Raw genomic sequence first — 56,123 nt, 5'->3', positions numbered from 1 at the left:
GTCCTCGCCGACCCGGCCCTCGCCGCCCGACTCGGTCCCGGCGTGCGCACGGTGCCGCTGCGCGACGCCGACGACTCGCTCCTGGCCCGGCTGGAGGCGGCGCCCGCGTACGACGGTCCCGAGCCCCAGGGCGAGGACCTCGTCCAACTGCTCTACACCTCCGGTACGACCGCCCTCCCCAAGGGCGCGATGATGACGCACCGCGCACTCGTGCACGAGTACCTGAGCGCGATCACGGCCCTGGACCTGAGCGCCGGGGACCGCCCCGTGCACTCGCTGCCGCTCTACCACTCGGCGCAGCTGCATGTGTTCCTGCTGCCCTACCTCGCGGTCGGCGCGACGAACGTCATCCTCGACGCGCCCGACGGCGACCGCATCTTCGACCTGATCGAGGCGGGCCGCGCCGACAGCCTCTTCGCGCCGCCCACGGTGTGGATCGGCCTGGCCAACCGTCCCGACTTCGCCACCCGCAACCTCGACGGGCTGCGCAAGGCCTACTACGGCGCGTCGATCATGCCGGTACCCGTGCTGGAGCGGCTGCGCGCACGCCTGCCGAAGCTCGCCTTCTACAACTGCTTCGGCCAGAGCGAGATCGGTCCGTTGGCGACGGTCCTCGCGCCCGGGGAGCACAAGGGCCGGATGGACTCCTGCGGCAGGACCGTCCTGTTCGTCGACGCCCGCGTGGTCGACGAGGACGGCAAGGACGTGCCCGACGGGACGCCGGGTGAGATCGTCTACCGCTCCCCGCAGTTGTGCGAGGGCTACTGGGACAAGCCCGAGGAGACCGCCGAGGCGTTCCGCGACGGCTGGTTCCACTCCGGCGACCTCGCGGTCCGTGACGCCCACGGCTACTTCACGATCGTGGACCGGGTCAAGGACGTCATCAACTCCGGTGGCGTACTGGTCGCTTCACGGCAGGTCGAGGACGCGCTCTACACCCACGAGGCCGTCGCCGAGGTGGCCGTGATCGGGCTGCCGGACGAGCGGTGGGTCGAGGCGGTCACGGCGGTCGTCGTCCCGCGCGGCGAGGTCGGCGAGGCCGAACTCATCGACCACGCACGCGAGAAGCTCGCCCACTTCAAGGCGCCCAAGCGGGTGCTGTTCGTGGACGAGCTGCCGCGCAACGCGAGCGGGAAGATCCTCAAGCGGGAGTTGCGGGACCGGTTCGCCCAGCAGGGCCGCGGGGCCGGACCCGCCGGCTCCTGAAGGTGCGGGACCGGTTCGCCCAGGCCCTGCCGTCACCTCCCCGCCCGCCGCGCGACGACCGGGTCTACCGGGGCCGCTGGTCCACGATCCGCCGGATCTTGCCCACCGACCGTTCCAGCGACTCGGGTTCGACGATCTCGACGCCGACGGACACCCCGATGCCGTCCTTCACCGCCGCGGCGATGGACCGGGCGGCCGTCTCCCGGTCCTCGGGACCGGCGCCCGGCCGGGCCTCCGCGCGCACCGTGAGGGCGTCGAGGCGGCCCTCGCGGGTGAGGCGCAGCTGGAAGTGCGGGGCCACGCCCGGCGTGCGCAGCACGATCTCCTCGATCTGGGTGGGGAAGAGGTTCACGCCTCGCAGGATGACCATGTCGTCGCTGCGCCCGGTGACCTTCTCCATGCGCCGGAACACCCGTGCCGTGCCCGGCAGCAGCCGCGTCAGGTCCCGGGTCCGGTACCGCACGACGGGCATCGCCTCCTTGGTGAGCGAGGTGAGGACCAGCTCCCCGCGCTCACCGTCCGGCAGCACCTCGCCGGTGACCGGGTCGACGACCTCGGGATAGAAGTGGTCCTCCCAGATGTGCAGGCCGTCCTTGGTCTCCACACACTCCTGGGCCACGCCCGGGCCGATCACCTCGGACAGCCCGTAGATGTCGACCGCGTCGATGGCGAACCGCTCCTCGATCTCCCGGCGCATCTCCTCGGTCCAGGGCTCGGCACCGAAGACGCCCACCCGCAGGGAGGTGCCGCGCGGATCGACGCCCTGACGCTCGAACTCGTCCAGGAGCGTCAGCATGTAGGAGGGGGTCACCATGATGACGTCGGGCCTGAGGTCCTGGATCAGCTGGACCTGACGGGCCGTCATGCCGCCGGAGGCGGGGATCACCGTACAGCCGAGCCGTTCGGCGCCGTAATGGGCGCCCAGGCCGCCGGTGAACAGGCCGTACCCGTAGGCCACATGGACGATGTCGCCGGGACGGGCGCCGGCGGCCCGCAGCGAACGGGCCACCATGTCGGACCACAGCGAGAGGTCGCCGTCGGTGTAGCCGACGACCGTGGGCCGCCCGGTGGTGCCGCTGGAGGCGTGGATGCGGCGGACGCGGTCGCGCGGCACGGCGAACATGCCGTACGGGTAGTTCTCGCGCAGATCCGCCTTGGTGGTGAAGGGGAAGCGGGCCAGGTCGGCGAGGGACCGGCAGTCCTCGGGGCGGACCCCCGCCTTGTCGAAGGACTCCCGGTAGAAGGGCACGTTGTCGTAGACGTGCCGCAACGACCCGCGCAGCCGCTCCAGTTGCGCCGCCCGCAGCGCCTCCGGGTCCATCCGCTCTCCCGCGTCCAACAGCTCCGTCGCATCCGCCATCGGGACGTCTCCCTCGCCAACCACAGCAATACGGGCGACCGATCATTCGGTCGACGTGTTCGGGATCAGTAGTTCAGCCCTGCCGACCTCAATCAAGAGGCCGGCCCGGACTTTCTGCCCGCACAGGCGCCGACAGGGAACTCCGTTGCGGCCCCGGGCCGTCGACCTTCAGGATCGGTGCCATGCCGACCTTCACCGCACCCGACGGGACCCAGCTCGCCTGCCATCTGCGGGGCGAGGGCGAACCCCTCGTCGTCCTGCCCGGCGGACCCATGCGCGCCTCCGCCTACCTCGGCGACCTCGGCGGCCTGGGCGCCCACCGCCGGCTCGCCCTGCTCGACCTGCGCGGCACCGGCGACTCCGCCGCACCGGCCGACCCGGCGACGTACCGCTGCGACCGGCTCGTGGACGACGTGGAGGCCCTGCGGACGCACCTGGGGCTGGAGCGCATGGATCTGCTCGCCCACTCGGCGGGCGGCAGCCTCGCCATGCTGTACGCGGCCCGGTACCCGCGGCGGGTGGGGCGGCTGGTGCTGGTCACGGCCATCCCGTGGGCACTGGGCATGCCCGTGACGGACGCGGACCGGCTGGCGGCGGCCGCGCTGCGCAAGGACGAACCCTGGTTCGAGGAGGCCTTCCCCGCCTTCGAGGCCTCGCTCACCGGGACCGGCGGCTACGACCCCGTCTTCGCGCCCTTCTTCTACGGCCGCTGGGACGAGAGCGCCGCCGCGCACGACGCGCGCGGGGAGGAGGAGTTCAACGACGAGGCGGCCGGGGTGTACGGCTCCGACGGCGCCTACGACCCGGACGCGACCCGGGAGGCGCTCGGCCGGCTCGAGAGCCCGGTGCTCGTCCTCGCCGGCAGCCTCGACAACGGCCCCCGGCCCGGACTGGCCCGCCGCGCCGCGGAGGTGTTCCCGCACGCCGACCTCGCGGTACAGCCCGGCGCCGGGCACTTCCCGTGGCTCGACGACCCGGAGTGGTTCGTACGCCGGATCACCGCCTTCCTCCGGGAGCCGCTGCCGACACCGGAATAGGAGCGCACCCCGCTGCCCCACCGGTCCTGGTGACCGCTGCCGCCGGGCACCTGGTGCGCGAGACGCGGCCGGGGGAGTTCCTGGCGGTCGTGGAGCCGTTCCTCACCCGGCGGGAGGTCACTTCGCGTACGCGGTCATGAACCGGTCCCGGAACGTGTCCATGCCCCACTCCGGCGCGTTCCCGGCGGGCTTGAGCCCCTCGGTCCAGCCCCAGTCGGCGATCCGGTCCAGCACCTTCGGGTCGCGGGCCACGATGGTGATGGGCACGTCCTTGTTGGTGTCGCCGCCGGTGACGGTCGGGACGGGCTGGTGGTCGCCGAGGAAGACCAGGACCGTGTCGTCGCCGCCGTACCGCTCGACCCACTCGGTGAGGCTGTCCAGCGAGTACTGGACGGCCTTGCGGTACTCGGTGCGCACGCGGGCCGAGCTCTTCCAGACCTCCCCGGGGTCGGTGCCCTCCTTCTTGATCTGTTCGAAGACCGAGCCGTCCCCGAGCCGGTCCCAGTCGATCATGTGGGCGATGGGCGACCAGGGGTTGTGGCTGGAGGCCAGGATGATCTCCGCCATGATCGGGTCGCGGTTCTTCCTGCCGTGCTCCAGGCGCTCGAAGGCCTCCAGGCTGAACTGGTCGGGGACCGGCGTCCAGCTGAAGTAGGGGCCGTGGTAGCCGAGGTGCTCGGAGTCGTAGATGTGGTCGAGGCCGAAGTACTTGCCCTCCGGCCAGGCCTTGCGCACCCCCGGCACGATGCCGACCGTGCGCCAGGCACCGGTCTTCTGGAAGTAGCTGGTGAGGGTCGCGCGGTCGCCGGTCGTCAGACTCCGGTAGCGCTGCTGGTTCTTCACCCACAGTCCGGACAGGAACGTCGAGTGGGCGAGCCAGCTGCCCGCGCCCGTCACGGGTGAGCGGAGCCAGGCGCTGCGCGAGGAGAAGCCGGCCGCCTTCAGCCTGCTGTCGCCCGCCTGGAGGGTCGCGTCGATCTCCGGGGCCATCGACGGGTCGTCGATCGCGACCCGGCCGTAGCTCTCGATGAAGGTGAACAGGACGTCCTTGCCGCGCAGCCCGGTCAGCAACTGGTCGGGCGGGGTCGTGGCGAAGGCGTCGACGGCGGCGAGCTTCTCGAACTCCTTGGCGTCGAACAGGCCGTCGCGCACCTGCTGGACACGGTTGGCGACAAACTGGGTGTTGCCCTTGGTGGCGAACGGCACCCCGCCGAACTGCACGCCCAGGGTGAAGCAGACGATCCACACGAGGCCGAGGACGAGCGTGCCGCGCAGGGCCATGGGGCGGTGCCTGACCAGGATGTTCGTCAGCCGTACCACCGCGAGCGTGCAGGTGGCGAGCATGGCGACGGCCAGCACGATCGCCCCGGTCACCGCGAGGACCTGTCCCGTGCGGCCGAAGGACTCCCTGACGAAATCCGTCGCGTCGTCCAGCAGGATCCAGTCGAAGACCAGGTCGAAGGGGCGGGCCAGGGTCTGGCGGAAGCCCATGTCGAGGCACTTGACGAGGGTGAACAGACCGATGAGGACACCCGCGACGACGGCTGTGACGCGCCGCGGCCGCCTCGGCAGCGCGAGGAGGAGCCCGGCGAGGAGGATCGCCTCCACGGGGAGGCGGAGGAACGCCTGGAGGTTCATCCGGTCCAGACGGTTGGGCATGAGCAACGCGCCGAGCACCAGGGCGGCGGCCAGGACGGTCGTGCCGATGGTCACGCCGCGTGCCGTACGCGGCCAGCGGTCCCGCCAGCCGAACCAGCCGGACTTCCCGGGGGCCTCCTCGACCGTCTCGTCCGGCGTGCCGTCCGTCTCCACCCCGCCCTCGGTGGCCTCCGGCAGCTGACGAGAGCGAGGTGTGAAGAGCGACACCCGGCGGTCCTTCCGTGCGGTCGTGCGATGGCATGGCGAACACAGGCCCGTGACCGAGCCTGCCACCACCAGTACGTTCGCACGTCACCTTCGGTTCAGTCCCACGGACGCGGAATTCACGCGTCCGCCCGCACCGCCACCTCCCGCGCCCACCGGTAGTCGGCCTTGCCGCTCGGGGAGCGCCGTATGGCCTCCTGGATCACCAGCTGACGCGGGATCTTGTAGCCCGCCAGATGGGTGCGGCAGTGCGTCTGGATGTCGTCGAGCGACGGCCGCGCGGCTCCTTCCCGCAGTTGTACGACCGCCGCGACATGGTGGCCCCACTTGGCGTCCGGCACGCCGGCGACGAGCGCGTCGTACACGTCCGGGTGGGACTTCAGCGCCTGCTCGACCTCCTCCGGGTACACCTTCTCGCCGCCGGTGTTGATGCACTGCGAGCCCCGGCCGAGGACGGTGACGACGCCCTCCTCGTCGACGGTGGCCATGTCGCCGAGCAGCACCCAGCGCTCGCCGTCCTTCTCGAAGAAGGTCTCGGCGGTTTTGCGCGGGTCGTTGTAGTAGCCGAGCGGCACGTGGCCGCACTGGGCGACCCGGCCCACCTCGCCCACCGCGACCGGCTCGTGGGTGGCCGGATCGACCACCTGGGTGCGGGTGTTGACCCGGACACGGAAGCCGCGCTCGATGCCGGAGTCGTCCGTGGCGGTGCCGTTGAAGCCGGACTCGGAGGAGCCGAAGTTGTTCAGCAGCATCACGTTCGGCACGAGTGCCTGGAACTGCCGGCGCACCGTGTCCGACATGATCGCGCCGGACGAGGACACGCTGAACATCGACGAGGTGTCGATGCCCTTCATGGGTCCTTCGAGGGCGTCGATCAGCGGCCGCAGCATCGCGTCGCCGACCAGCGACATGCTGGTGACCTTCTCCCTCTCCACCGTCCGCAGCACCTCCTCGGGCACGAACTTCCGGTGGATCACGACCCGTTGGCCGAAGTAGAAGCCGATGAACGCGGTGAGCGTGGAGGTGCCGTGCATCAGGGGCGCGGTCGGGAAGAACGTGATCCCCTCGCCACTCGCGGCGACCCGCTCGGCGAGCTCCTCGGGCTTGCTCACCGGCTCGCCGGTCGGCGCGCCGCCGCCCATGCCCGCGAAGAACAGGTCCTCCTGGCGCCACATCACCCCCTTGGGCATGCCGGTGGTGCCGCCGGTGTAGATGATGAACTGGTCGTCGCCCGAGCGGCGCGGGAACCCGCGCTCGGCGGAGCACGCGGCCACGGCGTCGGCGAACGGCACGGCGTCCGTACCGGACCCGCCCTCGCCCACCCGCACCAGATGCCGCAGCTTGCGCGTCGACGGCTGCGCGGCCGACACCAGGGCGTCGAACTCCGCGTCGAAGAAGAGGCAGACGAGATCGGCGTCGCGGTAGAGGTAGACCAACTCGTCCTCGACGTACCGGTAGTTGACGTTCACGGGGACGGCCCGTGCCTTCAGACAGCCGATCGCGATCTGCAGGTACTCGATGCCGTTGTACAGGTGCAGCCCGACATGGTCGCCGGGGCGGATGCCGCTGTCGATCAGATGGTGGGCGACCCGGTTGGCGGCCGCGTCCAGTTCCGCGTACGTCAGACGGTGCTCCGCGCCCGTGCCGGGGTGGTCGACGTACACGAGCGCCTCACGGCCGGGGACCACGTCGACGACGGACTCGAACAGGTCGGCAAGGTTGTACTCCACCGCTCCTCCTGACCCTAGGCCTGCCTCTCGGATCATCTCGGCGTCGCGGAGTCCGGCACGCGCATCTGCGGCGTTGGCGTCGGTTGCCGACGCTCCGCGTCGCCGCCCTCCTCCGCCTTGCAGCTGCACGCACCAGACTCCGCTCGGGTGGGCCGGTCCGCACCGTTGCTCGCAGCCGAGCTGATCCGAGAGACAGGCCTTAGCTCCGCACCGGTTGCCGGTCATCAGAGCAAAGGGCGCCCCAACTGTGAAGGCTCCGCGCGAAGAAATCTGACTGTCTGTCAGAAAACCCTTGAAGAGCCCGGGCGGCTCCTGCAACCTGTTCTCGTTCTTATCGAGGGGAGATGGGCGATGGGTGGGACGGAACACCTCACCGTGCAGCGCGAAGGCGCCACACTGGTGCTCACGCTCAACAGGCCACAGGCCAAGAACGCGCTCTCGTTGGCGATGCTCGTCGGCCTCCACGACGGCTGGATCGAGGCCGACGCCGACGACTCGGTCCGCTCGATCGTGTTCACCGGCGCGGGCGGCTCGTTCTGCGCGGGCATGGACCTCAAGGCCCTGGCCGGCCACGGCATGGAGGGAGAGCGGTACCGGGACCGGCTCAAAGCCGACCCCGACCTGCACTGGAAGGCGATGCTGCGCCACCACCGCCCCCGCAAACCGGTGATCGCCGCCGTCGAGGGCCACTGCGTGGCGGGCGGCACCGAGATGCTCCAGGGCACCGACATCCGGGTGGCGGGGGAGTCCGCGACCTTCGGCCTCTTCGAGGTCAGGCGCGGCCTGTTCCCGATCGGCGGCTCGACGGTCCGCCTCCCCCGTCAGATCCCGCGCACCCATGCCCTGGAGATGCTGCTCACCGGCCGCCCGTACACCGCCCGCGAGGCCGCCGACATCGGCCTGGTCGGGCATGTCGTCCCCGACGGCACGGCGCTGACCAAGGCGCTGGAGATCGCCGAACAGATCAACGCCTGCGGCCCGTTGGCCGTCGAAGCGGTGAAGGCCTCGGTGTACGAGACCGCCGAGATGACCGAGACCGAAGGACTCGCGGCCGAACTCAAGCGCGGCTGGCCGGTCTTCGACACCGCCGACGCCAAGGAAGGCGCCCGCGCCTTCACGGAGAAACGACCGCCCGTCTACAAACGAGCCTGACGAGGGAGTCACCGTGCCCGAAGTCCTCAAAGCGCCGCTCGTCGTGGAGTTCCCCTTCACCCGCTCCCTCGGCCCCGTCCAGAGCGCCTTCCTCACCGGGTTGCGCGAGCGTGTCGTCCTCGGTGTGCGGACCACCGACGGCCGCACCCTCGTGCCGCCCGTCGAGTACGACCCGCAGACCGCCGAGGAACTCCGCGACCTCGTCGAGGTCGCCCCCACCGGCACGGTCACCACCTGGGCCTGGAACCACGAACCGCGCCGGGCGCAACCGCTGGACACCCCCTTCGCCTGGGTCCTGGTCCGCCTCGACGGCGCCGACACCGCCCTCCTGCACGCCCTCGACGCCCCCGGCCCCGACGCCGTGCGCACCGGCATGCGCGTCCGCGTCCGCTGGGCCGAGGACCGCACCGGCGCCATCACCGACATCGCCTGCTTCGAGCCGTACGACGGCGACCCGGCCGAACCGCCCGGCCACAGCGGTGAGTTCGCGGACCCGGTCACCGGGATCGTCGCGGCCGCCCGCCTCGACTACACGTACTCGCCCGGCCGCGCCCAGACCGCCTACATCAACGCCCTCGCCGAACACCGCAACGTCGGCGAACGCTGCCCCTCCTGCCGCAAGGTGTACGTCCCGCCGAGAGGTGCGTGCCCCACCTGCGGCGTCGCCACCTCCGAACAGGTGGAGGTGGGACCCGGCGGGACGGTCACCACGTTCTGCATCGTCAACATCAAGGCGAAGAACCTCGACATCGAAGTCCCCTACGTCTACGCCCACATCGCCCTCGACGGCGCCGACCTCGCCCTGCACGGACGCATCGGCGGCATCCCCTACGACCAGGTGCGGATGGGACTCAGGGTCGAGCCGGTGTGGACGGAAGGGGGCCGCTTTCCCGACCACTACCGGCCCACGGGAGAGCCCGACGCGGACTACGAGACGTACAAGGAGCTCCTGTGACCAGGGACATCGCCGTCGTCGCCTTCGCCCAGTCCGACGTCCTGCGCACCACCGAGGAGCAGTCCGAGGTGGAACTGCTCATGCCGGTCCTGCACGACGTCCTGGAGCAGACCGGCCTCAAGACCGCCGACATCGGCTTCACCTGCTCCGGCTCCAGCGACTACCTCGCCGGACGCGCCTTCTCCTTCACCCTCGCCCTCGACGGGGTGGGCGCCTGGCCCCCCATCTCCGAGTCGCACGTCGAGATGGACGGCGCCTGGGCGCTGTACGAGGCCTGGACCAAACTGCTCACCGGCGACGCGGACACCGCGCTCGTCTACTCCTACGGCAAGTCCTCACCCGGCCCCCTGCGTGACGTCCTGACCCGCCAGCTCGACCCGTACTACCTGGCCCCCCTGTGGCCCGACTCGGTCGCCCTCGCCGCGCTCCAGGCGCAGTCGCTCATCGACGCGGGCGAGACCGACGAACCCGCCCTGGCCGCCGTCGCCGCCCGCAGCCGCGCGGACGCCGCCGACAACCCCCGCGCACAGCTGAGGGGTTCGGTCCCGCACGGGGAGTACCTGGTACGCCCGTTGCGCACCGGGGACTGCCCGCCGATCGGCGACGGGGCCGCTGCCGTGCTCCTCGCGGCCGGGGAACGGGCCCGCGACCTGTGCGCCCGCCCCGCCTGGATCCGCGGCATCGACCACCGCATCGAGCCGCACAGCCTCGGGGTCCGGGACCTCTCCGACTCACCCTCCGCACGGCTGGCCGCCGAGCGGGCCGGCGCCTTCGAACGGCCCGTCGACACCGCCGAGTTGCACGCGCCGTTCACCTCGCAGGAGGTCGTGCTGCGCAAGGCGCTGCGGCTCGGCGACGAGGTGCGGGTGAACCCCTCCGGCGGGGCGCTGGCCGCCAACCCGATGATGACCGCCGGGCTGATCCGCATCGGCGAGGCCGCCGCGCGCATCCACCGCGGGGACTCCGACCGCGCCCTCGCGCACGCCACCTCCGGCCCCTGTCTGCAACAGAACCTGGTCGCCGTACTGGAAGGGGATCCGCGATGAGCAAGGAACCCGTGGCCGTCGTGGGCGTCGGACAGACCAAGCACGTCGCGGCCCGCCGGGACGTGTCGATCGCGGGGCTGGTGCGCGAGGCGGCCCGACGCGCCCTGGACGACGCCGAGTTGACCTGGGCGGACGTGGACGCCGTCGTCATCGGCAAGGCGCCCGACTTCTTCGAGGGCGTCATGATGCCCGAGCTGTACCTCGCCGACGCGCTCGGCGCGGTCGGCAAACCGATGCTGCGCGTGCACACGGCGGGCAGCGTCGGCGGCTCCACCGCCCTGGTCGCGGCCGGACTCGTCGCCGCCCGCGTCCACGCCACCGTCCTCACCCTGGCCTTCGAGAAGCAGTCCGAGTCCAACGCCATGTGGGGGCTGTCCCTGCCGATCCCCTTCCAACAGCCGCTCCTCGCCGGGGCGGGCGGCTTCTTCGCACCGCACGTACGCGCGTACATGCGCCGCAGCGGCGCCCCGGACACGGTCGGCTCGCTGGTGGCGTACAAGGACCGGCGCAACGCGCTGAAGAACCCCTACGCCCACCTCCACGAGCACGACATCACCCTGGAGAAGGTCCAGGCCTCGCCCATGCTCTGGGACCCGATCCGCTACTCCGAGACCTGCCCGTCCTCCGACGGCGCCTGTGCCATGGTCCTGACCGACCGGGCCGGAGCGGCCCGCGCACCCCGCCCGCCCGCCTGGATGCTCGGCGGCGCCATGCGCAGCGAACCCACCCTCTTCGCCGGCAAGGACGCCGTCTCACCCCAGGCCGGGAAGGACTGCGCGGCCGACGTGTACCGCCAGGCGGGCATCGCCGACCCGCGCCGGGACATCGACGCCGCGGAGCTGTACGTGCCGTTCTCCTGGTACGAGCCCATGTGGCTGGAGAACCTCGGCTTCGCCGCCGAGGGCGAGGGCTGGAAACTCACCGAGTCCGGGGTGACCGAACTGGACGGGGACCTCCCGGTCAACATGTCGGGCGGCGTGCTGTCCACCAACCCCATCGGCGCCTCCGGCATGATCCGCTTCGCCGAGGCGGCGCTCCAGGTGCGCGGCCAGGCCGGGGAGCACCAGGTGGACGGGGCCCGCAAGGTGCTCGGGCACGCCTACGGCGGCGGCTCGCAGTTCTTCTCCATGTGGCTCGTGGGGGCCGAACTCCCTGATGCGTGAAACACCTCCCCGCAGGTCACCGAAAGGTCCCCCTCACGTGGCCTGTCGGCGGCCGGAGGCGATCGCTAGGCTGGCCGCGGACGACGCAATCGGGAGGAGCACGGACGTGGCCGAGACCACCATCCAGCAGCAGCCGCTCATGGGCTGGGACAAGCCCGAGCTGGACCTCAGCGGTGCGGACTGGCACTCCAGCAGCCGTGGCCTGGGGGATGTCCAGATCGCCTTTGTCGAGGGTTTCATCGCGATGCGCAACAGCGGCCGCCCGGAGAGCCCTTCCCTGATCTTCACGCCCGCCGAGTGGGGCGCGTTCGTGTCGGGCGCCCGGGAGGGGGAGTTCGACCTCACGTGACATGCCGTCCCGTGTGACGCCGTACCCGCGCACGAGTGCGGGCCGATCCGGGGGTGTCTCACCGGATTTTCCGGACACGCGACCTTGAGCAGTCCTCCGTGGCCGTCGTCGGCGACGCCGGCCACGGGGGAAGGTCGTACTCCGGAGACGAGGAACCCATGAGCACCCTGCCGGTCATCGCTGCGGTCGACGGTTCGGACGACAGTCTGCGCGCCCTGGACTGGGCCCTGGACGCCGCCCGCGGCCGCCGGGCACCGCTGCGGGTGGTCCATGTACGCCAGTACGCCGCGTGGGCCCAGCCCGACGTCCTGGCCGCCGGGCCGCCGGACGCGAACAAGGACGCGGTCCTGGAAGAGGTCCGCACCCGGCTGACGGACGTCGCCGACCGGCCGGTGCTGGAGTACCTCGCCCTGGAGGGCGCGACGGCCGCCCTGCTGCCCGAACTGGGCGCCACCGCCCAGCTGTTGGTCCTCGGCTCCCGGGGTCGCGGCGGCTTCGCCAGTCTCCTGCTGGGCTCCAACGGCATGGCCGCCGCGCGCGACGCGGAGTGCCCGGTGGTCGTGGTGCCCCGGCCGGGCCGGGAGGTGGGGACAGCGGTGCCCGCCGGGCCAGGGCCCAGGGTGGTCGTGGGCCTCCAGGCCGACAGCCCCGACGAGAACACGCTCGCCTTCGCCTTCGCCGAGGCCGCCCTGAGAGGCGCCCGCCTTCAGGTCGTGTCCGCCTACCAGTGGCCGCTCCAGACCTGGGCCATGCCCGGCGAACCGGTCCCGGTGATGGTCGACCAGGACGCGGTCGAGACCGAGACCCGCACCCTCGCCGAGGGTTTCCTCGCCCCGCACCGCAAGCACCACCCCGACGTGCGGGTCGACCTGAACGTGGCCCCGGGCGACGCGGCCGGCCACCTGGTCGGCGCCTCCCGGGACGCCGAACTGGTCGTCGTCGGTCGGCACCGGCGCCGGCTGCTCGCCCCCACCCGCATGATGGGCTCGGTGACCCAGGCGGTCCTGCTGCACGCGGCCGGCCCGGTCGCGGTGGTCCCACCGCAGCCGTCCCACGGGTGAGGGCGCCGCCTGCCATCAGAGCCATGGAGGATCCGCTCGGCAGGGGACGGCCGGGGGTCGGCCGGGGTCGGAACGGGTCGCGCGAGGCCGTCAGGCAGACGCCGTCGTACGTCTCCTCTCAGCCGTCCACCGGAAGACGGGCACGGGCCGGACCGGGGCGGCGGCGGCTCTGCGGCCGACCTCGGGCGAGGTGCCCCAGGGGTGCGGGAACCGGTCGCCCGACCCCCACCCACCGCAGTCGCCCGCCTGCCTCCGGCGCCCCGTACCATGGGCGACATGTCGTTTCTCCGTCGCCGCAGCGCCACTCCCGCCGGCCCCGACTTCGACGTCCTGGCCATGGACCCGGGCGACTGGCCCGGCAATCTCGGCGCCGGTCTGCTGCCCGCCCCCGACGGCACCTGCCAGGGTGTCTTCCTGCGCTACGACCTCTTCGGCGGCCGCGGCCCCGCGATGATCATCGGCAACCTCCCCGAGGGCTCCCCGGCCCGTGAACTGGCCGAGGGCGAGGTCCCCTTCGAGGTGGCCCAGCTGCTGATCGCACTGGAGAACGACGAGGAGGTGACCGTCGTCGGCACCGAGGACATGCCGGTGATGCAGGGCGACAACCTCCTGATCGTGCGGCGTCTGAAGCTCTCCGAGAGCCGGATCTCCTGCGTGCAGTTCGACCGCAGCGACAACGTCCTGGTGACCATCGCCTCCTGGGACCGCCCCATCACCGACGATCTCTACGCCCTCCTCAAGCCGCTGCCGGCGGAGCTGTTCCAGCAGAGCTGATGGAACGGTCATGACCCTCGCCGCGTCTCGGTCCGCGGGCTGCGCGCCCATCCGGCGGGCCTGATCCGTCACGCGGCCCTCCCGCGGAGCCCGGCGCGTGACACCGCCACGCGCCGGGCCACTCCTATCGGGTGCCTTGCACCTCGACGTCGGCCGCCCGAACGAACGCCACCCGGTGACCGAACTGGATCTCGTAGTAGAGGTCCTTGCCGACCACCACCCGGTGCGAGTCCGTGGTGAAGGTGACCGCGTAGTAGTACTCACCCGGCACCTTGGCACCGGCCACGTACCTCTGCCCCTTGAGCAGCTTGTACGGCAACGGCGACACCGCCTGCGCGGGCACCCCCGCCGGGTACGCGGCGGCCTCCGGGTACGCGCGCCCGTACACCGGGACGCTCTCCGCGCCGGCCTCGGGCGTCACCAGCAGACCCTTGGCGCTCACCGCGGTCGGGTCCTTCTCCAGGTTCTTGAACCAGGCCTTCTGGCCCAGGTACCAGATCGCGGTCCAGTCGCCGTCGCGGCCGGCGACCGCGTACTGCTGGCCGGTGGAGACCCGTGAGGAGATGTCGTTCACCCCGGTGCCCGGCACCGTGCCCAGACCGATGTCCTTGATCAGGGGATAGGTCTCACCGGGTCCGGAGTACAGCCGCACCTCGCTCGAACCGTGCGCCGCGCACGGCACGCCCTTGGTGACGCAGCCCGTGTACTCCGGCCGGTTCGTCGCGTAGTCGGGGCGGATGGTCACCAGCTCGGCCTGCTTGCCACCGGTGGCCTTGAACGGGCGGCCGAGCAGCTCGAAGTAGTGCCGCCAGTCCCAGTACGGGCCGGGGTCGGTGTGCATGCCGCCGATGGTCGCCATGGTCGGGCCGGGCACATTGTCGTGCCCGAGGATGTGCTGCCGGTCCAACGGGATGTCGTACTTCTTGGCGAGGTACTTCACCAGCCGGGCCGAGGAGCGGTACATCGCCTCCGTGTACCAGGCGTCCGGGTTCGCCAGGAAGCCCTCGTGCTCCAGGCCGATCGACTTGGCGTTCACGTACCAGTTGCCCGCGTGCCAGGCCACGTCCTTGGCCTTCACATGCTGCGCGATGTGACCGTCGGTGGAGCGCAGCGTGTACTGCCACGACACATACGTCGGGTCCTGCACGAGGTTCAGCACGCCCTCCCAGGCGCCCTCGGTGTCATGGATGACGATGTACTCGATGCTCTGGGACTTGGGACGGTCGCCCAGGTCGTGGTTGCCGTAGTCGTTGTCGCCGAACTCCTTGTACGGCGCCGGGATCCACTCGCAGGACACCGACTTCGGGCACTCCGTGGCCCCGGCGCGGAGCGTCCGCAGCCCCGCCCTGTCCAGGCGCCCGGTGTCCGGTGCCGTCCCCGGTCGCGGCGCGAGGGCCACCAGCTGGCCGGTGTCCGTGGTGCGCTCCTCACCGGTGCGGATCACGTCGTACACGTCGTTCGCGTACGCCCGCGCCGTCGCGGTGTCGTCCGCGCCCGAGAAGCGGGCCACCGCCGCGTACCAGTCGGCGGGGTCGTCGCTGAGCGGCTCGCCGAGGGCGCGCTGCGTCTCGGCGAGGAGTGCCGCGCCGCCGGCGATGTTCGCCGCGGGGTCGGTCCGCAGCCGCGCCGCGCTCAGCCCGGTCAGTTCCGCCGCCCTGGGCAGCGTCGTCAGGCGGGCCGGGAACGACGTCGGCGCCGGCACGTCGGTCTCGGGGAGCAGGGCCGACCGGGCGCTGTCGCCGCGCGCGTCCTCCGTGCCCTCGCTGTGGTGCGGGGCCTGGGCGAGCGCGGTGCGGGCGTCGGTGAGGTGCATCGGTCCGTAGCCGCCGGTCACACTCGGCGCCCCGGCGTGCGCGTCCCAGCGGGACTGGAGATAGGAGACACCGAGAAGCACGCTCTGCGGGACCTCGTACGTGCTGGCGGCCGAGGCGAAGGCCTGCTGGAGGCTGTCCGTCGAGGTCTGTGCGCCGGAGGGGGCCGCGCCGAGCAGGGGGAGCAGCAGTGCCGCGGTGGCGACCGCGCCGAGGGCGGTCCGCGTTCGTCTGGGGCCGGCGGCGCCGGTCGGGTCGGATCCTCGCAAAGCAGCCTCCTGGGACGGTCGGGCGCGATGAGCCGTGCGGTGCCGGGCGTGGGTCAGTGGTACCGGCTTGCCGACGATCCGTCAATCATGCCCAGGAACAGGCAAATCCCCTTGTCAACCGGCGGTCCCGGGAGTTTCGCCGCGGCACCTTCCAGGCCTGCGGGGCGTCACTGGCTTACACCAATGGGCCGTTTGCGAGCGTGCCGTCCGGTGGACATACGTCGGTCCGCGGTGCGCTGGTGTCGCGGGGCGCACCGCGGACCGTCGTCCCCGTCAGCGAGTGCCGACCGCCGCGCGTACGGCCCGTCGGGCCAGCTGGCAGTCGTCGTGCAGCCGCCTCAGCAGCAGCCGCTGTTCCTCGCCGGACGGCGCAGCACCCGGGTGGGCCGCTCCCGGTGCCGCCGGGGTCGTGTCGTGCATCGAACGCTGTACGGCCGTTTCGTAGGTACGGATCTCGCGCGTCAGGACGAGCATCAGGTTCACCAGGAACGCGTCGCGCGAGGCGGGGCCCGCCGACTGGGCGATCTGACTGATCTGGCGACGGGCGACCGGCGCGTCCCCGAGCACCGACCACAGGGTCGCCAGGTCGTAGCCCGGCAGATACCAGCCCGCGTGCTCCCAGTCCACCAGCACTGGACCGGCCGGTGACAGAAGGATGTTCGAGAGCAGCGCGTCGCCATGGCAGAACTGGCCCATGCCGTGCCGGCCCGCGGTCGCCGCGATGCCGTGCAGCAGCTTCTGGAGGTCGCCCATGTCGCGGTCGGTGAGCAGCCCCAGTTCGTGGAAGCGGGAGATCCGGTCCGCGTAGTCCAGCGGGGCGCCGAAGGTGCCCGCCGGGGGCCGCCAGGCGTTCAGCCGGCAGATCGCGCCCAGCGCCGCCCGGATGTCCGCCCGCGGCGGGGCCTCCGCGGGATGCCGGTGCAGTGCCGCCACCCGGCCGGGCATCCGCTCGATGACCAGGGTGCAGTTGTCGGGGTCCGCGGCGATCAGCCGGGGCACCCGCACGGGCGGGCGGTGCCGGACGAAAGAGCGGTAGGCCGCTATCTCGTGCCGCACCCGCTCGGCCCACATGGGGGAGTGGTCCAGTAAACACTTGGCGACGGCCGTGCTGCGTCCGGTCGTCCCCACCAGGAGGACGGAGCGTCCGCTGCGGCGCAGGACCTGGACCGGAGCGAACTCCGGGCAGATCCGGTGCACCGACGCGATCGCCGTACGCAGCTGGGCGCCCTGAGGGCCGGACAAGTCGAGTCTCCCGCTCAGCGGTTGGGTGCCGAGCCCCGGAGCGCGCCGCGTCCTGCCGGCACCGAGCACGGGGGCCGCCGGGCGAGCGGGGTCGAGGTAGGGGCCGGTGCCCGCCGGGCGGGGGTGCAACGACCGGGGTGGGGCGGACACGGAGGACGATGCTGTGTACATGGGCGAAACAGATCCCTTCGTGTGCCAGCAGTGCATGTCTGCGCGAGTGCGCTACCCGGCCCGGCCGCCCCGGGGGACACCCTGGGGAATGCACCCGTCATATGGCAGCGGCCGAGTCGGGGTGGCGCGTTCCTACCTGACACCCATCGCCCAGTGGCACACCATCTGGCGCACCCTGGCGAACCCTGGCGAATAGTCGCCCGGCAACTCTGCCCGGGCTACTGTCAACTCAGCCGAGAACCTGGGGGCTTGACGTGAGCGGACAACCCAACACCCGACTTTCGGACCTGTTCGGCCTGGCCGGCTGGTCCAAGGGTGAACTCGCGAGGCTGGTCAACCGGCAGGCGGCGGCCATGGGCCACCCCCAGCTCTCGACCGACACCTCGAGGGTCCGGCGCTGGATCGACACGGGAGAGATCCCGCGTGACCCGGTACCCCGTGTGTTGGCTGCCCTGTTCACCGAGCGTCTCGGCCGTGTCGTGACCATCGAGGACCTCGGTCTGGTCCGGCACGGGCGCGTGGGGAAACGGCAGGGCGGCGGGAGTGTGGAACATCCCGACGGTGTGCCGTGGGCGCCCGAGCGGACGGCTGCGGTCCTCACCGAATTCACGGGAATGGACCTCATGCTCAACCGACGCGGCTTGGTGGGCGCGGGTGCCGCGCTCGCCGCGGGATCAGCACTCAGCAGCGCCATGCACGACTGGCTCCACACCGATCCGGCCCTGACGGCCGACGCTCCCCGTTTCGACGATCCCCTGCATGCCGACCCCGCTGGGTTCGACCGCTATGAGGCCGCCCCCATCGGGTCGCAGGAGATCGAGGAACTGGAGCGTTCCGTCGAGGTGTTCCGGGCGTGGGACGCGGCTCGCGGCGGCGGGCTCCAGCGCAAGGCGGTCGTAGGCCAACTCAACGAGGTGGGCGGCATGCTCGCCTACCGACACCCCGACCATCTCCAGCGACGCCTGTGGGGCGTCGCCGCCAACCTCGCCGTCCTCGCGGGCTGGATGTCACACGACGTCGGCCTGGAGCCCACGGCCCAGAAGTACTTCGTCATCGCCGCCCACGCGGCCCGTGAGGGCGGCGACCGGCCCCGAGCCGGGGAGGCGCTCTCCAGAGCGGCTCGCCAGATGGTGCACCTGGGCCGGCCCGACGACGCACTCGACCTGATGAAGCTCGCCCAGTCCGGTTCAGGGGACGAGGTGCTGCCGCGCACCATGGCGATGCTCTACACGGTGGAGGCCTGGGCACAGGCCTCCATGGGCAAGGGGCAGGCGATGCGCCGCACCCTCGGTCAGGCGGAGGACCTCTTCGTCTCCGACCGGAGCGACGTGCCTCCGCCGAGCTGGATGCAGACGTTCAAGGAGGAGGATCTGTACGGTATGCAGGCCCTGGCCTACCGCACGCTGGCCGAGCACGAGCCGTCGGCGGCCGTGCACGCCCAGCACTACGCGGAGAAGGCCCTGGCCCTGCGGGTCGACGGACGGCAGCGGTCGAAGATCTTCGACTTCCTGTCCATGGCCTCCGCCTGCTTCATCGCGGACGACCCGGAACAGGGCGGTACATACGCCCGGCTGGCCCTGGTGTCGATGGGATCCAACTCCTCGCACCGCACCTGGGACCGGCTGCGCCAGATGTACCGGCTCACCGCGGAGTACTCCAGCTACCCGAAGATCCACGAGCTGAGGGAGGAGATCAAGCTGGCCCTGCCGCGGCCGGTGAAGGGCGGTAACAGCGCACGGGCATAGGGGGTTTGTGCGCCGTCGCCCCGCCTCGCAGTCGACCCCGGTCTCGGCTGACATGAGTCTCGGTCGACGTGTGTCAGCAGACGCGTGTCCGCTGACGTGACTCTCAGCTCGTCACCCGGGCGATGAGCACGCAGGCGTCGTCCTCGCGCTCGGTCTCGTCGAACTCCTCCACGACCATCCGTACGCAGTCCTGTGCGGTGTGCGCCTCGGTGAGGCGCGGGGCCAGGCCGAGGAGACGGTGCACGGCGTCGCTGCTGTCATGCCCGGGCACTAGCCCGTCGGTGTGCAGCAGGAGCAGGTCGCCGGCTTCGAGGGTCTCTTCGGCCTGCTCGTAGGTGGCGGTCGAGGTCGCGCCGAGCAGGACGCCGTCCGGCGCGTGCAGTCTGCGCCCCGTCCCGTCGCGGAACAGCAACGGGGCGGGGTGTCCGGCCTGCGCCCAGGTGAGGGTGCGGGTCTCGGGCCGGTAGCGGCAGCAGAGCGCGCCGCCGAGCGCGGGTTGCACGGTGGCGTCGAGTAACTGGTTGAGCCAGGACAGCAGTTGGCCCGGCTGGGTGCCCGCCATCGCCATACCGCGCACGGCACCCAGCAGCGTCGCCATGCCGGACGTGACGGCGACGCCGTGACCGGTGAGGTCGCCGACGCTGAGCAGTATGTCGCCGTCGGCGAGTTCGAGCGCGTCGTACCAGTCGCCGCCGATCAGGGCGGTGGCCGAGGACGGCAGACAGCGCGCGGCGAGATCCAGGGTCTCGGGGCGGCGGCGCGGGAGCCGCAGGGAGCCGTGCCATGGCGGCAGCACGGCTTCCTGCAACTCGACCGCAAGCCGGTGCTCGGTCTGCGCGCGGTGCTGGTGGTGCTGGAGCGAGTCACGGGTCTCGCTCACCACCCGTTGGCTGCGGCGCAGTTCGCTGACGTCGCGCAGCACGGCCCACATGGACGCGGTGCTGCCATCGGCGTCGAGCACGGGCTCGCCCATCATGTGCACGGTGCGCACGGCACCGTCCGGGCGCACCACGCGGAACTCCCCGTCGATGGGCTTGGCGTCGACGAGGCAGTCCGTGACCATCGACGTCAGCTTCGGCCTGTCCTCGTCGAGCACCAGGGACGGCAGCTCGTCGAGGGTGAGCGGGGGCGTGGTGGGGGCGCGGCCCAGGATCTGGTAGAGCTCTCCGGACCAACTGGCCTCGTCCGTCAGCAGGTTCCACTCCGCGCTGCCGACCCGGCTGAGCAGCGAGCCGTGCCGGGGAGCGGTCGGCGCGGCGGGGGCGGGGGGTTCCGGGTCGTCGGGCGCCGGTCCGGGTGGGCCGTCCCGCAGCTGGGCCAAGTGCTCGTCGAGGTCGTTGAGTTGGTGCAGTGCCAGGTCGTACAGCGCGCGCTGCCAGCGACCCTGCGGGTCCGATACCTCGTCCTGAGCGTCCCGCCGTACGGCGTCCACGTCGCCCTTGAGCCGTCGCGTCTGCGATATGAGCGCGTCGACCGAGCCGCGGCCCGGCGGCTGGGCGGAAGGGCGGTCCGCAGAGAGATGGGACGGCATGACGCGCTCCGATGCGGGGAGGGAGGACCAAGGCTGACGGAGGGACCGTTACGACTGTGGCACAGCCCGCGACGCCCTGTAAGGGATTCGGCAACACACGATACGGTGGTGCTTCTGGCATATGCCACAGTCTTCACGGAGGGGTTTCACCGTGCGATTGGTGTACCTCACCCGGTGGGGCAAGTCGTAGTTAGGGTAAGTGAGTTGAGGGGCTTCCCGGGACTCGGGATAGACATTCATCCGCGTGTTCGACGGCCCCTTGTTCGGCCCGTTGCCGAGCCCCGCATCGGCCGGGGTCACGGCGCCGGACGTCGATGCCGCGGCGTCACCGGTGTCGGTGTCGGACAGGGGGCAACTCGCCTGTTCACGGCGGCGGATTCGGGCAAGTTCGTCACCCTGAACGTCCAATGCCTCATTTGCGGGTGACGCACGTCACACCAATTGATCAAGGCTTCCGCGTATTGCAAACGGCACCTGCGAGGTCGTACAGACATCGGCTCTACGGCCGGACTTCGACACGCAGGGGGGAACCGACGATGGACATCGAGCTCGAGCAGTCCGCGCAGGGGTGTCTGATCACCACCGACGAACACGAGCTGCCCGTCCCCACAACGCTCCGCTACACCTCCGCGGACCCGTTCGCGGTGCATCTCGACTTCCCGCCCCGCGTCTCCCTCGACGGCGAGACGGTCACCTGGACCTTCGCGCGTTCGCTGCTGGAGGCGGGACTGTGCGGCCCGGCGGGCAGCGGGGACGTCCATCTGTGGCCATGCGGGCAGGCCCGTACGGTCGTGGAACTCCACTCGCCGTGCGGGCTGGCCCTGCTCCAGTTCGACACCTCGGCACTGCGCCGGTTCCTGCTGCGGTCCTACGCGGTGGTGGCGGCCGGGCAGGAGGATGTCGGCGCGGCGGTGGACCGCGGTCTGAGCTCGCTGTTCGGGAGCGTCTGAGGAGGCTCGCCGGTCAGTAGCGCAGGATCCCCGCGATCCCCCGGGCGTCTCCCAGCGCGCCGTCCGGGACGAAACGGACGTCGGCGCCGGTCTCCAGGCACTGCTCGACGATCTCGTCCACGATGTCCTCGCGGGCGTCGAGATCGCCGATCGCGGCGGGGACCAGGTGGTCGACGCCCTCGTCGCGAACGGTGACCCGGTAGTTCTCCTCGACGGCGAGGAGCCGGACGCGGCCCTCGCGGGCGTTCTGCCACACCTCGTCCACACCGGCCGCGAACGCCCGGCGACCCCGCGCCGTCTCCAGCTCGCGGGCCACGGCGGCGGTGTCCTTGCGGGTCTCGGCCTCGTGCAGGGGGCGCACCGCCTGCCACACGGCGTCCGGGGTGCCGTGCGCGAGCCCGCCGCGCGGCACGTGGACGGCGTCCCTGGTCGCGCCGCCGACCTCGTCCAGCGCGGCCAGCGCCGCGGTCTCGCCGGTGACGTAGAGCGGGCGCGGGCTCCCGCGCAGGAGCCTGCCCATCGCGGTGTCGGCCTCGCGCAGGAAGTGCCGGGTGCCCTCGTCGCGGAAGGTGCTCGGCAGGTCGCCGATCCGCTCCTGGCGCTCGGCGTCGAAGTTCTCGCGGCTCCTGGTCAGGGGGAAGCCGTCGGCGCGGTGCTCGGTGACGCGGTCCGTGCCGCCGTTCCACAGGGTGACGTGGTCGGCGGAGACCGACAGCACCCAGAACGGCCGCTCGGCGGCCTGTGCGGAGACGAGATTGCGGGTCAGGAAGGTGTCGGAGAGCACCACCCGCTCGGGTACGGACCGGGCGAGCGACCACACCTGGTGCTCGCCCGGAGCGGCGAAGATCACCAGACCGTCCTCGGCATGCGTCAGATCCACCTCGGCGAGGGCCTGGTCGAGCTGCCGCGCGACATCGGCGCGCCGCTCCCGGCTGACCGCGGGATCGGCCTCCAGCTGTTTCTTGGCCTCGGCCACGACATTGCGCAGCCGGACCGGGTCCTGGGCGTTCTCGGGCTCCCGGCGATGTGTCGGCGTCAGTACGGACACGGCCGGATAGGGGCGCGGGCGCCGCAGCTCGAGGAGGGTCGTGGGGCTGAGTGCGTGCTCCATAACAGCACGATAGGGCCGATCGGCGGATAGGGCATTAGGGGCAACAAACTCGGGTATTCGGGGTAATTCGCTTCCGGCTCATCGGCGCGGCACTCGGCCGCGTTGCGGTGACGGCATCGCGTGAGGTGCCCGAGCGTGCGGGAGGCCGGTGGAGTTCGACGGTCAGGCGGGCGGCTCGATCACGGCGATGTCGCCCTGGGCCACCGCGCACAGTGTCTCGGTGCCGGCGGCGTCGACCGTGAGCACGTCACAGCGGCACACGGCCCGGGTGCGGCCGGCGCGCACCACCTGGGCCCGCGCACGCAGGACCGTCCCCGTGGCCGGACGCAGATAGTCGATGGTGAAACCGGACGTGATCACCCCGCTGCCCACGACGCTGCCCGCGGCGAAGGTCAGGGTGTTGTCGGCCGCGTAGGAGAGTACGCCGCCGTGGACGTATCCGTACTGCTGGAGCACCTCCTCGCGGATGTCCACTTCCAGGGTGGCCTCGCCGCCCCCGAACGCCGTCAGCCGGGCGCCCAGGAGTCTGCTGAAGGGCTGCTCCCCGAGGATCTTCCGGGCGAGTTCCAGATCCATCGTCGCGCTCACGTCCGCACCTCACTTCACTGGTGAAGTGAGAGTGGCGCGCGGAGGCGCCCTCTGTCAACATCGGCCCATGCCCGAGCCCGATCAGCGCCTCTACTACCTCCTCCAGCGGGCCGCCCACCGGCTGCGCACCACCCTGGACCGGCGCTGCCTGGAGACCGCGGGCGTCACCACCGCCCAGCTCGGCGCGCTCTTCGCCGTGCAGGACGAGCCCGGCGTCACCCAGCAGCAGCTCGCCCGTACGCTCGGTCTGCGCGAGTCCGCCGTCACCGGCCTCGTCGCGCGCCTGACCGCGGCGGGCCTGCTGTCGCGGCGGCCGCACCCCCGGCAACACCGCGCCGTGGTACTTGAGTTGACGGACTCCGGTGCCGCCGCGCTGCGCGCCGCCCGGCCGGAGATCGACCGCTTCAACGCCGAGATGCGGTCCGTGCTCGGCGACGACGGCTTCCACGAGACCGCGACGGCCATGCGGCGCCTCGCCCACTGGGAGGGCTGACCCGCGGCCGGTCAGGAGGTGTCCTCCTCCGATCCGCAGGAACTGCCGCTGGGCGGCAGGGAGCCGTAGAGCAGGAAGGCGTCGACCTTGCGCTGGACACACTTCGACGAGGCGTACCCGGTGTGGCCGTCGCCCTTGTTGTCGAGCACGACCGCCGAGTCGCCGAGCCGCTTCGCGGTCTCCACGGTCCAGCGGTACGGCGTCGCCGGGTCGCCCCGGGTGCCCACGAGGAGCATCTTCGGGGTGTCGATGTCCCGGACCTTCTCACGGATGAAGTCGGTGCCCTTGGGGCGGCCGTAGCACGTCAGCACCTCGGTGAGGCGGTAGCGGCCGAAGACGGGGGAGGCCTTCTCGTACGCGGAGCGCAGCCGGCCGAGGTCGCGGGTGATCTCGTCGGCGGTGGGCCGGTCCGGGTCGTCCGCGCAGTTGATGGCCATCAGCGCCGCCGCGAGGTTGTCCGGCGGCACCTCGTCCTCGTCGGCGAGTTCACCGTCCGCGGCCACGGACGCGGGCAACGCCGTCCCGCCCGACGAGAACGCCTCGATGCCGCGGGTGTCCCCGTCCTCGACGAGTTGGGCCAGAGCCCGCTCCAGCAGGGGCCACAGCTCCCTGCTGTAGAGGGCCTGGCCGATGGCGCCGACGAGGTCCTGGCCGGAGAAGTCGTAGCCCCAGTCGGTGGGCACGGGATCCTCGTCGAGCGACCCGACGAGCCGGACGACCTGCTCCCGGGCCTTGCGCGCGTCCTGGCCGAAGGGGCAGGCGACGTCGTCGGCGCACCAGTCGATGAAGTCCTCCAGCGCGGTCTGCTGCCCCTCGGCGCCCACCCTGCCCTGCTCGGTCAAAGGTTCCGTGAGGGTGTCCACGCCGTCGAGCACCAACCGACCGACCTTCTTGGGGAACTGGGCCGCGTACACCGCGCCGAGCCGCGTTCCGTAGGAGAAACCAAGGTAGTTGAGCTTCTTGTCGCCGAGGGCCGCGCGCATCACGTCCAGGTCGCGGGCGGCGTCGACCGTGCCGATGTGGGGCAGGACGGGGCCGGAGTGCTCGGCGCAGGCAGCGGCGACCCGCTTCAACTGCCGTAGCAGCGCCCGTGGATCGTCGCCGCCCTCAGCCGCCAGGACCTCCTCGGTGTCGTCCCCGCAACTGACCGGCGAGGAGCGGCCGACGCCGCGCGGGTCGAACGACACCACGTCGTAGCCCTTGGCCGGGCCCATGAACTCGTCCCCGCTGGCGGCGAGTTCGCCGACGCCGGCGCCGCCAGGACCGCCGAAGTTCAGCAGCACCGAGCCTTTCGACCTGCCCGTCGCCCGGTAGCGGGCGAGGGCGAGATCGAGGGTGCCCGAGCGGGGCTTGGCGTAGTCGAGGGGGACGGTGACCTTGCCGCACTGCAGGTCGTCGGCCGCGGTCATGCCCTCGCAGCTCGACCACGCGATCTTCTGGTCGTAGAAACGCGACAGATCGGGGCCGTTGGTGCGGGTGGCCGTCGGCAGCCCGGTGCCCAGCAGGGCGAGTCCGACCGCCCCGGCGAGCGCACAGCGTCGCGTTGACAGCTTGGCCAGCATCGATGCCTCCAGGCGGAGCGCGCACACCGCGCCCTCGATCACGATAGGCGGCTCGCGGAAGCGCCGCCTCCGGACGGGCGGGAGCGTGCGGAGTGCCTTACCCTGCGCCCTTCCCCGCACATTCGACGGTTTTACGACTAGTTCGACAACCGTGCCGCTCGATGGGGTGAAAGACCGATAAGCCATAACTCGGATGGTTCGGCCGCGTTTTACGCGGTGCGGGTGACTGCCCGCGATCCATGACTGGAAGGCAGGGAACCTATGAGACGGGTTACCCGAAGCGGTGTGATCGCCGTCGCCGCCGTGTCCGGCGCGATGGCGGTGTCGATGCCCGTGCACGCCGACTCCATGTCGGACGGTGAGACGGCCGGCTCGCCCGGAGTGGTCTCCGGCAACACGATCCAGCTCCCGCTGCACGTCCCGGTCAACGTGTGCGGCAACACCGTGAACGTGGTGGGACTGCTCAACCCCGCGGCGGGCAACACCTGCGGCAACCGAGGCGGTAAGGGCGCCGCCGGCGCCGCCGCGGAGGGCGGCGTGACGGATGCGCCGGGCGTGGTCTCCGGCAACGGCCTCCAGCTGCCGGTCCACGTTCCCGTGAACGTCAGCGGCAACGGTGTGAGCGTGGTCGGCGTCGGCAACGCCGCCGTGGGCAACGAGTCCGTCAACACCCCCGGTGACCGGCCGCGGGACACCCCGGTCACGCCGGTCCCCGAGCCGGACGCCGAGCCGCCCAGGGCACACCCCGACCCGAAGCCCGACGTGCCCGAGCCGCACCGGCCCGTGGCCTCGCTCGCCCGCACGGGCACCGACGGGACGCTCCCCGCCGTCGCGGGCAGCGCCGCGCTGGTGCTGGGCGGAGCCGTTCTGTACCGCCGCTGCCGCCCGGGGGCGACGCGCTGACGGCGCGCTGACGGTGCGCTTGTCGCGCGCGGACGGAAGGCCCCACCGGACGATGCCCGGCGGGGCCTCCGCCCATCCCGGGTCCGCCCCGTCCCGGCCCTGCCCAGAGCCAGCCCGTGCCCCGTGCCCGCCGAGACGCCCGGCCCACGCGCCTGGCCCCCGCCCCCGCCCCCCGCCCCCCGGGCCCCCGAGGGCAGTGCCACCACCCCGAGTCGCCACAGTCCCGCAGGGTCACGTCCGAGTCCGGCACCAAGGGCAGGCGGCGGCGCCGGACCTTCCCTCTGGTCCCGCTCCCCTCCCGATCGCAGGCACCGCACGGCCCCCGCATCCGGGCCCGCGGGCGGCACGGATCCTCGGACCATGACCCGTAATGGTGTTGCCCCGCGCCTGTCCTGATGCTGGAGTGAACCCATGGATCACACCGCGGTACTCGCCCTGTACGACCGGGACATGCGTGAGGGCGCGCAGCCGGACAGCCCGGAGTCCAGGATCGAGCGGGTCGGCAAGGTGGTCCGCCAGGTCTCCTCCGAGCAGGGCTGGAACGGGGTCGTCTGGTCCGATCTCGACGACACCGGCGCGGACGCGGCGATCGCCGAGCAGATCGCGTACTACTCCGGGCTCAGCCGTGAGTTCGAGTGGAAGCTGTACGGGCACGACCTGCCGGTGGACCTCGGGCAACGGCTCAGATCGGCCGGGTTCACCGCGCAGCCCGAGGAGACCTTGATGATCGGTGAGGTCAACGACCTCACCCTCGACGCCGAACCGCCCGAGGGCATCCGCGTCCTGCCGGTCACCGACCGCGCGGGCGTGGACCTCGTGGCCGACGTGCACGAGGCCGCCTTCGGCACCGACAGCACCCGCCTGCGCCACCAGCTGCTGGCCCAGCTCACCGCCGACCCGGAGACCGTGGTCGCGGTCGTCGCCCTGGCCGGGGAGACCCCGGTCAGCGCGGCCCGCATGGAGCTCGTGCCGGGCACCCGGTTCGCCGGACTGTGGGGCGGTGGCACCGTCGAGGCCTGGCGCGGCCGCGGGATCTACCGCGCCCTGGTCGCCCTGCGGGCCCGGGAGGCCGTGGAGCGCGGCTACCGCTACCTCCAGGTGGACGCCCTGCCGAGCAGCCGCCCCATCCTGGAGCGCCTCGGCTTCGAGCCGCTGACCACGACCACGCCGTACCTGTACACCGTGTGACGGGGACCATATGCCGGGGGATGTCACATCCGAGGGCCCCCGATCCGTCGCAAGGGCATGGACACGAACCAGAGCATCCTCCTCGCAGGCGCCGGCGGGGTCCTCGGCCGGCACATCACCCACGCCCTCACCGAGGCGGGCCACAAGGTCACCGGGCTGGGCCGGAGCGCGGGCAACGACATCCGGGCCGACCTCATGGACCGTGACGCCCTGCTGCGCGCCGTCGACGGCCACCACTTCGACACCGTGATCCACGCGGCGACCGCGCTGAGCAAGCCGCCCATGCGCCACCGCGACATGCACGCCACCGACGCGCTGCGCGTCGAGGGCACCGCCCACCTGATCGAGGCCGCGCAGACCACGGGAGCCCGCCGTTTCGTCGCGGAGTCGATGGTGTTCGGCTACGGCTACGGAGACCACGGCGACCGCGAAGTCACCGAGGACGACGGCTCCTTCGGCGCCCGGTGCGCCGACCCGGAACTGGAACGCCACGTCGCCGGCATGCGGACGAAGGAACGGCTGACCTTCGAGGCCGAGGGCCTTGAGGGCATCGCGCTGCGCTACGGAGCCTTCTACGGCCCGGGCGGCACCGAGAACCTGCTGCCCATGCTCCGCAAGCGGCAACTCCCGGTCCCCGCCGACCGCGGCCGCGTACTGCCGTGGGTCGAACTCACGGACGCCGCCCGCGCCATGGTCGCCGCCGTGGAGCGCGGGCGCCCGGGGCAGGCGTACAACATCGCCGACCGCACGCCCACGGGGTTCCGGGGGCACATCGTGCGCGTGGCCGAGGAGTTCGGCCTGCCCAAGCCGATGGCCGTACCGATGTGGATGATGCGGCCGATGTCGTACGCGCACGCGCTGATGAGGGCGACGCTGCGGGTGTCCATCGCGAAGGCCGAGCGGGAGCTGGGCTGGACGCCGGTGTACCCGTCGTGCCGCGAGGGTCTGGCCGCGCTGCGTGCCTCACAGGTCTAGTTGGTACTCCACCGCCCGGTGCGTGGGCAGATAGCCGAGGGCGTCGTTGACGGCACGCATGGGCGCGTTGCTGTCCGCGGTGTCGGTGAGCAACCCGCCCAGTTCCGGGTGCCGTTCACGGGCCCGGAGGGCCGACGCCGCCTTGAGTCGCCGGGCGAGTCCGCGGCCGCGATGGTCCGGCAGCACCGCCGTACCGTAGTGCTGTCCGTCGCCCAGGCCGTCGCCGGGCACGACGAGTTCGCAGAATCCGACGACCGAGCCGTCCGCCGTGTCGACCGCGGCGACCGTGTGCAGGAGATCGCCGCGCTCGGCGACCGTCCGGGCCGCGGCGACCACCCGGTCAACGTCCCAGACGACGGTGCCGTAGTCGGTTCCCTCCATGGGCATGTCGTCCATGGCGCGCCGTGAGTCGGCGTAGGACGCGGCCAGGTCGTCCGGCACGACCCCGTCCCACGTGGTCAACCGGTAGCCGGGGCACGGACGTTCGGCGATCGCGCGGATCGCGGTGAGGTCAGCGTCGGCCAGCGGAAGCCGCGCGTAGGTCAGGGACAGCACCGGGCTGAAGCCCTGGGCCGCGAGGAACCGGCCCGCGGGGGAGCCCTGTTCGGCCTGCGCGATGACGGACCGACGGCCCTCGGCGCGCGCCGCGCTCACCGCTGCCTCCAGCAGGCGGGTGCCGACGCCCTGCCGGCGCTCGGTGGCGTGCACCGCGATCTCCAGTTCCGCGAGGTGCGTCTGCCCCTCCTTGGTGAACAGCCGCAGAAAGGCCGATCCGGTCGGTGCCCCGTCGACGGCCGAGGCCAGCCAGGCCAGGCGGCGGCTCGAAGCACCGGCTTCGGGGTCGGTCAAGGGGGTGATGCGGGGTGTCAACTGGGCTCCGTCACGGGCGGGTCGAGCGCTGGGCCGCTGTAGCAAATCACCACGGGACGACCCCGACAAGGGAATTCCGGCCCGGCCGCCGATGGCAAGCGCCTCCGAGCGAGCTGCGACGGCAGCGTCACGGTCGCCTCGCGTCGGCCGATACTGGTGCGGGCGGCACAGGAGTGGGTGGCCCGGCATCGGCGCGAGCTGGGGGTGCTGGTGCGCTGATGTGGGCCGGGCGCCGGGGACCGTCGTGCTGTGGCTCCCCGGCGCGGGCCGGCCGTGTGGTCCCTTTCCGGGCGTTCCTACGTCCTCGGGGCGCTCTTCGCCGCCGTACCGGGGCAGACCAGGCCCAGGATCACGGCCAGGGCGCCGATGATGACGTTGTTGAGTACGACGCCGGTGTCCGGGCTGTCGCCGACGATCCAGGGCGACACGATCATCCACACGCCGATCGCGCAGAAGGCCCAGCTGAGGCCGTACATGCGCTCCGGGGTCTGGGTGAACCCGAGCGCCGCGTATGCCTCATTCTGCGCTTATTTGGCCTTTATGTGTAGTGGTCGGAGAGGTGATCGTGCCGTGTACCAAGGGCGTCCGCCCGGGCCGGGGATGGCCTCCGGGGAGCGCCGACACTCCCCGGAGGTGGCCGGGGCATCGGAGGGGGGATGTCCTGACCCGTGCGGCTCGGTCATCCGATTCCCCGGCCTCCCCCTACTTCCGGCGCCGCCCGGACCGCGGATGCAGGGGCGCGCCGAGATTTTCTCGACCGCGACCTCGACCTCTACCTCGACCGTGACCTCGACGCGGGAGCCGGAGCGCGACCACGAGCAGGACCGCCGCCGTGGACAGGAGCAGTCCCGCGGCTTCGGGCGAGCGGGCGGGCGGCCTCGGGGGCGCCGTGGCCGCGAGGGGAGTGCCGGTCTCCCGCACCAGTCGGAGAATCGCCCGCCACACCTGGTCGGAGGGTGCGCGGAAACCGTCCTCGGGCCCGGCTCCGCGTGCGGCCGCCGCTGCCTTCCGCAACTCGGCCAGCGATCCGCCGCACTGGGGGCAGTGGGTCAGATGCCGGTGGGCCGAGGCGAGTTCGGCGGAGCCGGGCAGGCGGTCTCCGTCCAGTGCGAGGGCGGCGAGGAGGTCGGGAGGCACATGGCCGTCCGCGTTCGTTTCGGCCACGGTTCCACCTCTCCCTGCGGTGTCGCGGTGTGCGGTGGGCCCTCGGATGCGGCCGTCCCGGTCCCGGACGATGCGTGATCTCCCCTCGTCTTCCCGAGTTCGAGGCCGCATGGATGCGCCCGAGCGATCCGACGCGTACCGAAGGAGGTGTGTCCGGTCCCGTGAACAGGAAAAAGGGCCGGTGGATCATATCTGCAACGTTTATGCGTCGAAATCTTGTACGCCGACTGCGCCGGCACCACTCAGCCGAGGGCCGCGTCCCGCAGGCACCGGCGCAACTGGTGCAGTCCGCGCCGCGCGTGGCTCTTGACCGTGCCCAGCGGCCAACCGGTGCACTGCGCGATCTGGGTCTGGGTCAGATCCTCGTAGAAGGTCAGCCGCAGAACCCGCTGCTGGGCCGACGGCAGCTTCGCCAGCGCGTGCAGGACGATCACCCGGTCCAGGACCGCCTCGGGCCCATGCGCGTCGGCGTCGGCCGGTGCCAGTGCCGACCCGGCGGCGGCGACGAGGTCCGAACGGCGCGTCCGGGCGGCGAGCGCGTCGGCGATCTTGCGCCGGGTGATGCCGACGATCCAGCCGCCGATCGTCCCCCGCTCGGGGCGGAACCCGCCGCGGCCCCGCCACACCCCGAGGAACACCTGCTGGGTCACGTCCTCGGCCTCCTTGAGGTCCCCCAGGGACCGCCAGGCGAGCGTGTGCACCAGTGTCGACCAGCGGTGGTAGGCCTCCTCCAGGCATGCCTCGTCGCCCGCGGCCAGGCCCCGGGCGATCTCCTCGTCGGAGAACGACTCCTCCACCGGTGCCCACAGGGGCGCGGCGGCAGGCGGCAGCGTCGCGTTCTGCTGCTGGCACATGGCGACTGCTCCTCACGCGTCGGGACGTCTTCCGCGACGCCCGGTGAGCCCATCGTCGAAGCGGCCGAGCAAGGTCATCAACTTGCATCGGTTCTGCGTCGTATAGTCGATCCCATGAGTGAGCCGTCAGCCGAGCGGGCGCCCGAGGACCGGCCGGGGCCGTCCTCCGAGACCGCGGACGTGCCCCTGGCGACCGGTGCCCTGGCCCGCCGGCTGGGGGTGTCGCCCACCACGCTGCGTTCCTGGGACCGCCGGTACGGCATCGGACCCGCTGTGCGCGCCGACGGCCGCCACCGCCGGTGGACCCCCGCGGACGTCGCGGTGCTGGAGACCATGTGCCGGTTGACGTCGTCGGGGGTGCCGCCCGCCGAAGCCGCCCGCCTGGCCAGGCAGGCGCCGGACTCCCCGCCGCCCGCGACCGAGGGTCCGCAACCGCCCCGGTCGCGGTCGAGGGCCGCGGGCACCCTGCCGCTCGGCGACGTGCGCCAGGAGTGCAAGGGTCTCGCGCGAGCCGCCGTACGGCTCGACGCCCCGGCCGTCGAGGAGCAGCTCGCGGCCGCGGTGGAGCAGTACGGCGTCACCGTCGCCTGGCAGGAGGTGATGGTCCCCACGCTGCACGCGGTGGGGCGCAAGTGGGCGTCCTCCGGCGACCGTTACGTCGAGGTCGAGCACCTGCTGTCATGGCACGTGTCGACCTCGCTGCGCCGGTGCACACCGTCCGTGGCCCGGCAGACGGTGGCCCCGGCCGCCGGACCGGTGGTACTGGCCTGCGTACCCGGCGAACAGCACACCCTGCCGATCGAGGCGCTCAACGCCGCGCTGGGCGAACTCGGCCTGCCCACCAGGATGTTCGGCGCGGCGGTGCCCGGAGAGGCGCTGACCGCCGCGGTGCAGCGGCTGGGCCCGGCCGCGGTGTTCCTGTGGGCGCAGGCCCGGTCCACGGCGAGCCTGCCACTGGCCCGGCACGTCGCCGGCACCTCGTGGGGTGTGAAGGGCGCCCGACGCCGGCCCCTGGTGGTCCTGGGCGGGCCCGGCTGGTCCGTCCCGGCGGCGCGTGAACTGCCGCGCCCGACGGCGCTGAAGGACGCGCTCGAGATCCTGTCCGGCGCGTTCGCGGGGGCGGGCAGCGGCGAACGGCACTGACGGGGGGAATCCCCAAGGCGCCCCGGATCGGGAGCTGTTCCGTCGGCACCGGGAAGCCGGCGCGGATCACCGCATCCGGGAAGCCCTGTTGGGAAATATCAGTCGAGGCCGCGTCCCCGCCGGAAGCGGGCCAGGCCTTCGGAGAGGCCGATGATCGGGTCCGGGTAGTCGCCGACGGCGGCGCGGTCCAGGCCGCGCAGCTTCCACGGCTCGTACACGGCGGGCGCCCGGAGACCGGCCAGTTCGGGCACCCAGCGCCGGACGTACGCGCCGTCCGGGTCGTACCGCTTGGCCTGGGTGACCGGGTTGAGGACGCGGTTGGGACGCGAGTCGGTGCCGGTGCCCGCCACCCACTGCCAGTTGAGCTGGTTGTTCGCCACGTCCCCGTCGACCAGCAGGTCCAGGAAGTGGCGGGCGCCGACGCGCCAGTCGACGTACAGCGTCTTGGCCAGGAAGCTCGCGGTCAGCAGGCGGCCGCGGTTGTGCATCCACCCCTCGTGGCGCAGCTGGCGCATCGCCGCGTCGACGACCGGATAGCCGGTGCGCCCGTCCTTCCAGGCCTCGATGTCCGCGGCGGCACTCTCCTCGGTGCGCCAGCGGTCGTGCTTGGTGCGGTAGTCGATGGTGGCGGCGCCGGGACGGGCGGCGAGGACCTGCCGGTGGAAGTCGCGCCAGGCGAGCTGCCGTACGAAGGCCTCGGCGCCCGCGCCGCCCGCTCCGCGCGCCCGGTGGACCAGTTCGACGGGGGAGAGGGTGCCGAAGTGCAGGTGCGGGGAGAGGCGGGAGGTGGCGTCGCCGGGCAGGTCGTCGTGGCGGTCCTCGTACCCGGCGATCCCGTCGCGGAGCCAGGCCGTGAGGCGCTTGCGGGCCTCGGTCTCCCCGCCTCTGGCCAGGGCGGGGGAGAGGCCCTCGAGAGTGGATCGGTTCGGCAGGGGGTCCGAGCCGACCTCGTCCGGGACGCGCAGGGCACGTGGCGGGGCCAGGGGGGCCCGCAGGTTCTGTCCGGACCATCGCCGGAAGTACGGCGTGAAGACCGCGAAGTGGGTCGAGGCGGCCGGGGTCACCTCGCCGGGGGCGACGGCCGTGGTCACCGTGTCGTGGACGTGCAGCCGGCGCCCCTCGGCCTCCAGGGCGCGCCGCAGCCGTACCTCGCGGGCGTGGGCGTAGGCACTGACGTCGGCGGCCATGTGCACCTCGTCGGCGTCCGTCTCGGCAGCCACCTCGCACACCGCGTCGACCACGTCCCCGGAGCGCAGCACGAGACGGCCGCCGCGCTCACGCAGACCGGCGTCCAGGTCGTGCAGGCAGTCGGCGAGGAACGCCAGCCTGTTGGGGGCGGCGAACCCGGCGTCGTCCACACCGCGGTCCCGCACGAACAGCGGGACCGTCCGGGCCGCCTCGGCCGCGGCACGCAGCGGCGGGTGGTCGTGCAGGCGCAGGTCCGAGGTGAACAGGACGATCGAGACGTTCATGAGGCAGTACTCCAGAGCGGGGGTGGTGGTGTCCCTGAGGCCGGGGACGGTCAGCCCGCGGACGAGCGTTCGCCGGCCGGTTCGGCCGAGGAGCGTGCCGCGGTGCGGGAGATGTTGCGGGCCATGCCGCCGAAGACGACGGCGTGGAAGGGCGAGACGCCCCACCAGTAGGCGTGGCCGAGCAGACCGTGGGGATGGAACAGGGCGCGCTGGCGGTAGCGGGTACGGCCGGCCTCGTCGGTGTCCGCGGCCATCTCCAGCCAGGCCAGGCCCGGCAGGCGCATCTCGGCGCGCAGGCGCAGCAGACGGCCGGGCTCGATCTCCTCGACCCGCCAGAAGTCCAGCGAGTCACCCGCCCGCAGCCTGGTCGCGTCACGGCGGCCCCGGCGCAGGCCGACCCCGCCGACCAGCCGGTCGAGCAGGCCCCGCGCGGCCCAGGCGAGCGGGAAGGAGTACCAGCCGTTCTCCCCGCCGATCCCCTCGATGACCCGCCACAGCGCCTCCCGCGGGGCGTCGACGGTCAGCTCCCGCACGTCCGAGTAGAGGCTGCCGCCGGCCCAGTCCGGGTCGGTGGGCAGCGGGTCGCTGGGGGCGCCGGGGACGGACGCCGAGGACCAGCGGGTGGTGACCTGGGCGTCCCGGACCCGTTGCAGGGCCAGGCGTACCGCGTCCTCGAAGCCGACCGGATGGCCCGGCGGATCGGGCACGTACGTGGCGATGTCGTGCTCGTGGCAGACGACCTCGTGACGCAGGGACTCGGTGAGGGGGCGGGCGATGGCGGCGGGGACGGGGGTGACCAGGCCGACCCAGTGGCTGGACAGGCCCGGGCTGAGCATCGGGACGGACAGGATGAGCCGCCGGGGCAGTTCGGCCACCGCCGTGTAGCGGATCATCATCTCGCGGTAGGTGAGGACGTCCGGTCCGCCGATGTCGAAGGTGCGGTTGACGTCGGAGGGCATCAGGGCGCTGCCCACCAGGGCGCGCAGCACGTCGCGGACCGCCACGGGCTGGATCCGGGTGTGCACCCAGCTTGGCGTGACCATGACCGGCAACCGTTCGGTGAGGTAGCGCAGCATCTCGAAGGAGGCCGAGCCCGAGCCGATGACGACCGCGGCGCGCAGGACGGTGGTGGGGACCCCGGACGCCAGCAGGATCCGGCCCACCTCGGCCCGGGAGCGCAGGTGTGGTGACAGCTCCGCCTCGGGCACGCCCGCGGGGGTGAGCCCGCCGAGGTAGACGATGCGCCGGACGCCCGCGGCACGGGCCTGCTCGCCGAAGATCCGCGCCGCCCGCCGGTCGGTCTCCTCGAAGGTGTCGCCGGTACCGAGCGCGTGCACGAGGTAGTAGGCGACGTCGGTGTCGCGCAGGGCCTCTCCGACCGCGGCGGGGTCCAGCACGTCCCCGCGCGCCACTTCCACCTCGCCGGCCCACGGATGGTCGCGCAGCTTGTGCGGGGATCTGGCCAGACAGCGCACCCGATGGCCCTCGGCCAGGAGTTCGGGGACGAGGCGGCCTCCGATGTAGCCCGTCGCGCCGGTCACCAGACAGCGCAGCCGCGGTTCGGTGTGCTGGTCGTCCATCAGCCGTCGGTCCTCCGTGTCGTCGTCCCCCTGTGATCACTTCCCCGGGCGGGGCCGTGCCGGATGCGTCCGCTTCTATAGGCTTCTCGGGTGGCCACAGCAGACGACCCGAAGCAGCACGCGGCAGATCAGGAACCCTCCCGGAAGTTCATGGGAACGGATCTTCACTCCCTGGCGGTCCAGCTGCGCCGGATGAACGGCGAGATCAACCGTCTGGTCCATGGTTTCGCGGGTGACCAGGGTCTGCACGTCACCGACGTCCAGGCGCTGGCGGCGATCCTGGACGCCGAGGAGCCGATGACCCCGGGCCGGCTGCGGGAGCACCTCGGGCTGACCTCGGGCGCCGTCACCGCCTGCGTGGACCGGCTGGAGAGCGCCGGCCACATCCGCCGGGTCCGGGAGAGCAGCGACCGCCGGGTGGTGCACCTGTACTACGCCTCGGACGCCCGGACGGCGGCCCGCACCTACTTCCGCCCCCTGGCCGGGGCCACCGAGCAGGCCCGCACGCGTTTCTCCGACGACGAGCTGGCCGTGGTGACGCGCTTCCTCGCGGCGATGAACGAGGAGCTGTCCCTGCTGAGGTCGCCCGGCGTCTGAGCCCGTCCTCGGGCCAGTCCGTCCGGCTGAAGAAGACCGCGTCGGCCGCATCCCGGGCCCCGGTATCCCCAGAAGCTTCAATGATTGAGATTGTTTGTCATTGAGATAACTGCTTCCGAAGCCTGGAGAACCATGTCCCTCACCCCGCGCCGAGGCCGCTTCCTCGTGCCGCTCCTGCTCCTCGTCGTCTGGTTGGGCGTGGGCGGGGTCCTCGGCCCCTTCGCCGGGCGGCTCGGCGAGGTCGCCACCAACGACCAGGCGGCCTTCCTGCCCCGCAGCGCCGAGTCGACCGAGGTCGTCGAGGCCCAGCGCGCCTTCGACCAGGACGAGACCCTCCCGGTGATCGTCCTGTGGACCGACCAGGAGGACAGTGGCCCGGTGCGGGACCGCCAGGCCGCCGCCGGACGCGTCCTCACCTCCCTCACCGAAGCCCCCGGCGTGGTCGGGAAGGCGTCCCCCGCGCTGCTCTCCCGGGACGGTGAGGCGCTGGAGGGCGTCGTCCAGCTGCGGCCCGACCTGGGCGAGGAGCTGCCGCGAGCCCTCGACCGCATCCGTGCCGCCGCCGAGCGCGTCCCCGGCACCACGGTCCGACTCGCCGGTCCCGCCGCGACCCAGGCCGACCTCTCCGACGCCTTCGCCGGCATCGACGGACTGCTGCTCGCCGTCGCCCTGGTCACCGTCCTGGTGATCCTGCTGCTGGTCTACCGCAGTGTGCTGCTGCCCCTCCTCATCATCCTGGGGACGGTCCTCGCGCTCGCTCTGGCCTGCGCGATCGTCTACGTCCTCGCCGACCACGACCTCGTCCGGGTCGACGGCCAGGTCCAGGGCATCCTCTCCATCCTCGTCATCGGCGCCGCCACCGACTACGCCCTGCTGCTGACCGCCCGCTTCCGGGAGGAACTCGCCGGGCACCAGGACCGCCACAGCGCCGTGCGAGCCGCACTGCGCCAGTCCTGGGGCGCGATCGTGGCCAGCGCCGCGACCGTCGCCCTGGGGCTGCTCGCCCTGCTGATCAGCGACCTGACGAACAACCGGGCACTCGGGCCGGTCGGCGCCATCGGTATCGGCTGCGCCGTGCTCAGCACGCTGACCTTCCTGCCCGCCGTGCTCGTCCTGCTGGGCCGCGCCGCCTACTGGCCCGCCGTCCCGCGCCCGACCGCCGGCCAGGGCATCTGGCGGCGCGTCGCCGCCCTGGTGGACCGCGCCCCGCGCACGGTGTGGGCCGGCTCCCTCGCCGCCCTGCTGCTGTGCGCCGCGTTCGCCCCCGCCCTGTCGTCCAAGGGGGTCGCGCTCGACGAGACCTTCGTCGGCGACGTCCCGTCCGTGGCCGCGCAGCAGACCCTCGCCCGGCACTTCCCCGGGGGCTCCGGCAACCCCACCGTCGTCATCGCCGACGCCGACCGGCTCGACCGGGTCGTCGCGGCGGCCACCGCGACCGAGGGCGTCGCCTCGGCGGCCGGCGTCACCGGGTCCGGGCGGCCCGGTGACGCCCCGCTGGTCGTCGACGGGCGGGTCCGCGTCGACGTCACCCTGGAGTCCGCCGCCGACAGCGACGATGCCAAGGACACCGTGGCGCGACTGCGCACCGCCCTGCGCGCGGTACCCGGCGCGGACGCCCTCGTCGGCGGCTACACCGCGCAGCAGTACGACACCCTGCGCACGGCCGAACGGGACCGGACCCTGATCGTCCCCGTCGTCCTGGCGATCATCTTCGTCATCCTGACGGTCCTGCTGCGCTCCCTGCTGATGCCGGCCCTGCTCGTGGCCACCGTCGCCCTGAACTTCCTGGCGACACTCGGCGTCTCGGCCCTCGTCTTCGAGCACGTCCTCGGTTTCGGCGGCACGGACCCGTCCGTCCCGCTGTACGGGTTCGTCTTCCTGGTGGCCCTGGGCGTCGACTACAACATCTTCCTCATGTCACGGGTACGGGAGGAGTCCGTACGGCACGGGGTGCGCCAGGGAGTGCTGCGCGGTCTGGTCGGCACCGGAGGGGTGATCACCTCGGCCGGCGTGGTGCTCGCCGCGACCTTCGCCGCCCTCGGGGTGATCCCGCTGGCCTTCCTGGTGCAGATCGCCTTCATCGTGGCCCTCGGGGTGCTCCTGGACACGCTCGTCGTCCGGTCGTTGCTCGTACCGGCCCTCGTCCGCGACCTCGGTGCCGTCGCCTGGTGGCCCGGCGCCAAGGCCCTCACGACGACCGCCGCATCCGACTGACCGTCAGCCGCGGACATGTACGCGCCATTCGAGGGCATGCGAGGACATACGACGATGAGTCGTCGTCACAAGTCGAGGATCGATGCTGGAGGTGACTGCCGGTATGGGCGCGAAGGTGTTGGAGCGGTTTCCAGCGGGCGCTCCGCGAGGATCGTGGCCGGCGGAGGAGTACGCGGCGCAACGCCGTGCACAGGGTGAGCCCGCCACGGTCGTGATGGACCTGAACTCGGACGCTTTCCTCGTGGTGCTCCAGGGCGACGACGACTGAGGAGGACGGGACCGGCGTTCTGGCGTTCTGGCGGGAGCGCCGGTCCCGCCCTCCAGGTCACCGCTCCGGGGCGTCCGTCCTCCCGGAGCCGCCGTCGCCGGCGTCACCGCGCGGCGCCGTGCCGCTCAGCTCCCGTGCGCGGCGCACGAACACGTCGTGCAGATCCTGGGCCGCCCGTGGCACGGACTCGGTCCTGCGGCGCTGGAGCATCAGCAGCACGCGGGTCCGCTCACCGGCGAGGGGCCGGTGGGTGAGGACGCCCCGCCGCTCCAACGGATCCCCGACCACGCTGAAATCCGGCAGCACCGTCACCCCGAGCCCCTCGGCGACCATCAGCTTGCCCATCTCGGCACCGTCGGTGGAGTACGAGAAGGACGGGGTCCGCCCGTCCAGCAGCCGGTGCACATAGCGGTGCATGACATAGCCCGAGCGCATCGCGATGAGTGGCACGTCCAGCAGGTCACTCACCGAGACGGCGTCCCGTGCGGCGAGCGGGCTGTCCGGGCGCAGGCACACCACCGGGCGGCCGCGCAGCAGCTCCACACTCTCCAGCCCGGCCGGCACGTCGTCGCCCTCCAGATGGTTGACCAGACCGAGGTCGAAGCCGCCCTCCGACAGCGCCCGCTGGATGTCGGACTGCTGGGTGCCGACCACCTCGACCTGGGTACGCGGGTGCGCGGCGCGAAAGTCCCGCAGCACCGGCAGCAGCAGCGGCACGGTCGCGGCGTTGACCGTGCCCACCCGGACCATACGGCGGATGCGGTGCTGTTCCCCCGCCGCCGAGCGCAACCGGTCCACCGCGTCCAGCACACCGATGATGTGGGGCAGCAGCTCCCGGCCCTCCGCGCTCATCGTCGCCCCCGAGCGCTTGCGCTCCAGGAGATCCACGCCCAGCTCGCGCTCCAGATTCCGCACCGTCTCGCTCAACGCGGGCTGCGAGAGCCGGAGTTCCTCCGCGGCCCGGCGCAGGGAACCGAGGCGGGTCACCGCGGCGATGTATTCGAGCTGTTCGGTGCGCATGAAAGGAAGAATGCGGCCCGTTCTCCGACCCGTTCAAGGGTTTCCCTGTCACGCCTTCGTGAAATTCAATGGTCCGCGATACGAGACCGGTCGGGTTTACCTTGACGGCCCGGACCGGCGGCTGTCACGATCGGGAACATGATGATGCGACTGGACCTCACGCGGCGACGCCATGTCGACCTCGCGCGCGTCTCCAGCGCCTCCTGTTGCGCCGCGGCCTGATCCCCGCTCCCGTCGGAGATCCGCCGCGCTTCTCTTTTCCCCGCACCTGAATTCAGCGCGCCCGCGCACCCTCTGCCGCCCCAGCTGAATTTGGCGCGCCCGAAAACATTCCGCACGCATTTCCGTGCGCATGCCGCAACAGGAGTTCCGCATGCCCGCAGAGCCCGTGAAATTCGCCTACTGGGTCCCCAACGTCAGCGGTGGCCTCGTCACCAGCAAGATCGAGCAACGCACCGACTGGGGCTACGACTACAACCGCGAACTCGCCGTCCTCGCCGAGAACAACGGCTTCGAGTACGCCCTCAGCCAGGTCCGCTACATGGCCAGTTACGGCGCCGAGTACCAGCACGAGTCGACCAGCTTCAGCCTCGCGCTGCTGCTAGCCACCCAGCGCCTGAAGGTCATCGCCGCCGTCCACCCCGGCCTGTGGCACCCGGGCGTCCTCGCCAAGTTCGGCGCCACCGCCGACCACCTCTCCGGTGGCCGCTTCGCCGTCAACGTCGTGTCCGGCTGGTTCAAGGGGGAGTTCACCGCCCTCGGCGAGCCCTGGCTGGAGCACGACGAGCGCTACCGCCGCTCCGAGGAGTTCATCACCGCGCTGCGCACGATCTGGACCGAGGACCACGCCGAACTCGGCGGCGACTTCTACCGGTTGCGCGACTTCTCCCTCAAGCCCAAGCCCCTGAACACGCCCGAGCGGCCGCACCCGGAGATCTTCCAGGGCGGCAACTCCACCGCCGCACGGCGGATGGCCGGCCGGGTCTCCGACTGGTACTTCTCCAACGGCAGGGACTTCGACGGCGTCAGCGAGCAGCTCGCCGACGTGCGCCACTCCGCCGCCGAAGCCGGCCGCAGGGCACCGAAGTTCGGCCTCAACGGATTCCTCATCGCCCGTGACACCGAGGCCGAGGCACGGGACACCCTCCGCGAGATCGTCGCCCGGGCCGACACCGAGGCCGTCGAGGGCTTCGGTGCCGCGGTGCGGCAGGCGGGCCCGTCCACGGCCGACAAGAAGGGCATGTGGCAGGACTCCTCCTTCGAGGACCTCGTCCAGTACAACGACGGCTTCCGCACCGGACTCATCGGCACACCCGAGCAGATCGCCGAGCGGATCGTCGCCTACAAGCGGCTCGGTGTCGACCTGCTCCTCCTCGGCTTCCTGCACTACCACGAGGAGGTCGAGTACTTCGGCAAGAGGGTGCTGCCGCTGGTGCGCGAACTGGAGGCCCAGCTCCCCGAGCCCGTCCTCGCGCAGGTCTGAGCGGGCACCGGCCGGCGGAACAGCCCCACTGTCCCGGGACCGCCCAGCCCGGACCACCGCGTGCCGCGTCGCCCTGCCCGAACCCACCTGGCATCCCTGACCACTTCCTCCCGGGGCGCCCCCTCCTGAACAGGGGGCGCCCCGCCTCCCCGCTCCGAAAGAGGACCGCATGGCCACCGTCCTGTCCGTCTCCGGCAGTCCTTCCGCCTCCTCCCGCACCAACCGCCTGCTGCGTCACCTCGACCGGCGGCTGGCCGCGCAGGGGCACGAGGTGATCCCGCTCGACGTCCGCACCATCCCCGCCGAGGCCCTCCTCGGCGCCGACTTCGCACACCGGGCGATCGTCGAGGCCACCGAGCTGTTCGCCCGCGCCGACGGCGTCGTCGTCGCCACCCCCGTCTACAAGGCGTCGTACTCGGGCGTCCTCAAGGCCCTGCTCGACCTGCTCCCGCAGTACGCCCTCGTCGGCAAGACCGTCCTGCCGCTCGCCACCGGCGGCACCACCGCCCATGTCCTGGCCATCGACTACGCGCTGCGCCCGGTGCTCACCTCCATGGGAGCCGCCCACATCGTGCAGGGCTGGTTCACGCTCGACAAGGACATCACCGTGCACGAGGACGGCACGCTGAGCCTGCCCGCGACCACCACCGAGGCGCTCACCCAGGTGGTCGACCAGTTCTCGGGCGCTCTGGGGCACGCCCCGGTCCTGGCCGCGGCGAGCTGAACCGGATGACCGCCCATGTGATCGCCGACGACGCCGAGGCCCTCGCCGTCGCGGCCGCACTCGCCGCGGAGTTCCGTGCGGGCGCCTCCGCGCGGGACACCGAACGCAGGCTGCCCCGCACGGAGTTGGACCAGCTCTCCGCCTCCGGGCTGCTCGCCGTCACCGTCCCCGCCGAGCACGGGGGAGCGGACGTCGGCGCGCGGACCCTCGCGGAGATCTTCCGCCTGCTCGCGTCGGCCGACGCCAGCCTCGCCCAGATCCCGCAGAGCCACTTCGCCTACGTCAACGTGATCCGCCGCCAGGGCACCGAGCAGCAGCGGAAGTTCTTCTTCGGTGAACTCCTCGCCGGCCGCCGCTTCGGCAACGCCCAGTCGGAGGCGGGCACACGGCACGTCCAGGACATCCGCACCCGTCTCACGCCGAGGCCGGACGGCTCGTACGTCCTCGACGGCGTCAAGCACTACGCCACGGGCGCCCTGTTCGCGCACTGGATCCCCGTGCTCGCCCGCGCCGAGCACGACAGGCTCCACGTCGCCTACGTGCCCCGCGACGCACCCGGTGTGACGGTGGTCGACGACTGGGACGGTCTCGGTCAGCGCACGACCGCCAGCGGCACCGTCCGTCTCGAAGGGGTCGAGGTCCCGGCCGACCGGGTCCTGCCCCATCACCTCACCTTCGAGGACCCGCAACTGCACGGTGCCGTGGCCCAGTTGCTGCACGCCGCGATCGACACCGGGATCGCCGGGGCCGCACTGTCGGAGGCCGCGGACTTCGTGAGGACGAAGAGCCGCCCATGGTTCGAGAGTGGTGCCGAGACGGCGGCAGAGGACCCGCTGCTGATCCAGCGCTTCGGCGAACTCGCCCTCCAGGTACGGGCGTCGCAGGCCCTGCTGCGCGAGGCCGCGGACGCGGTCCAGGCGGCACAGGACGACCTCACCGACGACTCGGCGGCCGAGGCGTCCATCGCCGTGGCCGCCGCCAAAGTGCAGGCCGCGCAGGCCGCCGTCGAGGTGGCGAGCGCGCTGTTCGAGGTCGCCGGCACCCGCTCGGCCCTCGACTCCCTCAATCTGCACCGGTACTGGCGCGACGCCCGCACCCACACCCTGCACGACCCCGCCCGCTGGAAGATCCAGCACATCGGCCGCTACGTACTCAACGGCACCCGGCCACCGCGCCACGGCCTGCTCTGACGTCAAGACCGCCCGGGCCGCCCCGGCGCCGAAGACCCCCACGGCTGCTGCGGCCCCTGACGCCCAAGGCCCCGAAATCCTCGATCGGAGATCCCCACGTGTCCCTCACCTTCCACTGGTTCCTTCCCACCAACGGCGACAGCCGCGACGTCGTCGGCGGCGGTCACGGCACCCCGGCCACCGTCTCCGGGCGGGACCGGCCGCCGACGGTGGCTTACCTGAGCCAGATCGCCCGCGCCGCCGAGGGCCTCGGTTTCGTCGGCGCGCTGACGCCGACCGGAGCCTGGTGCGAGGACGCGTGGCTGACCACGGCCATGGTCAGCCAGAACACCGAGCGGCTGAAGTTCCTGGTGGCCTTCCGCCCCGGCTTCGTCTCCCCGACCCTGGCCGCGCAGATGGCGTCCACCTTCCAACGGCAGTCCGGCGGCCGGCTCCTGCTCAACGTCGTCACCGGCGGCGAGAGCCACGAGCAGCGGGCCTACGGAGACTTCCTCGACAAGGACGACCGCTACCGCCGTACCGACGAATTCCTGGAGGTCGTAAGGGGGTTGTGGGACGGCAAGACGGTCGACCTCAAGGGCGAGCACCTACGGGTCGAGGACGCCAGGCTGGCCCGGGTGCCCGACCCGGTCCCCGAGGTGTACTTCGGCGGCTCCTCGCCGATCGCCGGGGAGGTGGCGGCCAAGCACGTCGACGTGTACCTGACGTGGGGTGAGCCGCCGGCGCAGGTCGCCGAGAAGATCGCCTGGATCCGGGGACTGGCCGCCCGGCACGGGCGCACCCTCCGCTTCGGCATCCGGCTGCACGTCATCACCCGTGACACCGCCGAACAGGCCTGGGCGGAAGCCGACCGGCTGCTCGCGGGATTCGACCCCGAGACCGTGAGGTCCGTCCAGGCGGGGCTCGCCCGCAGTGAGTCCGAGGGCCAGCAGAGGATGCTCGCCCTGCACGGCGGCGGCGGTAGGGACGGCCTGGAGATCCACCCCAACCTGTGGGCCGGCATCGGCCTGGTCCGCGGCGGCGCGGGCACCGCCCTGGTCGGCAGCCACGACGAGGTCGCCGAGCGGATCAAGGAGTACCACGCCCTCGGTATCGACGAGTTCGTGCTCTCCGGGTATCCGCACCTGGAGGAGGCGTACTGGTTCGGCGAGGGCGTGCTGCCCCGGCTGGCCGCACAGGGGCTGTGGCGCCACCCGTTCGCCCCGGACAACACCCCTTCCGCGCAGGTGCCGTTCGCGAGCTAGCGCCGCGGCACCAGAGCATCCGGCTCAGCACGCCAGCGCGTCGAGGTGCGCCCGCCGCACCACCGACGTCTGCCCCTGCACCAGCAGGAACATCCCCTCCCGGAACAGCCGTTGGGCGGGGTGGCGGACGTCCATGGTGCGGCCGCCCCCGGCCACGACCGCCGCCGTCGTGGCCGCGCGCATCAGGTCGTACGACCGCTTCTTCAGCGCCAGGCGTTCCTCGACGCACTCGTGTGCGACGGGGTGCTCGGCCAGCTCGTACGCCTGCCGCCGCACCTCGTCGACCCGGCCGCGCAGTTCCTGGGCCGTCCCCGCCTCACCGTTCTCCTCCAGCACGCGCAGCGCGGCGTACGCCACCCCGAAGACGGCCGGGGAGGTGTTGGTGCTGCGGGGCAGGTCGACGAGGGCGAACTTCTCCCGCGGGGTGCGCAGCACCACGCTCTCCTCCGGCAGCCACAGGCCCGTCAGCTCCAGGGAGACCGTGCGGGCGGCGGTGAGCGCGGCCAGCCGCATCGGCTCGGAGGCCCGCAGTCCCGGCTGCTCGCGGGCCTCGGCGAACGCGAACACGACCTCGTCGGAGTCGGTCACGCCCGCGAGCAGCAGCACGTCGTTCAGGCCCCAGCCCGTGTACCAGGGCACGGTCCCGTCGAACCGCCAGCCGTCCCGCTCCGCCGTCGCCCGCACCAGGACACGGGGGAAGGCGCGGACATGGGCGTAGGCGATGCCGGCCAGCAGCCCGCCGGACGCCAGTGGGCCCAACAGGCGTGCGCGTACCGGGAGTTCGGTCTTGGCGAGCATCCGCACCGGAGTGTGGTGCTGCGTCTGCACGAACCATGTCGAGCAGCACGCCCCCGCCAGGATCTCCTGGATCTCCCGCGCCACCGAGTCGGGGGCATCCGCCCCGCCGTACGCGCGCGGCGCGCTCATGCCCAGCAGCCCCGACCGCCGGATCTCCTGAAGGTGGCTCGCGGGCACCTCCGACCGGTCGACCAGGGCCGCCTGAGGGGCGAGGAGACGGTCGGCGAGCTCCTGGGCCCGGGCGACGAGCGGGTGCGCTGCGATGGTCATGGAAGGGATTCTCCCGATACCGCGGCCCGCGGTGCCGAACCGGGTGACCTCCGCGCGCCGGGCCGCCCGGAGCCTCAGGGCCGCCGGTCCTGGGGATCGAACTCGGTGAGGACGTCGAAGTCCAGCCCGTCGGCGCGCGCCAGATAGATCCGCTGACGCACATGCCGGCCCCGCAGGTGCAGCAGCCCGCGCGGTCCCTCGTACGACACCGTCCCGGCAGCCGCGCCGATCGCCGTCACGTCCAGCGTCCCGGCCCCCTTGAGGAGCGCGGCGAGCAACAGCACTCCCTCGTAGCAGGATTCGCCGAGGCTGCCGAGCGCGGGCGCCTCGATGCCGTACCGCTCGGCATACTGGCCGTGGAAGTCCAGGGTGTCCTGGTTGGCGAGCGAGGCGAAGAAACCGGCGGTGCTGTAGAGATCCTCGGTGGCCGAGGGGCCGCTCGCCAGCAGCATGTTCTCGTCCATGAGGGTGCTGAGCCTGAGGCAGCGCGCCGCCAGCCCGTAAGCGGCGAAAGCCCGGTTGAAACGCACCGCGTCGCTGCCCACCAGCAGCATGAGCACCGCGTCCGCCCCGGATCGCTCGATGCGCCGCAGTACCGGTTCGAAGTCGTGCGTGCCGAGCGGGAGATAGGCCTCTGCCTCGACCGCTGAGCCGCACTCGCGCGCGTACCCGTGCGCCGCCCGTGCCGTACGCCGGGGCCACACATAGTCGTTGCCGACGACGAACCACCGCCGCACCCGCCGCTCGTGCGTCAAGAGCCGTATGGCGGGCCTCAGTTGGTCGCGTGGCGTCTCGCTCGTCAGGAACACCCCGGCGGTGTGCTCACCGCCCTCGTACAGGGCGGTGTAGACGTAGGGCACCCGGTGGGCGATCCGCGGCGCCAAAGCCTGCCGGACCGAGGAGATGTGCCAGCCCGTGACGCCCTGCACGACCCCCAGATCCACCAAAGCCTCGACGTGGTCGGCGATCTCCCGCGGTGACCGCCCGCCGTCCACGGCAACCAGCCGCAGCTCCCGCCCCAGCACCCCGCCCGCCCGGTTGACCTCCTCGGCCGCCAGCTGCGCGCACAGCTCGCAGGTGGGCCCGAACATCCCGGCCGGCCCCTGCATCGGGAACACGAGGGCCACGCCGAGCACGGAGTCGTCGGCCGTGAACCACTCGGCCGCGGGGGGAACGTGCCGGAACATGCCGTCATGATTTCCGGTCCGCCCGGTGAACTCCAGCCCGTCTCATACGATGTACACACCCCGTGACCTAGGAGCACGATGCCCACCTCATCCGCGCGTCCGCCCCGCGACCTCTTGCAGCTCCTGACCCGGGCCGAGCGGCTGGCAGCGCGCCGCCTCCAGGCCGCTCTGGAGGCGGAGGGCTGCTCCCTGGACACCTGGCGGGTGCTCGGGCTGCTCTCCGACGGGCAGGGGCAGCACATGACGGCGATAGCCGAGGCCGCGTTCCTGCCGCCGCCGACGCTGACCAAGCTCGTCGACCACCTCGTCGACCAGAACCTGGTCCACCGTCGCGTCGACCCGCTGGACCGGCGCCGCGTCCTCGTCCATCGCACTCCGCGCGGTGAGGAGTACTGGCGACGTGTCGACGGTGTGGTCCGCGCCGACTGGCCCACGCTCGACGACCGCGACGCGCTCGAACTGCGCACCCTGCTGGAGAAACTCGCGGGGGCCTTGGAGGGCTCCGTTCGGGTGTGATCGCGGTGTAGCGGAAAGTTACTTACGTGGTAAGGGAATGTATTCGGGTACAGAAAAGGTTGGCAATTACATCCAACCGTCCGAGGCCGTGCGCAGCGGCCGCGCAGCACCAGCGAGGCACCGTGAACCAGCCCACCCCTGAGCAGCCCGCCGACATCGTGGCCAGGCTGCGCGCCACCTTCCGCACCGGTCGCACCAAGCCCGTCGAATGGCGCACTTCCCAGCTGCGCCGCCTGCGCGAGATGCTCACCGAACACGGCACCGATCTCGCCGATGCCCTCCACGCCGACCTGGGCAAGAGCACCACCGAGGCCTACCGCACCGAGATCGACTTCGTGATCCGCGAGATCGACCACACCCTCGACCACCTCGACGACTGGCTGCGCCCCGAGCCCGCCCCCGTCCCGCCGCACCTCGGCACCGACGCCACCGCCTGGACGCAGGTCGACCCGCTCGGCGTGGTCCTCGTCATCGCCCCCTGGAACTACCCGGCCCAGCTCCTCCTCGCCCCCGTCGTGGGCGCCCTGGCCTCCGGAAACGCGGTCGTGGTCAAGCCCAGTGAGCTGGCCCCCGCCACCTCCGCCGCCCTGGCCCGGCTGCTGCCCGCCTTCCTCGACACCGAGGCCTTCGCGGTCGTCGAGGGCGGCGTCCCGGAGACCACGGCCCTGCTGGCGGAGCGTTTCGACCACGTCTTCTACACCGGCAACGGCACGGTCGGCCGCATCGTGATGCGCGCCGCCGCCGAACACCTCACCCCGGTCACCCTCGAACTCGGCGGCAAGTCCCCGGCGTTCGTCGACCGCGACGCCGACCTCACCGTCGTCGCCGACCGGCTGGCCCGCGGCAAGTTCCTCAACGCGGGCCAGACCTGCGTCGCCCCCGACTATGTCCTGACCGACCCGGAGACCGCGGCCGCCCTGGAGCCCGCGCTCAGCAAGGCGGTCGAGGCCCTGTTCGGCACCGACGCGTCGACCTCCGCCGAGTACGGCCGCATCGTCAACGAACGGCACTTCGACCGGCTGAGCGGACTGCTCGACTCCGGGCGGGTCGTCGTGGGCGGCGCCACCGACCGTACGACCAAGTACATCGCGCCCACCGTGCTCGCCGACGTCGACCCCGCCTCGCCCGTCATGCGGGAGGAGATCTTCGGCCCGATCCTGCCGATCGTCACGGCCCCCGACCTCGACGGCGCCATCGACTTCATCAACGACCGCGACAAGCCCCTCGCCCTGTACGTCTTCAGCGAGTCGCCCAACACGCGGGACCGGATCGCCGCCGAGACCTCCTCCGGCGGCCTGGGCTACGGCCTCCCGCTCGCCCATCTCACCGTCTCCGACCTGCCGTTCGGCGGCGTGGGGGAGAGCGGCATGGGCAACTACCACGGCCGCTACTCGATCGAGACCTTCAGCCACCGCAAGGCAGTACTGGACAAGCCGCTCGGCTGAGACGCGGTGGGGTGGACCGGCCCCTCCGTCCAGCTGCTTTCTGGGAGGCGGCGGCGGGGCCGCTCGGTTGAGGCGCGGTGTGGTGGACCGGCCTGCCTAGTCCCTGCGGCGACCGCTCGGCCGAGGCACGCCGTGGCGGACCGGCCGCACCCCCGCGGCCACCCCCGAGTGGCGCCGGACGACCCCGCAGCGACGGCGGCCCATGGTGAACTGGCCCCATGCGCGCACGTGTTGTGGGAGTCGACATCGGTTCCGTGGCCTTGGGCCGGTTCGCGTGGGCGGCGGTCGACGCCCCCGCGTCAGAGCTCGTGGCCCAGGGGAGCGATCCGGAGACGGCCGTCCGGGCACTGGCCGAAGGGCTGGTGTCGGACGGCCGGGCGGCGCTCGTGCTGGAGGCGCCCTTGTCCGTACCCGTTCCGGACGACTGGCGGGGCCTGGGCCGGGCGCGGGCCGGCGAGGGAAACCGGCCCTGGTCGGCCGGAGCGGGCGCCGGAGCCCTGGCCACCGGCCTCGCCCAGGCCGCCTGGCTGCTGGCCCGCCTGACCGACGTACTCCCCGGCTCGGCGGCCACCACCCGCCCCGACCGCTGGACGGCCCCCGACGGCCCCCGTCTCCTCCTCGCCGAGGCCCTGGTCTCCGGCGCGGGCAAGCCCGTTCCCACGGCCGCCGGACCGCACGCCGCCGACGCCGAGGCGGCCGCCCGGGGACTGGCCGAGCGTCTGCCCCACCTCACCACCGACGTCCGGTGCGCGCCGCACCGTCCGTTCAACCTGCTCGCCGCCGCCGCGCTCTGGGCCGGGCTGGACCTTCCGCCCACGGAACTCCACGACGAGGTCGTGGTCGTCCGGGCCCGTCCGGATGCGGGCCGGTCGGCCCCCTGACGGGTGACCGCCGCCCACGCGAGGGGGCCCGAGGTCCCCCAACCGATCACCGGGCGGGCCCTCGTCGACGGACGCACGCTCTACGGGAGGAGTCCCGCGCGCTGCCTCCTACGGCGCCTGCGATCCGATGGCGCCATGACACCTGGTGTACGGGAGCCGGCGCGCCTCCTCCTACGGCGCGTGTCATACGGTCGAGCCATGACGTACACCCAACTCCCGCACCCGCCCACCCGATGAGCGGCTGGTGGGACTACCTGGAGGAACGGACCCGGCAAAGCGTCGACGCCGACGTGCTGCACGACCGCCGGATCATGGCGCTGAAGTCGGTCTGGGAGGCCCTGCGACCGCTGGGACTGGGCCTGCGCGACGCGGAGATCGTGGTCCAGGCACGCTACGAGGCCCTCGGCGACCGCGTGCGGTTCCAGCCCCCCGATCCCCTCGACACCCCCTCGCTCGCGGCGCGCGCGGCGGCGTTTCCAGGCCGGGTCGCCGCTGTCGAGGCCCTCTGGGACGGCGACACCGTCCACGACTGGTTCGTGGTGCTGGTCGCGGTCCTGGACGAACCGGCTGGGGAGGGCCACCTGGCGATCGTCCACGACCGCCGGGGAGCCCCCTCACCGAGCGCCCGCGCGACCGAAGCGGGCCGGGCCCTGGCCGACCACCTCGGGGTCCCCTTCCACTTCGGCTCCCCGGACGTCCCCGACGACGAAGCCCCGCGCTGGCGGCGGTGCTGACGCACGGGTCCGTAAGGACACCGCGCACCCGCGAACCCTGTGTGACACTCCGCTGATGACCTCCGAAACGATCACCGCGGACGCCGCGGGCACGTGGAAACTCGGCGACCTCACCGTCAACCGCCTCGGCCTCGGCGCGATGCGGCTGACGGGCAGCGCCGCCTTCCACCACGGCACCCCGAGCGACCGGCACCGCGCGATCGCCGTACTGCGCAAGGCGATCGAGCTCGGCGTCGACCACATCGACACGGCGGCCTTCTACTTCTCCTCCCTGCGCTCCGCCAACGAACTGATCAACACGGCGCTGGCCCCCTACCCCGAAGACCTGGTCATCGCCACCAAGGTCGGCCCCTTCCGTGACTGGTCGGGGGAGTGGGGCACCTCCGCCCGTCCCGAGGACCTGCGCGGCCATGTCGAGGAGAACCTGCGCCAGTTGGGCCGCGACCACCTGGACCTGGTGTACCTGCGCCGCATGCGACAGGACTCCATCGCCGAGCACTTCGGCGCCCTTGCCGAACTACGTGAGGCCGGACTGATCCGCCACCTCGGCATCTCGTCCGTGCAACCCCACCACCTCGCCGAGGCCCAGGCCATCGCCCCGGTGGTCAGCGTCCAGAACCGCTGCGCCCTGGACCGCCCCGACGAACTCCTGCGCGTCTGCGGCGAACAGGGCATCGCCTACGTCCCGTTCTACGCGGTCGCCGGTGACGCGGGCGAGCACGGCGCGACCGAGAGCCACGACGACGAGGTGCTCGCGGTCGCGCGCGCCCATGGCGTGAGCCCCGCCCAGATTCGCCTCGCCTGGACCCTGCACCAGGGCCCGCACGTACTCGCCATCCCCGGCACCGGCAACCCCGACCACCTCGTGGAGAACCTGGCGGCCGGGGCGATCCGGCTGACCGAGGCCGAGCTGGCCAAGCTCAACTCCGCGCACGTGCCGAGGGGTTGATCAGTCCGTGTGGCCGATCACGGGATAGTGGTCGGACAGGTTCGTGTAGGTGTGGTCGGTGCCCCAGCTCGACACCGTCCAGGGCGCCGACTCCTCCTTGACGACCTCGTTCCGCCACACCGGCGGACGGGCGTGACCCGCGCGGTACAGGACGTGATCCAGGTCCTCGCGCGGGTCGTCCGGGTAGCGCTCCCGGGCGACGGAGTTCGCGCCGGTGTCGAAGGAGTACGGGTGCCCGGTGCGCGCGTCGGCGCCAACGAGCCCTCCATCGGCGAGCATCGAGGCGTACTCGGCGGAACGCGAATCGACGTTCAGATCGCCGGCGACGACGACCTGCTCGCTCGCGGGGATGTTCTTGGCGTCCAGGAACGCGTCGATCGCCCTGAACTGCCGGGCCCGCATCGCCGCCGCCTCACCGGCACCGCACCCCGGGTCCGTCGACTGCGCATGCGTGCCGACCACATGCACACGTGCCCCGCCGACGTTCAACACCACATACGCGAAGCCCTTGTTGGACCACCAGTCGGCCCCGCACGCGTCCTTGAACACATACTGCTCCTTGCGCAGTACCGGCCACTTGCTGAGCACCGCGACCCCGCCGTCCTCGGGCGTCGTCGCCGAGTACGCCCCGCCGGTCGCGTCCCAGCCGTCCTTGCTCCGCCCCACCACCGGCGTCTGGTACGGGTATTCGCCCGCCGCGGTCCGCTTCAGCGCGTCCGACGAGGCGTTGTCGAACGCCTCCTGGAGCACCACGACGTCGTTGCCGTGGAAGAAGGGGGCCTTGGGGATCTCCGCGCCCCTGTGGTCCTGGCCCCAGTTCGGATAGAGCGTCTTGCTGAACAGGAAGGCGTTGTACGTCAGCACGCGGACGGGCGTCACCTCGGGGGCGGCCGTGGCGGCGGGCGCGGCGGTGGCCGCGAGGGCGAGCGCGATCAGGGTCGCGCCCAGGGTGCGGCGCGGTGCGAGAGGCGTCACTGGATCTCCCTTGAGGGTGGAGGGGGTTGAGTGGCGCCGCACATCAAACCACCGGTGATTACTCCCAGGTAACTCCCGTGCGGGGAAAGAATGCCGGGCAGCGGTACGTTCGGCTCGGCCACCTCAGACCAGCCAGACCCCGCCCCGCATGAGATGCCGCCGGGGCAGCTCACGTTGCTCGTGCCAGGCCTGCACCGCGGTGGGTCGCACTTCGAAGAAGGCGTACGACGGGCTGTCCTGCCGTGGATCCCAGCCGGTCTTGGCCAGGAACGCCTCGGCGGCCTCGGCCGACACCTCGGTCAGGGGGTGAGTGCGGACGTCACCGTCGAGGAGCACCACATCCCGCGTGTCCGCCAGGGCCAGTCGGGTGCGGCCCCCGTCCCGCAGATTGCGGCCGGTCGGGTTGGTCACCCGGGTCACCAGCCACACGCGCTCGGCGTGCCAGACGAACCAGAGCGGCACCATGCACGGCACCCCGTCGCTGTCCGCCGAGGCCACCCAGATGTCGATCTCCCGCTCCAGGCGACCCAGGACATCCCGCTTGCGCTCGGCACCGCTGCGCGGCGGCGGCTCGTCGATCTTCATACCCGGACGCTAACCGCCGCACGGCCCACCCCACGTCGGTCCCAGGACGGGCGCTCGCTCGGTCAAGGGTCCTAGGCCGGGACCGGCCGGTCGGGGCAACGCATCGAGGAGCGGCTGTGCCGGTGGGCCGCCGGAGGCCAGGCCAGGGGAGCGGGCCCGGGCCCGCCCGCGACAGGGACCCCTCCGGTGGGGACCGGCGGTGCCGGAGGGTCGACGGGGGCCAAGCGGGGGGACCGGCGGTGCCGGAGGGTCGACGGGGGCCAAGCGTGGGGACCAGCCGTGCCCGAGGGTCGACGGAGGCCAGGTCACGGAACCGGCACTCGCCAAGCCGCCCCGCAGACCCCGCCGCCAAAGCGCCCGCGGGCGCCCACACCAAAGCACCCGACACCCCCCGCCCGGCCTCGCCGACCGCCCCTCCCGAAAGCCCCGCGACGGTCCCGCGAAGGCCCCGCCACAAGAACTGGCGCTCCCCAAGTTTTACGTATAACCTCTTCCGCTAATCGCCCTCCGGCGCCCGTCCTCCCACACCCGCCCTCCGGCACCCCCATGCCCTCCGAAAGGCTCCGATGAGACGCATCGCCCTGGTCACCCTCGTCGTCGACGACTGCGACGAGGCGATCCGCTTCTACACCGAGGCCCTCGGCTTCCGGCTCGCCGAGGACGCCCCGCGCCCCGACGGCTCACGCTGGGTCGTCGTCGAGCCGGCCGCGGAGGGCGGCACCGCCCTGCTGCTGGCCCGCGCCAAGGACGAGGCCCAGCGCGGCCGGGTCGGCGACCAGACCGGCGGGCGCGTCGGCTTCTTCCTGCACACCGACGACTTCGCCCGTGACCACGCCCGGATGAGTGCCGCCGGTGTGACCTTCCTGGAGGAGCCGCGCCACGAGCCCTACGGCTCGGTGGCCGTCTTCCAGGACCTGTACGGCAACCGCTGGGACCTGCTCCAGCCGGCCGGCTGACGCTTCGCCCGCCCCTGAACAGCCAGCTCTCTGAACCGCCCGGCCCCTGAACAGCCAAGCTCTTTGCACCGCCCCGCCCCTGAATCACCCAGCTCTCTGAACCGCCCGCTCGAAGAAAGACCCTGCCATGACTGCTACGCGCGTAGACGCTGATGTGATCCGCCGCCTCCCCAAGGCCGTCCTGCACGACCACCTCGACGGCGGCCTGCGCCCCGCCACCGTGGTGGAACTCGCGGCCGCGGTCGGCCACACCCTGCCCACCACCGACCCGGACGAGCTGGCCGCCTGGTACTACGACGCCGCCAACTCCGGCGACCTGGTCCGCTACATAGCCACCTTCGAGCACACCCTCGCCGTGATGCAGACCCGCGAGGGCCTGCTGCGCACCGCCGAGGAGTACGTCCTGGACCTCGCCGCCGACGGTGTCGTCTACGGCGAGGTGCGCTACGCCCCCGAGCTCAACACCAACGGCGAGCTGACCATGGCCGAGGTCGTCGAGACCGTCCAGGAGGGCCTCGCGGCCGGTATGGCGAAGGCCGCGGCCGCCGGGACGCCGGTCCGGGTCGGCACGCTGCTGTGCGGGATGCGGATGTTCGACCGGGTGGCAGAGGCCGCCGACCTCGCGGTCGCCTTCCGTGACGCCGGTGTCGTCGGCTTCGACATCGCGGGCGCCGAGGACGGCTTCCCGCCCGCCGACCACCTCGCCGCCTTCGAGCACCTGCGCCGCGAGAGCGTGCCGTTCACCATCCACGCCGGAGAGGCCCACGGCCTGCCCAGCATCCACCAGGCCGTGCAGGTCTGCGGCGCCCAGCGCATCGGCCACGGCGTCCGCATCACCGACGACATCGTCGACGGCAAGCTCGGCCGGCTCGCCGGCTGGGTGCGCGACCGCCGGATCGCCCTGGAGATGTGCCCGACCTCCAACCTCCAGACCGGCGCCGCGGACTCCATCGCCGAGCACCCCATCACCGCCCTGAAGGACCTGGGCTTCCGTATCACCCTCAACACCGACAACCGACTGGTGTCCGGCACCACCATGACCCGCGAGATGTCCCTGCTGGTCGAGGAGGCGGGCTGGACGCTGGAGGACCTGCGCACCGTCACGGTGAACGCCCTCAAGAGCGCGTTCATCCCGTTCGACGAGCGCGAGGCCCTCATCGAGGACGTCGTCCTGCCGGGCTACGCGCTCTGAAGCAGCCCGCGGACGTAGGCGGCCTGTCCGGCGTGCTCCAGATCGTCGGCCAGGACGCTGACCAGGCGTACGCCCAGCGTGACCGGTGGGTCCCAGTGGGTGTCCACGACACGTTCCAGGTCCGCGGCGGCCAGCCCGCGCAGCGCCTGGAGGCTCTGTGCGTGGACGGCGTCGTAGTAGCCGGTCAGCAGCTCCGCGGAGTCGACCCGCACCTTCGCGACCTGGGCGGAGGTGTGGCCGTACCCGTGGTCCTCGGGTGGCAGGTCGAGGTTGAAGCGCTTCTGCCACTCCTGGGCGAGCCAGACCTGCTCCAGGCCGAAGGCGTCGGCGAGGTGGTCGTCCTGGATCCGGGTGAGGTGCCAGACCAGCCAGGCGATGGAGTTCGCCTCCGGGCCGGGCCGGGCGTTGAGGTCGTCGGGGCCGAGGCCCTCGACGGCGGCGTGGACTTCTTCTTGGATGCGGCTGTATCCGTCGATGAGGATGTCCTTGGCATGCATACCGTCCACCATCGCGCACCCGGCCGACTCACGCGTCCGGAATCCAGCTGCCGTGGAAGCCGAGCGGCACCTCGCCCGGCAGCTGGATCCGGGCCAACGGCGCGCCGGTGAAGTCCTGCGCCGAGACCGACGGTCACGAGTCCGCGGTCGGGGACGGGCCGGGTCAGGGGCGCTGGGCCCCCTCCTGGAAGGTGTCCGAACCCCCTGTTTCCAGCAGCGCCATCAGGGCCCGGGCCGCCGGGCTGGTGGCCTGCTCGGGCGGCAGCAGGGCGACCGTCTCGTACACGGTCTCGCCGGTGCCCTTGACCGGCAGGGCGGTCAGTCCCGGCCGCTTGTGCCGGAAGTGGCGCGGTACGACGGCGACGCACAGGCTTTCGTCCACCAGGTCGAGCAGGCTGTGCACGTCATTGACCTCCAACGCGACCGACCGGCGCACTCCGGCCGCCGCGAACGCGGCGTCGGTGGTCCGGCGCGGCCCCCAGTCCGGGTGGAAGTCGACGAAGACCTCGCCGGCGAGCTCCTCCGGGGTCACGGCGGCCCCGGCCCGCGCCAGCCGGTGGGTCGGATGGCACAGCACGGTCATCGACTCGCCCGACAGCGGGACGACCCTGAGCTGGTCGAGGTCCTCCTGCTGCCCCCGTACCGCGAACGCCAGGTCCAGGCGCCCGGCCGCGACCTCCTCCGCGAGCGCGCCCGAGCCCGCCTGCCGCAGACAGATCTCCACGTCCGGATGGCTCCGCCGGAACGCGGCGAGCAGGCCCGCCACGTGCACCCCGGCGATGCACTGCTCCGAGCCGAGCGTGAGCATGCCGCGCAGCACCCCCTGCACCGCGGCGACCGCCTCGTGGGCCGACCGCACCTGTGCCAGGATCCGCTCCGCCTCACCCAGCAGCGCCCGCCCGGCCGGGGTGAGCGTCACCCGCCGGGTGGTACGGACGAACAGCGGTGTCTGGAGTTCCCGCTCCAGCGCCCGGATGGACGCGGACAGGCCCGACTGGGACACCAGCAGGCGTTCGGCGGCCCGGGTGAAGTGCTGGTCCTCGGCGACCGCGACGAAGTGCTGGAGATGGCGCAGTTCCA

General features: G+C 72.2%; 51 protein-coding genes and 2 pseudogenes (2 of these 53 running past the window's edge). 31 read left to right on the top strand and 22 right to left on the bottom strand.

Annotation, left to right across the window (positions count from 1 at the left end):
* On the top strand, positions 1-1,206 hold the 3' portion of the coding sequence (locus ACZ56U_RS11205; protein WP_469083756.1) for an acyl-CoA synthetase. The gene continues 321 nt to the left of window position 1, outside the view; 1,206 of the gene's 1,527 nt are visible here — the last part of the coding sequence; its start codon lies off the left edge, out of view; its stop codon occupies positions 1,204-1,206.
* Between the two features lie 64 nt (positions 1,207-1,270).
* On the opposite strand, the gene paaK is transcribed toward ACZ56U_RS11205, so the two are convergent.
* Positions 1,271-2,566 carry a phenylacetate--CoA ligase PaaK gene (gene paaK / locus ACZ56U_RS11200; RefSeq protein ID WP_469083755.1) on the bottom strand — a complete coding sequence of 432 codons (1,296 nt, stop codon included), beginning with the start codon at positions 2,564-2,566 and terminating at the stop codon, positions 1,271-1,273.
* Between the two features lie 182 nt (positions 2,567-2,748).
* Between paaK and ACZ56U_RS11195 the strand changes: the two genes are divergently transcribed.
* Entirely contained in the window at positions 2,749-3,603 is an 855-nt protein-coding gene (locus tag ACZ56U_RS11195) for an alpha/beta fold hydrolase (RefSeq protein ID WP_469083754.1), read from the top strand.
* A gap of 117 nt (positions 3,604-3,720) precedes the next feature.
* On the opposite strand, the gene ACZ56U_RS11190 is transcribed toward ACZ56U_RS11195, so the two are convergent.
* On the bottom strand, positions 3,721-5,469 hold the full coding sequence (locus ACZ56U_RS11190) for an alkaline phosphatase family protein (protein WP_469083753.1): 1,749 nt from the start codon (positions 5,467-5,469) through the stop codon (positions 3,721-3,723).
* A 116-nt stretch (positions 5,470-5,585) separates the two neighbouring features.
* Complete coding sequence (locus ACZ56U_RS11185) at positions 5,586-7,196, bottom strand: acyl-CoA synthetase (protein ID WP_469083752.1); 1,611 nt, start codon at positions 7,194-7,196, stop codon at positions 5,586-5,588.
* Between the two features lie 351 nt (positions 7,197-7,547).
* Between ACZ56U_RS11185 and ACZ56U_RS11180 the strand changes: the two genes are divergently transcribed.
* From ACZ56U_RS11180 to ACZ56U_RS11150, 7 genes are all read left to right on the top strand, one after another.
* Positions 7,548-8,348, top strand: a complete 801-nt coding sequence (locus tag ACZ56U_RS11180; RefSeq protein ID WP_469083751.1) for a crotonase/enoyl-CoA hydratase family protein — start codon at positions 7,548-7,550, stop codon at positions 8,346-8,348.
* Positions 8,349-8,361: 13 nt separating this feature from the next.
* Positions 8,362-9,303: a Zn-ribbon domain-containing OB-fold protein gene (locus ACZ56U_RS11175; RefSeq protein ID WP_469083750.1), complete on the top strand. Its 942-nt coding sequence runs from the start codon at positions 8,362-8,364 to the stop codon at positions 9,301-9,303.
* Entirely contained in the window at positions 9,300-10,349 is a 1,050-nt protein-coding gene (locus tag ACZ56U_RS11170; RefSeq protein WP_469083749.1) for a thiolase domain-containing protein, read from the top strand. Before ACZ56U_RS11175 ends, ACZ56U_RS11170 begins: the two co-directional genes overlap by 4 nt.
* Positions 10,346-11,512 (top strand): thiolase domain-containing protein, encoded by a 1,167-nt coding sequence (locus ACZ56U_RS11165; RefSeq protein WP_469083748.1) that lies wholly within the window; start codon positions 10,346-10,348, stop codon positions 11,510-11,512. The genes ACZ56U_RS11170 and ACZ56U_RS11165 overlap by 4 nt, the downstream gene beginning before the upstream one ends.
* A gap of 106 nt (positions 11,513-11,618) precedes the next feature.
* Entirely contained in the window at positions 11,619-11,861 is a 243-nt protein-coding gene (locus ACZ56U_RS11160) for a DUF397 domain-containing protein (protein WP_391231757.1), read from the top strand.
* A gap of 158 nt (positions 11,862-12,019) precedes the next feature.
* A complete protein-coding gene (locus ACZ56U_RS11155; RefSeq protein WP_469083747.1) occupies positions 12,020-12,922 on the top strand; it encodes a universal stress protein in 903 nt (300 codons plus the stop codon).
* Between the two features lie 276 nt (positions 12,923-13,198).
* A complete protein-coding gene (locus ACZ56U_RS11150; protein ID WP_391231759.1) occupies positions 13,199-13,696 on the top strand; it encodes a glycosyltransferase family protein in 498 nt (165 codons plus the stop codon).
* A gap of 124 nt (positions 13,697-13,820) precedes the next feature.
* Here ACZ56U_RS11150 and ACZ56U_RS11145 read toward each other — a convergent pair whose 3' ends face one another.
* Together ACZ56U_RS11145 and ACZ56U_RS11140 are read right to left on the bottom strand one after the other, a co-directional pair.
* Positions 13,821-15,776: an N-acetylmuramoyl-L-alanine amidase gene (locus tag ACZ56U_RS11145; RefSeq protein ID WP_469083746.1), complete on the bottom strand. Its 1,956-nt coding sequence runs from the start codon at positions 15,774-15,776 to the stop codon at positions 13,821-13,823.
* Positions 15,777-16,049: 273 nt separating this feature from the next.
* Entirely contained in the window at positions 16,050-17,189 is a 1,140-nt protein-coding gene (locus ACZ56U_RS11140) for an aminoglycoside phosphotransferase family protein (RefSeq protein ID WP_469083745.1), read from the bottom strand.
* A gap of 254 nt (positions 17,190-17,443) precedes the next feature.
* Here ACZ56U_RS11140 and ACZ56U_RS11135 point away from each other — a divergent pair, with 254 nt between their 5' ends.
* A complete protein-coding gene (locus tag ACZ56U_RS11135; protein WP_469083744.1) occupies positions 17,444-18,934 on the top strand; it encodes a DNA-binding protein NsdB in 1,491 nt (496 codons plus the stop codon).
* A 103-nt stretch (positions 18,935-19,037) separates the two neighbouring features.
* Here ACZ56U_RS11135 and ACZ56U_RS11130 read toward each other — a convergent pair whose 3' ends face one another.
* Positions 19,038-20,465: a PP2C family protein-serine/threonine phosphatase gene (locus ACZ56U_RS11130; RefSeq protein ID WP_469083743.1), complete on the bottom strand. Its 1,428-nt coding sequence runs from the start codon at positions 20,463-20,465 to the stop codon at positions 19,038-19,040.
* A 536-nt stretch (positions 20,466-21,001) separates the two neighbouring features.
* On the opposite strand from ACZ56U_RS11130, the gene ACZ56U_RS11125 reads away from it, so the two are divergent.
* On the top strand, positions 21,002-21,415 hold the full coding sequence (locus ACZ56U_RS11125) for an SsgA family sporulation/cell division regulator (protein ID WP_469083742.1): 414 nt from the start codon (positions 21,002-21,004) through the stop codon (positions 21,413-21,415).
* A 13-nt stretch (positions 21,416-21,428) separates the two neighbouring features.
* Here ACZ56U_RS11125 and ACZ56U_RS11120 read toward each other — a convergent pair whose 3' ends face one another.
* Both ACZ56U_RS11120 and ACZ56U_RS11115 read right to left on the bottom strand, forming a co-directional pair.
* Positions 21,429-22,526 carry a baeRF3 domain-containing protein gene (locus ACZ56U_RS11120; RefSeq protein ID WP_469083741.1) on the bottom strand — a complete coding sequence of 366 codons (1,098 nt, stop codon included), beginning with the start codon at positions 22,524-22,526 and terminating at the stop codon, positions 21,429-21,431.
* A 162-nt stretch (positions 22,527-22,688) separates the two neighbouring features.
* The gene (locus tag ACZ56U_RS11115) at positions 22,689-23,102 is read right to left on the bottom strand and encodes a PaaI family thioesterase (RefSeq protein WP_469083875.1); all 414 of its coding nucleotides are present in this window, start codon (positions 23,100-23,102) and stop codon (positions 22,689-22,691) included.
* A 79-nt stretch (positions 23,103-23,181) separates the two neighbouring features.
* Here ACZ56U_RS11115 and ACZ56U_RS11110 point away from each other — a divergent pair, with 79 nt between their 5' ends.
* Positions 23,182-23,607: a MarR family winged helix-turn-helix transcriptional regulator gene (locus tag ACZ56U_RS11110; protein ID WP_469083740.1), complete on the top strand. Its 426-nt coding sequence runs from the start codon at positions 23,182-23,184 to the stop codon at positions 23,605-23,607.
* An 11-nt stretch (positions 23,608-23,618) separates the two neighbouring features.
* On the opposite strand, the gene ACZ56U_RS11105 is transcribed toward ACZ56U_RS11110, so the two are convergent.
* Complete coding sequence (locus ACZ56U_RS11105; RefSeq protein ID WP_469083739.1) at positions 23,619-25,169, bottom strand: alpha/beta hydrolase; 1,551 nt, start codon at positions 25,167-25,169, stop codon at positions 23,619-23,621.
* 261 nt (positions 25,170-25,430) lie between these two features.
* On the opposite strand from ACZ56U_RS11105, the gene ACZ56U_RS11100 reads away from it, so the two are divergent.
* The 3 genes from ACZ56U_RS11100 (at position 25,431) to ACZ56U_RS11090 (ending at position 28,235) form a co-directional block, all read left to right on the top strand.
* Complete coding sequence (locus ACZ56U_RS11100) at positions 25,431-26,072, top strand: chaplin (RefSeq protein WP_469083738.1); 642 nt, start codon at positions 25,431-25,433, stop codon at positions 26,070-26,072.
* A 411-nt stretch (positions 26,073-26,483) separates the two neighbouring features.
* Positions 26,484-27,260: a GNAT family N-acetyltransferase gene (locus ACZ56U_RS11095; RefSeq protein ID WP_469083737.1), complete on the top strand. Its 777-nt coding sequence runs from the start codon at positions 26,484-26,486 to the stop codon at positions 27,258-27,260.
* Positions 27,261-27,317: 57 nt separating this feature from the next.
* Positions 27,318-28,235, top strand: a complete 918-nt coding sequence (locus tag ACZ56U_RS11090; RefSeq protein ID WP_469083736.1) for an NAD-dependent epimerase/dehydratase family protein — start codon at positions 27,318-27,320, stop codon at positions 28,233-28,235.
* Here the strand turns inward: ACZ56U_RS11090 and ACZ56U_RS11085 are convergent.
* From ACZ56U_RS11085 to ACZ56U_RS11075, 3 genes and pseudogenes are all read right to left on the bottom strand, one after another.
* On the bottom strand, positions 28,224-29,105 hold the full coding sequence (locus ACZ56U_RS11085) for a GNAT family N-acetyltransferase (protein WP_469083735.1): 882 nt from the start codon (positions 29,103-29,105) through the stop codon (positions 28,224-28,226). The genes ACZ56U_RS11090 and ACZ56U_RS11085 overlap by 12 nt on opposite strands.
* Before the next feature lie 296 nt (positions 29,106-29,401).
* Positions 29,402-29,611 (bottom strand): annotated as a pseudogene (locus tag ACZ56U_RS11080) (SPW repeat protein); the annotation flags it as partial.
* A gap of 900 nt (positions 29,612-30,511) precedes the next feature.
* A complete protein-coding gene (locus tag ACZ56U_RS11075; protein WP_469083734.1) occupies positions 30,512-31,123 on the bottom strand; it encodes a sigma-70 family RNA polymerase sigma factor in 612 nt (203 codons plus the stop codon).
* Between the two features lie 114 nt (positions 31,124-31,237).
* Here ACZ56U_RS11075 and ACZ56U_RS11070 point away from each other — a divergent pair, with 114 nt between their 5' ends.
* On the top strand, positions 31,238-32,266 hold the full coding sequence (locus tag ACZ56U_RS11070) for a MerR family transcriptional regulator (protein WP_469083733.1): 1,029 nt from the start codon (positions 31,238-31,240) through the stop codon (positions 32,264-32,266).
* Positions 32,267-32,364: 98 nt separating this feature from the next.
* Here the strand turns inward: ACZ56U_RS11070 and ACZ56U_RS11065 are convergent, their stop codons facing one another.
* Together ACZ56U_RS11065 and ACZ56U_RS11060 are read right to left on the bottom strand one after the other, a co-directional pair.
* Positions 32,365-33,738, bottom strand: a complete 1,374-nt coding sequence (locus ACZ56U_RS11065) for a cryptochrome/photolyase family protein (protein WP_469083732.1) — start codon at positions 33,736-33,738, stop codon at positions 32,365-32,367.
* Positions 33,739-33,788: 50 nt separating this feature from the next.
* The gene (locus ACZ56U_RS11060) at positions 33,789-35,318 is read right to left on the bottom strand and encodes an SDR family oxidoreductase (RefSeq protein WP_469083731.1); all 1,530 of its coding nucleotides are present in this window, start codon (positions 35,316-35,318) and stop codon (positions 33,789-33,791) included.
* 90 nt (positions 35,319-35,408) lie between these two features.
* Between ACZ56U_RS11060 and ACZ56U_RS11055 the strand changes: the two genes are divergently transcribed.
* The 3 genes from ACZ56U_RS11055 (at position 35,409) to ACZ56U_RS11045 (ending at position 38,397) form a co-directional block, all read left to right on the top strand.
* Positions 35,409-35,915, top strand: coding sequence for a MarR family winged helix-turn-helix transcriptional regulator (locus tag ACZ56U_RS11055; RefSeq protein ID WP_469083730.1), 507 nt, complete (start codon positions 35,409-35,411; stop codon positions 35,913-35,915).
* A 132-nt stretch (positions 35,916-36,047) separates the two neighbouring features.
* Entirely contained in the window at positions 36,048-38,129 is a 2,082-nt protein-coding gene (locus ACZ56U_RS11050; RefSeq protein WP_469083729.1) for an MMPL family transporter, read from the top strand.
* An 82-nt stretch (positions 38,130-38,211) separates the two neighbouring features.
* On the top strand, positions 38,212-38,397 hold the full coding sequence (locus ACZ56U_RS11045; RefSeq protein ID WP_391231783.1) for a hypothetical protein: 186 nt from the start codon (positions 38,212-38,214) through the stop codon (positions 38,395-38,397).
* Positions 38,398-38,454: 57 nt separating this feature from the next.
* On the opposite strand, the gene ACZ56U_RS11040 is transcribed toward ACZ56U_RS11045, so the two are convergent.
* Complete coding sequence (locus tag ACZ56U_RS11040) at positions 38,455-39,417, bottom strand: LysR family transcriptional regulator (RefSeq protein WP_469083728.1); 963 nt, start codon at positions 39,415-39,417, stop codon at positions 38,455-38,457.
* Between the two features lie 138 nt (positions 39,418-39,555).
* On the opposite strand from ACZ56U_RS11040, the gene ACZ56U_RS11035 reads away from it, so the two are divergent.
* The 5 genes from ACZ56U_RS11035 to ACZ56U_RS11015 all read left to right on the top strand — a co-directional run bounded on the left by ACZ56U_RS11035 (position 39,556) and on the right by ACZ56U_RS11015 (position 44,058).
* Positions 39,556-39,639, top strand: coding sequence for a putative leader peptide (locus ACZ56U_RS11035; protein ID WP_353693630.1), 84 nt, complete (start codon positions 39,556-39,558; stop codon positions 39,637-39,639).
* Positions 39,640-39,790: 151 nt separating this feature from the next.
* Complete coding sequence (sfnG, locus tag ACZ56U_RS11030; protein WP_469083727.1) at positions 39,791-40,900, top strand: dimethylsulfone monooxygenase SfnG; 1,110 nt, start codon at positions 39,791-39,793, stop codon at positions 40,898-40,900.
* A 169-nt stretch (positions 40,901-41,069) separates the two neighbouring features.
* Positions 41,070-41,624 (top strand): NADPH-dependent FMN reductase, encoded by a 555-nt coding sequence (gene ssuE, locus ACZ56U_RS11025; RefSeq protein ID WP_469083726.1) that lies wholly within the window; start codon positions 41,070-41,072, stop codon positions 41,622-41,624.
* 5 nt (positions 41,625-41,629) lie between these two features.
* A complete protein-coding gene (locus ACZ56U_RS11020) occupies positions 41,630-42,814 on the top strand; it encodes an SfnB family sulfur acquisition oxidoreductase (protein WP_469083725.1) in 1,185 nt (394 codons plus the stop codon).
* Between the two features lie 98 nt (positions 42,815-42,912).
* Positions 42,913-44,058, top strand: coding sequence for an LLM class flavin-dependent oxidoreductase (locus tag ACZ56U_RS11015; protein ID WP_469083724.1), 1,146 nt, complete (start codon positions 42,913-42,915; stop codon positions 44,056-44,058).
* 24 nt (positions 44,059-44,082) lie between these two features.
* Here ACZ56U_RS11015 and ACZ56U_RS11010 read toward each other — a convergent pair whose 3' ends face one another.
* On the bottom strand, positions 44,083-45,126 hold the full coding sequence (locus ACZ56U_RS11010; protein WP_469083723.1) for an acyl-CoA dehydrogenase family protein: 1,044 nt from the start codon (positions 45,124-45,126) through the stop codon (positions 44,083-44,085).
* 74 nt (positions 45,127-45,200) lie between these two features.
* The gene (locus ACZ56U_RS11005; protein WP_469083722.1) at positions 45,201-46,313 is read right to left on the bottom strand and encodes a substrate-binding domain-containing protein; all 1,113 of its coding nucleotides are present in this window, start codon (positions 46,311-46,313) and stop codon (positions 45,201-45,203) included.
* A gap of 78 nt (positions 46,314-46,391) precedes the next feature.
* Here ACZ56U_RS11005 and ACZ56U_RS11000 point away from each other — a divergent pair, with 78 nt between their 5' ends.
* From ACZ56U_RS11000 to ACZ56U_RS10980, 5 genes are all read left to right on the top strand, one after another.
* The gene (locus tag ACZ56U_RS11000; RefSeq protein WP_469083721.1) at positions 46,392-46,829 is read left to right on the top strand and encodes a MarR family winged helix-turn-helix transcriptional regulator; all 438 of its coding nucleotides are present in this window, start codon (positions 46,392-46,394) and stop codon (positions 46,827-46,829) included.
* Positions 46,830-46,894: 65 nt separating this feature from the next.
* Positions 46,895-48,274, top strand: coding sequence for an aldehyde dehydrogenase family protein (locus tag ACZ56U_RS10995; RefSeq protein ID WP_469083874.1), 1,380 nt, complete (start codon positions 46,895-46,897; stop codon positions 48,272-48,274).
* A gap of 218 nt (positions 48,275-48,492) precedes the next feature.
* Positions 48,493-49,155, top strand: coding sequence for a hypothetical protein (locus tag ACZ56U_RS10990; RefSeq protein WP_469083720.1), 663 nt, complete (start codon positions 48,493-48,495; stop codon positions 49,153-49,155).
* A gap of 233 nt (positions 49,156-49,388) precedes the next feature.
* A complete protein-coding gene (locus ACZ56U_RS10985; RefSeq protein ID WP_469083719.1) occupies positions 49,389-49,889 on the top strand; it encodes a hypothetical protein in 501 nt (166 codons plus the stop codon).
* 55 nt (positions 49,890-49,944) lie between these two features.
* Entirely contained in the window at positions 49,945-50,838 is an 894-nt protein-coding gene (locus tag ACZ56U_RS10980) for an aldo/keto reductase (protein WP_469083718.1), read from the top strand.
* Here the strand turns inward: ACZ56U_RS10980 and sph are convergent, their stop codons facing one another.
* Positions 50,839-51,813: a sphingomyelin phosphodiesterase gene (gene sph / locus ACZ56U_RS10975; protein ID WP_469083717.1), complete on the bottom strand. Its 975-nt coding sequence runs from the start codon at positions 51,811-51,813 to the stop codon at positions 50,839-50,841. It lies immediately after the preceding gene.
* A gap of 123 nt (positions 51,814-51,936) precedes the next feature.
* A complete protein-coding gene (locus ACZ56U_RS10970; RefSeq protein WP_469083716.1) occupies positions 51,937-52,398 on the bottom strand; it encodes a pyridoxamine 5'-phosphate oxidase family protein in 462 nt (153 codons plus the stop codon).
* A gap of 566 nt (positions 52,399-52,964) precedes the next feature.
* Here ACZ56U_RS10970 and ACZ56U_RS10965 point away from each other — a divergent pair.
* Both ACZ56U_RS10965 and ACZ56U_RS10960 read left to right on the top strand, forming a co-directional pair.
* A complete protein-coding gene (locus ACZ56U_RS10965) occupies positions 52,965-53,354 on the top strand; it encodes a VOC family protein (protein ID WP_469083715.1) in 390 nt (129 codons plus the stop codon).
* Between the two features lie 127 nt (positions 53,355-53,481).
* On the top strand, positions 53,482-54,546 hold the full coding sequence (locus ACZ56U_RS10960) for an adenosine deaminase (protein ID WP_469083714.1): 1,065 nt from the start codon (positions 53,482-53,484) through the stop codon (positions 54,544-54,546).
* On the opposite strand, the gene ACZ56U_RS10955 is transcribed toward ACZ56U_RS10960, so the two are convergent.
* The 3 genes and pseudogenes from ACZ56U_RS10955 to ACZ56U_RS10945 all read right to left on the bottom strand — a co-directional run.
* Positions 54,534-55,043 carry a mycothiol transferase gene (locus ACZ56U_RS10955; protein WP_469083713.1) on the bottom strand — a complete coding sequence of 170 codons (510 nt, stop codon included), beginning with the start codon at positions 55,041-55,043 and terminating at the stop codon, positions 54,534-54,536. The two genes, ACZ56U_RS10960 and ACZ56U_RS10955, sit on opposite strands and share 13 nt — an antisense overlap.
* 28 nt (positions 55,044-55,071) lie before the next feature.
* Positions 55,072-55,170: pseudogene (locus ACZ56U_RS10950) on the bottom strand (carotenoid oxygenase family protein); the annotation flags it as partial.
* A 36-nt stretch (positions 55,171-55,206) separates the two neighbouring features.
* Positions 55,207-56,123, bottom strand: partial view of a LysR family transcriptional regulator gene (locus tag ACZ56U_RS10945; RefSeq protein ID WP_469083712.1) — the 3' portion only. Its footprint extends 1 nt past the window's final position; only the last 917 of its 918 coding nucleotides appear in the window; its start codon straddles the right edge of the window (only 2 of its three bases are visible, at positions 56,122-56,123); it ends in the stop codon at positions 55,207-55,209.

The sequence above is a fragment of the Streptomyces sp. NPDC034103 genome, assembly GCF_055575395.1.
This window is presented reverse-complemented; position numbering and strand designations above follow the sequence as displayed.

Coding starts and splice junctions, on each gene's coding strand:
- ACZ56U_RS11155 (WP_469083747.1), top strand. CDS start 12,020: ATGAGCACCCTGCCGGTCATCGCTGCGGTCGACGGTTCGGACGACAGT.
- ACZ56U_RS11195 (WP_469083754.1), top strand. CDS start 2,749: ATGCCGACCTTCACCGCACCCGACGGGACCCAGCTCGCCTGCCATCTG.
- ACZ56U_RS11105 (WP_469083739.1), bottom strand. CDS start 25,169: ATGCTGGCCAAGCTGTCAACGCGACGCTGTGCGCTCGCCGGGGCGGTC.
- ACZ56U_RS11020 (WP_469083725.1), top strand. CDS start 41,630: ATGACCGCCCATGTGATCGCCGACGACGCCGAGGCCCTCGCCGTCGCG.
- ACZ56U_RS11130 (WP_469083743.1), bottom strand. CDS start 20,465: ATGCCGTCCCATCTCTCTGCGGACCGCCCTTCCGCCCAGCCGCCGGGC.
- ACZ56U_RS10985 (WP_469083719.1), top strand. CDS start 49,389: ATGAGCGGCTGGTGGGACTACCTGGAGGAACGGACCCGGCAAAGCGTC.
- ACZ56U_RS11090 (WP_469083736.1), top strand. CDS start 27,318: ATGGACACGAACCAGAGCATCCTCCTCGCAGGCGCCGGCGGGGTCCTC.
- ACZ56U_RS11140 (WP_469083745.1), bottom strand. CDS start 17,189: ATGTACACAGCATCGTCCTCCGTGTCCGCCCCACCCCGGTCGTTGCAC.
- ACZ56U_RS10990 (WP_469083720.1), top strand. CDS start 48,493: ATGCGCGCACGTGTTGTGGGAGTCGACATCGGTTCCGTGGCCTTGGGC.
- ACZ56U_RS11060 (WP_469083731.1), bottom strand. CDS start 35,318: ATGGACGACCAGCACACCGAACCGCGGCTGCGCTGTCTGGTGACCGGC.
- ACZ56U_RS11065 (WP_469083732.1), bottom strand. CDS start 33,738: ATGAACGTCTCGATCGTCCTGTTCACCTCGGACCTGCGCCTGCACGAC.
- ACZ56U_RS10960 (WP_469083714.1), top strand. CDS start 53,482: ATGACTGCTACGCGCGTAGACGCTGATGTGATCCGCCGCCTCCCCAAG.
- ACZ56U_RS11040 (WP_469083728.1), bottom strand. CDS start 39,417: ATGCGCACCGAACAGCTCGAATACATCGCCGCGGTGACCCGCCTCGGT.
- ACZ56U_RS11180 (WP_469083751.1), top strand. CDS start 7,548: ATGGGTGGGACGGAACACCTCACCGTGCAGCGCGAAGGCGCCACACTG.
- ACZ56U_RS11150 (WP_391231759.1), top strand. CDS start 13,199: ATGTCGTTTCTCCGTCGCCGCAGCGCCACTCCCGCCGGCCCCGACTTC.
- ACZ56U_RS11165 (WP_469083748.1), top strand. CDS start 10,346: ATGAGCAAGGAACCCGTGGCCGTCGTGGGCGTCGGACAGACCAAGCAC.
- ACZ56U_RS11035 (WP_353693630.1), top strand. CDS start 39,556: ATGATGATGCGACTGGACCTCACGCGGCGACGCCATGTCGACCTCGCG.
- ACZ56U_RS11095 (WP_469083737.1), top strand. CDS start 26,484: ATGGATCACACCGCGGTACTCGCCCTGTACGACCGGGACATGCGTGAG.
- ACZ56U_RS11045 (WP_391231783.1), top strand. CDS start 38,212: ATGCTGGAGGTGACTGCCGGTATGGGCGCGAAGGTGTTGGAGCGGTTT.
- ACZ56U_RS10980 (WP_469083718.1), top strand. CDS start 49,945: ATGACCTCCGAAACGATCACCGCGGACGCCGCGGGCACGTGGAAACTC.
- ACZ56U_RS11070 (WP_469083733.1), top strand. CDS start 31,238: ATGAGTGAGCCGTCAGCCGAGCGGGCGCCCGAGGACCGGCCGGGGCCG.
- ACZ56U_RS11010 (WP_469083723.1), bottom strand. CDS start 45,126: ATGACCATCGCAGCGCACCCGCTCGTCGCCCGGGCCCAGGAGCTCGCC.
- ACZ56U_RS11100 (WP_469083738.1), top strand. CDS start 25,431: ATGAGACGGGTTACCCGAAGCGGTGTGATCGCCGTCGCCGCCGTGTCC.
- ACZ56U_RS10955 (WP_469083713.1), bottom strand. CDS start 55,043: ATGCATGCCAAGGACATCCTCATCGACGGATACAGCCGCATCCAAGAA.
- ACZ56U_RS11110 (WP_469083740.1), top strand. CDS start 23,182: ATGCCCGAGCCCGATCAGCGCCTCTACTACCTCCTCCAGCGGGCCGCC.
- ACZ56U_RS11120 (WP_469083741.1), bottom strand. CDS start 22,526: ATGGAGCACGCACTCAGCCCCACGACCCTCCTCGAGCTGCGGCGCCCG.
- ACZ56U_RS11125 (WP_469083742.1), top strand. CDS start 21,002: ATGGACATCGAGCTCGAGCAGTCCGCGCAGGGGTGTCTGATCACCACC.
- ACZ56U_RS11115 (WP_469083875.1), bottom strand. CDS start 23,102: ATGGATCTGGAACTCGCCCGGAAGATCCTCGGGGAGCAGCCCTTCAGC.
- ACZ56U_RS10965 (WP_469083715.1), top strand. CDS start 52,965: ATGAGACGCATCGCCCTGGTCACCCTCGTCGTCGACGACTGCGACGAG.
- ssuE (WP_469083726.1), top strand. CDS start 41,070: ATGGCCACCGTCCTGTCCGTCTCCGGCAGTCCTTCCGCCTCCTCCCGC.
- ACZ56U_RS11050 (WP_469083729.1), top strand. CDS start 36,048: ATGTCCCTCACCCCGCGCCGAGGCCGCTTCCTCGTGCCGCTCCTGCTC.
- sfnG (WP_469083727.1), top strand. CDS start 39,791: ATGCCCGCAGAGCCCGTGAAATTCGCCTACTGGGTCCCCAACGTCAGC.
- ACZ56U_RS11005 (WP_469083722.1), bottom strand. CDS start 46,313: ATGTTCCGGCACGTTCCCCCCGCGGCCGAGTGGTTCACGGCCGACGAC.
- paaK (WP_469083755.1), bottom strand. CDS start 2,566: ATGGCGGATGCGACGGAGCTGTTGGACGCGGGAGAGCGGATGGACCCG.
- ACZ56U_RS11075 (WP_469083734.1), bottom strand. CDS start 31,123: ATGTGCCAGCAGCAGAACGCGACGCTGCCGCCTGCCGCCGCGCCCCTG.
- ACZ56U_RS11000 (WP_469083721.1), top strand. CDS start 46,392: ATGCCCACCTCATCCGCGCGTCCGCCCCGCGACCTCTTGCAGCTCCTG.
- ACZ56U_RS10970 (WP_469083716.1), bottom strand. CDS start 52,398: ATGAAGATCGACGAGCCGCCGCCGCGCAGCGGTGCCGAGCGCAAGCGG.